Below are 57671 nucleotides of genomic sequence, written 5' to 3' on the forward strand. Positions count from 1 at the left end.
TGAAATGTTCTACAATAGCAAAAGATATCATTCATACCTTGGCTATCTCAGTCCAATGGATTTTGAGAAATTGTCAGTTATGAAAAAAGCAGCTTAGGAATATGTCCGTTTTTACTGGACCACATCAAACCCCAACGAAACCGTCTTCTCAAAAACGTTGGGCTTCTCTTCGTTCAGCACCAACCTACTGAATCGTCATGTGTTGTGTCTTTGGGGGGCACTGTACCTGGCTGTGCTTTGGCCGCTTCGATTACTTTTTAGGAGATCATCGTTTCTCTAATCAGGAGTTCCCGATTTTATCCAACTGCTGTGCGGAGAGGATTTCCTTTTTGGCGGATCTGTTGAGACTGCTCAGCACTGCCTTGATAGAGGAGACTATGATATCGGTATCGATGCCGGCGCCCCAGTAGCGATCTCCGTCGGGCAGTTCTATTTCAATATAGGTCACCGCCTTGGCGCTGGAACCGGAATTAAGCGCATGCTCATGATAGCTGCACAGGGTAAACGGACCGGTCGCACCTTCCTTGATAGCATTGCAGAAGGCATCCAGCGGACCATTTCCAGTGGCGGAGAGAATCTTCTGCTCATCATGAACCAGCAAAGTCGCCTCGATATCCGCCGAGGACTGCGATTCTCCGGAATCGAGATGCCGCTTGACCACATTGAAGCCCTTGAGGTCGTAGGGAGTTTTGCAGGTAAGATACTCACGGGTGAAGGCATCCTTTATTTCTTCGCTGAGCAATTCCCTGCCCAGTTTATCCGTCAATTTCTGGATAACGGTGCCGAAGCCCGGCTGCATCTCCTTGGGCATCCTGAAGCCGAATTCCTTGTCCATGATATAGGCGATACCGCCCTTGCCGGACTGGCTGTTGATGCGAATGATGGATTCATAGGTGCGGCCGACATCGGTTGGGTCGATGGGGAGGTAGGGAACCGCCCAGGTCGGCGAATCTTCCTGTTCCGTTCGGTCCATGCCTTTTTTTATGGCATCCTGGTGGGACCCGGAAAAGGCGGTATAGACCAGCTCACCGGCATAGGGGTGACGGATCGGCACGGGAATGCGGGTGACCCGCTCGTAGACATCGATGAGATCGTTGATACTGCTGAAATCAAGGTTGGGATTAACTCCCTGGGTAAACATATTAAGCGCCAGAGTGACGATATCGACATTGCCGGTCCTTTCGCCATTGCCGAAGAGCGTACCCTCCACCCGCTGCCCCCCGGCCATCAGGCCCAGTTCGGTGGCGGCAACGGCGCAGCCCCTGTCGTTATGGGTGTGCAGTGAAATGACGGCGCAGTCCCTGTTTTTCATATTCCGGCAAAACCATTCGATCTGATCGGCATAGATATTGGGGGTGGACATTTCGACGGTTGCCGGCAGGTTGATGATTACCGGGTTCTCGGGAGTCGGCTCCAGCACGTCCATTACCGCTTCACAGATCTCCAGGGCAAAATCGAGTTCGGTGCCGGTGAAACTCTCCGGCGAATACTGGTAGTGAAAGCGGGTCCCGGGATATTTTTTTTCTTCCTCTTTGAGAATTTTCGCGCCACGCACCCCGAGTTCAATTATTTCTTTCTTCTTCATCTTAAAGACAATATTTCTCTGCAGGATCGAGGTGGAGTTGTAGAGATGAATAATCGCCTGTTTGGCGCCCTCAACCGAGGCAAAGGTCTTTTTGATCAGGCTCTCCCGGGCCTGGGTGAGTACCTGGATCGCCACATCGTCGGGGATCATGTTTTCTGTGATGAGTTTGCGGGTAAACTCATATTCCACCTGCGAGGCGGAGGGGAAACCTACCTCGATCTCCTTAAAGCCGATGTTGAGGAGGAGCCGGAACATTTCGACCTTTTTATCCAGGCTCATGGGTTGTATGAGCGCCTGATTGCCGTCCCTGAGATCGACGCTGCACCAGCTTGGCGCGGTCTCGATTCGTTTCGAGGGCCAAGTCCTGTCGGGCAGATCCACCTGTGGATAAGGTCTGTATCTGGTTACTGATTCCGGTTTCATGGTGTTGCTCTCCTCATTGTTAGTCTGAAAGGTTGTAATCCGCCTGGTGCGTAATGTGAAAAAACAAAAAAAAAGGCCCCGGTTCTTGCGAACCGCGGCCTCTTTGGGTGTCTGTAATGGATGATTATATCATCACAATTCCCCCGTATCTGCCGTAGTTCGCGATGGCATCGGTAGTAGTAGCAGTAGAGCGAGGGTTGTGGTTCTCATTGTGTTAATACTGGTCCTTAATTGTTTGATCTAAATTGACTGCGGCTGTTTCTTTGTTAGATGTCCTTAAATTACACACGATGGTTGCCGGTTGTCAAGTTTGTTTTGATGGCTATTGGCTAATTCTGAAAGAAGATGGAGTGTTTGTGAGGAAGTTTGAAATTTTGAAAGTATAAAAACGGTGAATCCCCAATATGGAAATACCTGGATAGACCCGTGTGTCTTCAGGATTACAGATCTGACGAGAGTGTATTAATCAATAATATTCCCCTGGAGTCTATAATTACATCAAGTATTGACTTCTTTCAGCTTCGCTTCTATATTTTACTGTTCGCAAAATTGGATGGTGTCGCATAAGCACCCGTACGGGCATAAACTCTTGAATTCGAGAAAGCCCGATTTCCGTGCATATCGAACTTTTTATCCAGCCATCTCAATCTCCGCACTGACTTATACGAGATTTTCATAAATCCAGTACATAACTTTTCCCCTATATCTTTATCAAGGATCAAGCGTTTATGAGTAAGATCATCGGCTCCCAAGCAATAGTTAAATGTCTTCAGGAAGAAGGGACAAGAACCATCTTCGGGTTTCCGGGTGGTGCCGTTTTAGATCTCTACGATGCACTTTTTGAAGCTGATATTCAGCATATACTGGTGCGCCATGAGCAGGGCGCCGTTCATGCGGCCGATGCCTACAGCAGAGTGACGGGTGAAGTAGGCGTTGCCCTGCTGACCTCGGGACCCGGCGCCACAAACGGTGTGACAGGTATCGCCACCGCCTATATGGATTCTATTCCTCTGGTGGTTCTCACCGGCCAGGTGCCCACCAAACTTATCGGCAACGACGCCTTTCAGGAAGTTGATATCGTCGGGATCACCAGGCCCTGTACCAAACATAACTACCTGGTGAAGAGCACTGAGGACCTGGTTCCCACATTGCGGGAAGCCTTTCACATTGCCAAGACCGGTCGTCCCGGCCCGGTGCTGGTCGATCTGCCCAAGGATGTCGTTGCCGGGATGTGCAAGTATCCCGAGAAAAAAGAAATCCGGATGCAGAGCTACCAGCCGAATTATGAACCTCACCACCGACAGGTGGAAAAGGCCTGTAAGCTGATCATGCAGGCCAAGCGGCCGGTGCTCTATGTGGGCGGCGGTGTTATCCTTTCGGGAGCACATAAGGAGTTGACCGAACTGGCCATTAAACTCAACATCCCGGTAACCATGACCCTGATGGGACTGGGCGCCTTCCCGGGGACTCATGAGCTTTCCATGGGCATGCTCGGCATGCATGGAACCTACACCGCCAATATGGCCGTCGCCGAATGCGATCTGCTCATCGCCGTCGGTTCGCGATTCGACGACCGAGTCACCGGCAAGCTGGATGAGTTTGCCGACAAGGCCAAGGTCATACATATTGACATCGATCCAACCTCGATCAGCAAGAATGTCAAAGTCGATGTTCCCATTGTTGCCGACTGCAAATCTGCCCTGACCGCGATGAACACGCTCTTCGACGATGAAAAGAACTTCTCGCTCTCCGCCGAGGCCGCGAAACATCTGCCCTGGCTGGAAATCATTAACGATTGGTCGACAAAGCATCCCCTCTCCTACAATACGGACTGCGATATCATCAAACCGCAATATGTTGTCGAAATGCTGGATAAGCTCACCGGCGGCGATGCCATTATCACCACCGAAGTCGGGCAGAACCAGATGTGGGCAGCTCAGTTTTATCGTTTTAACAAACCGCGACGGTTCATCACTTCAGGCGGACTCGGCACCATGGGATATGGATTGCCGGCAGCTATCGGAGCCCAGATAGCCTTCCCTGATAAATGTGTGATAGATATCGCCGGAGACGGCTCTATCCAGATGAATATCCAGGAGTTGGCCACCGCCAAACAATATAACTGTCCGGTCAAAGTGGCCATTCTCAACAACGGCTTTCTGGGAATGGTGCGCCAATGGCAGGAACTTTTCTATGACAAGAGATACTCCTCCACGGTGATGGATGTCTGTCCCGACTTTGTTGAACTTGCAAAGGCATACGGAGCCGTAGGCCTGCGGGCCACTAAGGTGAGCGACGTAGAGCCGGTTATAAAAGAGGCACTCTCGACCAAGGCCACGGTGTTGATGGATTTCGTAGTTTCCCGAGAAGAAAGCGTTTATCCGATGGTACCGGCGGGGAAAGCTAATACGGAGATGCTCCTGGTTTAAAAGTTGATGGCGTCGTAAAAACTCTCCATCTGCGTCGTTGCTACAAAATTTCTATCATTACGACGTACCCTAGTACGCCGAAATAATAGAAATTTTGCGCGCCTAGCATATGAAGTTTTTTACTTAGCCATCTGAAAATTCAAGTTTTTACGAGTTTATCAAAAGTTAAATAGATCACCAAAACAACTCAGCCTTGAATTCTTGCCTTTCAAGCAAATACGGATCCATCAAGAGGATTTTCAGAATGAAACATACAATTTCCGTTCTTCTAACCAATAAACCCGGAGTTCTCTCCAGGGTTACCGGTCTTTTCAGCGGCCGCGGCTTCAATATCGAAAGCCTCTGTGTCGCGGAAACTCTGGATCCGGGCGTCTCCTGCCTGACTCTGGTGACCAGAGGAGATGAAACGATCGTCGAACAGATAACCAAACAACTGCATAAGCTCATTGACGTTATCAAGGTATCCGACATCAGCGACAAAGAGTATGTGGAACGGGAGATGGTTCTTCTTCGGGTAAAGGCCGAATCGCACACCAGAGCCGAAGTGCTGAGGATAATCGATATATTTCGCGGCAAGGTGGTTGATGTCAGCCCGAAAAGCTATGCGATTGAAGTTACCGGTGCAGCCTCCAAGATTAATGCCTGTATAGATATACTGAGGCCCATCGGTATCAAAGAGATTGTAAGGACGGGGATTATTGCCATGGCAAGGTCCAAGACCAAATAACCGGGTAGATTGTTTATGCTAAACCAATTATTCATTTCTTAAATCAGATTATTGCGATGGACTCCTAAGAAGCTTGTGCTATCATGTTTTTTTTACGAGATCATCATTTGTTAATTCACATAAAATTCATGTAGGCAGTCACTGATGAAATCCCCTCAAGTACCGGTAACCCGGGAAGGTTATCCCTTTATATTCTTTTTTGCTTTCACCACCCTGATATTTGCGCTGGTCGGCTGTTCCTGGGTAGCCTATACAGGATTAGCCGTTACCACATTCGTGCTTTGTTTTTTTAGAGATCCCGAGCGGTTTATCCCTGCTAAAGAGCATGCCGTGCTAGCACCCGCGGACGGCAAGGTGATTTATGTGGAGAAGATCACAGATGATGAATACCTGCAGCAGGAAGTCTATAAGATATCGATCTTCATGAACGTATTTAATGTTCATGTAAACCGCCTGCCCCTCTCCGGCACCGTCAAAAAAATTATCTACAAACCGGGGAAATTCCATTCAGCTGACAGCGATAAGGCGGTTTTATATAATGAGAATTGCACCACGATCCTGGAGAGTGAGACCGGCAAAAAGATAGCCTTCGTCCAGGTTGCCGGTCTTATTGCCAGAAGAATCGTCAACTGGCTCGAATTGGAAGACAAAGCCGTAAGAGGCGAGCGCTTTGGCCTTATCCGCTTCGGCTCACGTGTTGATATATATCTTCCCGCCGATACCGAAATCGCTATTGAAAAAGGCCAGAAGGTTCGCGGAGGGGAAACGATTATAGGATACCTCAATATATGATGGACTTGTTAAAAGCTCGATCTTCGTCGTTGTAGATCTGAAACGGCGATTTGCCGTACCACATGTACTGCCAAATCACCGTTTCAGATACTGCGCCTAGAATATCAAGCTTTTCCCTAAGTCCATCTCGGCAACTTAGATGGGTTTCATGAGATTCTCGATATTTGATGGCGTCGCGATAAGCCCCCTTACGGGCATAAACTCCGACTTCGAGAAAGCCTGATCTTCGTCGTTGTCGTTCGGTTGTTGGGGTTCGCTGCGCTCACAGCCAACCTACTCTTTCTAATTATTATGAAAATGGGATGATCTTTGAGAATTATCAGCGGCAAGGCAAAGGGGCTTCAGCTTAACTCTCCCTTGGGCAGAAGCTTAGCAATCCGCCCCACTTCCGACAGATCCAGAGAGGCCTTGTTTTCAATCCTTGGCGAAAAGATTGCTCAAGCAAGGGTCCTGGATCTTTATGCAGGTACCGGCGCTTTCGGTATAGAAGCTCTCAGTCGCGGGGCTGCTTCAGCGGTCTTTGTCGACAGCTCTCCCACTTCGCTTCACCTGATCCGCAAGAACACCGTTATTCTTCAAAAATGCCTCATCCGGGAATCCTTCCAGCCTGATATTTCCATTATCAAGTGCGATCTCAGGAAGGGCCTGCAGTCTGTTTTTCGGAAAAGTAGTGACACAGATCCATTCGATATCATCTTTCTGGATCCACCCTACGACAAAAACCTGGCCCAGCGCACCCTCGAAGACCTGGATAATACCTCTTTTCTCGCCAAGCATGGATTAATTGTTGCGGAGGAGAGGGCAAAAGCCGTATTATCGGTTGAATTTAAGCAATTCAGGCTCTTGGACAGACGAAGGTATGGAGATACTGGTTTCTGGATATATACCGCCAGATAGTGTCCGTCCAGAAATGGAAATTCTTACCTATAATTAATTATCTTGTTATGGAAAAGACCATCGCAGTTTACCCAGGAACATTCGACCCGATCACCAATGGACATCTCGACATCGTCGACCGTGCTCTCAATCTCTTTGACAAGGTCATTATTGCCCTGGCAGTCAACCCCGGCAAAGCCCCGACCTTCACCCTGGAAGAACGAAAGCAAATGATCGAAGAGTGTTATCCCGCAAAGGATTCGAGAGTTGAAGTGGATCCGATTAGCGGACTAATGGTTGACTATGCACATAGAAGGAAAGCAAAGGCCATAGTTCGTGGGTTGCGGGCAGTCTCTGACTTTGACTATGAGTTCCAGCTGGCATTGATGAACAGGAAACTCGAAAGAGAAGTCGATACTATTTTCCTCATGGCCGGATTCCGATGGATTTATATCAGCTCTTCCATTATTAAGGATGCTGCCAGGCATGGCGGCAATGTACACGATCTGGTGCCGCAGCATGTCGAATGGATGCTGAAGAAAAAGTTTAATACCATCTGAACGAAAGAAATAAGTTCAACTGTTGCTATACAATATTCGGAAATATGTTAGTTTCGTCATTCCGGATCAAGCCGGAATGACTGTAAAAACGGGCTTTTGTAAAATCTCCAAGGCAGGCCGTATGAAATTAGCTGAGCTTCGTAGGTAATCAGATAAATAAAAAAGCGGCAACCTTTCGGGCTGCCGCTTTTTTTTCCGGTTTGATTCAGGTATAACAGTTAAGTGTTCCGGCGGCGGATTTCCTCTTTCAAGCCTGTAAGTTCCGCATGGAAGGCATTTTTAAGTTGATCCAGTTCGGCTTTCATTATCGAAGAAACCTTCTGCATCAGCATGTCGTTGCCTATTTCATCGACCTTCCTGTACATTTCATCAAGACCTGTACTTATTTCCTCTCCAATCGTCTCGTCATCTGCCACGGTCTCTATTGTATCTTCAAGTACATCTTCATCTTCTCTTACCGCAGGAGTTCTATCAATGAGCCGTGCCTGCCAATGTAAAACCTTGCTGGTCTCATTAAGGACTGCCTCCTGAATTTCACTGCTGTCGGCCTGACCCAACGCGCTCAGTTCAAGTTTGTCGAAGATAGACAGGAGTAGCCGGTTGGCTTCGGAGTCGGCTTCATATCGATATCTTCCGATATGAGCTGAGACGGTGGCAAGAAGTTGAATAAAGGTTTTTTCAACAGGTTTATTCAGATACAGATGGCGTAATTTTTCAATTTCTTCATTGAGACCGTTGAGTATGTCATCATCGATTTCGAGACCGAGAGAAATGATGCAATTTCTCAAGTCATCAAGCATATCCTGAGTCGGAACCGTTCCTTGTGGTCCGAGATATCCCGTATCATTTTCTTCCACTTCAGGCGGTGCCGATTGATCGAGGGCATTAAATGCATGAACACCAAGCTCCGCAGGTATCGCAGTTTTTCGAATGACCGGTTCATCGGCAAGAAGAGTGGTTCCGAAATATTGAGAATCGTCATAATCCAATTCCGCTTCGTCTCCCGAAACGAGTGGATCTGCCAATTCTTCGGTTTCATCAACCAGCTCGAATATTACATCTTCCTCTTCTTCGTTGTTCAGTCCTTCTACTGCAAGGATATAATCTTCATTTCCTTCCGGATGACTGATAAATTCTTCCGTCTCTTCTGCGTATTGCGCTTCAGCGGATAGGCCAAGCAGCTCATCGGTGGTCGAATATCCGGACGGGGTATCCCCCGAGGTTCTGACGACACCGTCTTCCACGAGCACCGCGCCAATCTCTTCGGCAGTCATTTCCTCAATCTCTTCTTCAGGAAAATCATCAAAAGAAAGGAGGGTATCATCTTCATCATTGAGGAAGGCCAATATTTCGTCATCACTTTGCGCTTCCTTATTCTTAACTGCAGTCTCCTCAGAAATTTCTTCAAATTCATCCTCAGAAACTTCTAAGTAGTCTTCTTGCAGTGGTGCAAAATCCTGCACATCGTCGCCGGGCTCTTCATCGGTGCGCTGTTCTGAGTCTTCCTCTTCCACCGGCTCAGAATCATCAAAGAAGGAATCGAACCTGTCGCTCACCTCCGCTTCAGCTGCTTCTTCATTTTCCTGTTCATCCTCGTCTACAGCAGCAGCAATACCTTCGTCACCCGCAAGGGCTGGAGCAAGCTCGCCATCATCTGCAAAAGGCAGCGACTCTTCGCCAGATTCATCGTCTTCTTCAGTCTCGACATCTACACCCTGAATTGCCTGATCCTCTGTCTCCTCCTCGGTTGTAATGTCCGCAAAGTCCGCTTCGAGCTCACCCTCATGTTCCGGGGCAGCGAAATCCGTTCTTTCCTCTTCGGCACCGAACAGTTGATCAAAACGCTCTTCCACTGCTTCCTCTTCCTGACCTGCCGCAGAAAGATCCTGCTCCGGCTGTTCAGTGACAGCATCCGTGGAAAGATCAAAAGCAGACTCATCCGCAGCGGACTCTTCTTCCCACTGCTCTTCCTCGTCTTCTCTCAAGGCCGGAGCGATTTCACCATTTTCATAAGGCAGCGGTTCTTCCTCGGACTCATCATCTTCGGCGGTTTCAACTTCGATACCTTTGAGCGCCTCTTCCTCGCTTTCAGAGGAGATTTCCGGTTCGCTTTCACCAAAGAAATCGGTCAGCCTGTCTTCGATATCATCAGCAGCAGGGGAACGTTCGGTGACATCAGCGATCTCTTCTACATCCTGAACTTCTCCAGATGACTTGTCTGACTCGCCAAAAAAGTTATCCAGCCTGTTCTCGATATCGCCGGTATAGTCCTGTTCTTCTCTGCTTTCCTGATCTTCTTCATCGTCATTATCAGCTGAGAGTGCAGGAGCATATTCGCCATTTTTGTAAGGAAGAGGATCCTCATCGTAATCGTCGTCGGCTTCATTCTCTACATCAACACCAGGCAACTCTTTGCCCTGGAATTCAGGATCATCGGCCCCCGATTCGTCAAAAAATTCGTCTACCGTGTCAGTAAAAACAGCCGGTGAATCTTCCTCCACCTGATATTCATCGTCTGCTGCAAGAGCAGGAGAAAGTTCGCCATCTTCCTCAGGCAGCGGTTCTTCATCAGTTTCATCGTCGGCGTCGGTTTCGACATCAACACCTCTCAACGCTGCTTCAGCATCGAGTCCTATAACTGCTTCTTCATGAGAGGGCAGGTCATCGAACATCCCATCGAGGCGGGATTCCATTTCCTGGGCAAGCTCATTATCCAAGTCTTGTCCCTGCTCTCCGGAGTCATCGTCATCATCAAAATATTGATCGATATCATTCTCGATATCCGCATCTTTCTGCTCCGGTTCCGTTTCTTCTTCTTCCTCTCTGAAGCCGTGAATGCCTTCGGGAACATCGGCAAAAGCAGGCTGGATCTCATCCTCATAATTATAGATGGATTCATCTTCTTCATCTGAAGATTGGGCAATGGCATCCGGAGAAATGGTATCGGCTATTGCTGTTTTGAAGGCGTTGAATTTTTCCACCTCGGACAACAGGATATTTTTTTCCTCCTGACCCGATAAATTTCCACGAACAACACTCTCCAGACCAGCAAAGAACGAGTGCAGAAGCTTAAAAGCGTCGGCGTGGGCATCACTTCTCTTAAGATTAATATATGCTCCCAACGAGCCTATGCCCTGAAGAAATATCTGCTTTGCCTTGCTGGTCTTGAATTCCTGTTCGAGGATTTTCACCTCGCGACTTAAATTGTTCAGATCCTGTTCGGTTATTTCCCAGTCTATGCCATAAACAATGGCCTTGAGATTAAGGAGAGGATCTCTTTCGCCCGGTTTTCCGATTTCCCCTTCATCGGCAGGGATATTCGGCTCATCTTCGGCTATTACGGAGGGAGATGTCTTAATCATTTGTGCCGGGGCTTCCTTTTGCAGAGCTCCAGAAGGAGCTGAGGGACTGATCTGTCTCTTCAGCTTTTCGAATTTCTCGATATCATCGCGCAGGAGGTTCTTTTTTTGCTGCTCAGTGATGTCTTCGTCTGAAACGATTTTTTCCAGATTCGAATAAAAGTTCATCAGGAGCTTGATTGCGCTTGGATGAGCGGAGGCTTTTTCCTTGTATATATAGCGGCTCAGTTTCTCGAGGGCCTGCACGTAGATGAGATTGATTTTGTTGCCGGCCCAGATATCCTGAAGATCAAGGAGTTCTTCATTGAACTGAAGGAGAATACTATCCGATATTTCCCAGTCAATCGATAATATGATGGATTTTAAGCGAGACAGAGGAGAATCCTCGTTACCTGCATAATCGAAGAGATCTATATCACCTGTATCAAAATCATTATCATACTCGTCAATGCCTACGGTCAGGTCGTCATCATATTGACCTTCTTTATATTGTTCCACCGTATTTTCTCTCTAGAGTAGTTTTTTCTGAATAGATACAACCGTGGAAGAAATGATTTTCTTCAGTGTCGCAGCTACATTATAACCTGTAATCGCACTGGCCTCGAAATACGGTACTTTGAGTCTGCTGTTTAGGTCTTTCTGCAGCACCGAGGTAGGTAGAATCGGAATTCCGTGTTCCTTCAAATCCACCTTATTGTATTGCAGAACCAGCGGTATATTGAATATGCTTTCTTTATATGACTGTAGGTTTTCATGTAATTGATTAAGGGATCTGATATTCTTTGCCCTTTGCTTTGCCATGGCGTCGGCAACGAAAACAATCCCATCTACTCCCCTGAGAACAAGTTTTCTTGTAGCGTTATATTTAACCTGACCGGGAACAGTGTACAGCTGGATTTTTATATCATATCCCTTGATCTGCCCCATATCGAAAGGAAGAAAATCAAAAAAGAGCGTCCTGTCTCCATGGGTTTTCAGACTCACCATTTCTGAGACAATCTGCTTTTTATAGGTACGATTTACGAATTCCAGATTGGTGGTTTTGCCACAGCGTCCCGGGCCATAGTAAACAATCTTAATTTGAACAACCTTATCTTTCAGATTGATAAAACTCAATTCACGACCCCCACTTTATAAGAATCCAATATTCACCGGTATTTTTTATATTGATGCACTGAAAATAAATGATATCTATCTGGTATCCCAAACTCTGCGGATTTTCTCAATAACATCGACAACATTCAATCTCAGGAAGCCAAGAGATATATCACGGCCGAACATGGAAATCAGAAGAAGCTCATCATCAATTTTGCTGAAGTGTATATTGGATTCCTGGCCTTTATGGAAAAGAAGTGAAAATTCCTGCTCACCTACAAGCTTGGCCATGGCATCAACCGTTGCAAAATTTCCCGCGGCCAGCGCTGCAAATGAATAGACATCATATTTGCTTTCGCCATTGTCCTTGGCAGTAATGATATTCCCCGCCATGTCTATAATTATTACACAGTCGACGCCCAGCTTTATGAGCTTGTCGGCCAATATTACGTCGATCTGTTCAAGCTGCTCTTGACTGACAATACCGTAATTCATGCCCTCTACCTCGTTTTAATTATTAGCCTCTTCTTTCGGCTCTCTGCTTAATGCAATACGACATTTCTTAAACTGAGTGATTTCATGTTCAGGCCACCTTGAAAAATGGCGTTTTCCCCAATCTCTTTGACCTTGGGCGAAAATTCTTATTTTTCAAGGTACCCTATATTTTTCCGTGCCTGCAAAACCACACAACGACCCTTTTCCCGAACAAATAAAAAAACGGCATGTTTACGGAGCATCAAACAATGAAACCAGAATTATCCGTCGATGAGAAAATCACTTTCTCCAAACCCGCACTTTCAATGAAACAGCTACAATCAGCAAATACTACAGTGAAAACAAAAACTTTGATACAGAAAATATTCTACTCAATTAACTGCCATGATTTCGGTCTCATAACCGGGAAAATGATTACGCACCCTGGTTACTGAAATTTTTGGTGTATGGCAAAACCTGCAGGTCATCACCGTACTTCCGCCAAAGCATGGTAGCCAAAGGTGTTTAGTACTGATTGAAATACATAATAGAAAAACACCTTCTTGCCAATGTCAAAATCGTAATTCCTATCAGGAAATCCTTTTAATACTTCAATAATCGTGCCACTTCAGCAAGTGAACCATCATAAACGCTCAGGACTTCTTTGGAAATTTCAAGTTGACATTTCCTCTCATGAGGTACACTAGTTATCAGGAATCATGTCCGGCAGGACCTGCTCGCCCAGCAGCCTGCCCGAAGAAGCAACACAAGGCGGAGGTCAATCTCCTCTGCCAGCTCGGTGCAATCGGAGCGATCGGAGCGATCGGAGCGATCGGAGCGATGCTGGCTGCTCACGGACAAAACCTAACACGCCGATAATATTTCATAGCTGTTAAACATAAAATCAAGTTTTTTTCAATAGATCAGGCTTATTATTTACAGAAAAATATGAATCCGAAGGACTCGTAAAGGCGTGATCTGCGTCATTAAAAATCTGAAACGGCGTCTCGCCGCACCACATGTGCTTACAATCACCGTTTCAAAACTATGACTGGTATATCGAGCTTTTCAGGGAATCGGAATTTATCGCAGAGTCCATCCCGGCAAATTCGATGACTTTTTTACGAGATTATCGTTTTTGAGTAATCGTTGCAGCGAATCTGCTCTGCAAATATCCGCCATGAAGCAACAGGAGTATCGAGTTGACTACGAAAAGAGTACCATTACCCGTTTTGAAAGATTCCGCCTGTCTGATAGACACCCATTGTCATCTGGATATGGATGCCTACGCCTCAGATCTGCAGACAGTTCTGGAAAATGCCCGCTCCCATGGCGTCAAATCGATAATAACCATCGGAATTGATCCGTCCAGTTCCCAGGCCGCCGTCAGGCTCTCCGCCGACTACGACATGATAAAAGCAACCGTGGGAATACATCCACATGATGTTGGTAATGTCGACAGCGTGGATCTTGACAACCTGGAGCAATTAATCGATAGCCGTAGAGAAGAAATCGTGGGCTACGGCGAGATCGGTCTGGATTATGTAAAGCGTTATTGCGAGCCGGAGCTGCAGAGGCAATATTTCCAGGATCAGCTTCTGATTGCCAAAAATCACAATCTGCCGGTTATCATACATGATCGTGATGCACATCAAGATATTTTGACGATCCTTAAAAAAAACGGACCCTATGACAACGGCGGTGTAATGCACTGTTTTTCAGGAGACTATGATTTTGCCGAAAGGATATTGGATCTTGGGTTTGCCATTTCCATTCCCGGGATCGTCACCTTCAAGAATGCTGCGTCACTGCAGGAAACTGCAAGACGTATCCCCCTGGATACACTGCTTCTTGAAACTGACGGGCCATTTCTCGCCCCGGTCCCCTATCGCGGCAAACGTAACGAACCTCTCTATCTCCTCTATACTGCAGCCCAAATCGCCCTTTTGAGAGGAATCACTATCGAAGATGTGGCCGAGGCTACAACTGCCAATGCCTCAAGGCTTTTTAATATGGCCAACCCCATGGAGAATAATCAATGATTGCCGAAAATCTTGAACACCTGAAGAAAAGCATCGCCCAAATCGCCAGGAACTGTGGCAGGGACGAGAACTCTGTGCGGCTTGTCGCCGTCTCCAAAAGATTTCCGCCGGAGGCTGTTATAGAAGCAAAAAATGCGGGTCAGCTTCTTTTCGGCGAAAACTATATTCAGGAAGCGCAGGAGAAGTTCGATCTTATCGGTAACGCAGTTCAGTTTCACTTCATCGGCCATCTGCAGAGCAATAAAGCGAAAATCGCCGCAGAACTGTTTGCAATGGTCGAAACCGTTGATCGCATCAAACTGGCTGCAGCCTTGAATAAGCATCTGCTTGCTCTTGACAGGACGCTCGACGTTCTGGTCCAGGTAAATATCGGCAAGGACGACAATAAATCCGGCGTGCAACCGGAAGATGCGGAAAAACTCGTGCAGGAGATTGGTCGACTCCCCAAGCTCCGCGTCAGAGGTTTAATGACAATGCCGCCCTTTACCGAAAATCCCGAAGATGCCCGGCCATATTTTCGTAATTTGAAAAGGCTGGCAGACTCTATGGCTGAGAAAAGTTTATTTTACGACAACAAAAATATTGAATTATCCATGGGAATGACGCATGATTATCCTATTGCAATCGAAGAAGGAGCAACGCTGGTCCGCATAGGAACAGCCATATTCGGAGAGCGTCCCACAAAAGTGTAGCAGGATACTGCCTAATCTCAGCGCCTCCGCCTGCAGAGGAAGACATATTTTCAGGTACGGTGCAGCAGGTATTGCACGCCGCCGGAGCCCCTCAATCTCATTTAAAACAAGGCATCACAATGAAAATTACCATTATTGGTACCGGCTATGTCGGCTTGGTTACCGGGACCTGCTTTGCTGAATTTGGCCATCACGTAACCTGCGTGGACAACGACGAATCTAAAATCGATAAATTAACCCATGGCGTAATTCCGATTTATGAACCGGGCCTCAACACCATGGTGGCCAAAAACGTCGCAGAAGGGAGGTTGAAATTTTCCCAGCAGCTCGGCGAAAGTGTGGCGGAAACCGAAGCGGTATTCCTTGCCGTGGGAACACCAAGCAGCAGAAGAGGCGACGGTTATGCCGACCTCAGCTATATCTTCGAGGCAGCCAGAGAAATCGCCCCTCTTCTCCAGGGTTACACCGTGATCGTGGATAAGAGCACCGTTCCAGTGGGTACGGCGCGGCAGGTTGCCCGCATTATACATGAATTGAATCCCACCGCGGATTTCGATGTTGCTTCAAATCCGGAATTTTTACGTGAAGGTGCTGCCATCACGGATTTTATGAGACCGGATCGAGTAGTTATCGGCGTAGAGTCAGCTCGGGCGGAAGAAGTGTTGAGAGCCATTTACCACCCGCTTTACCTTCAGGAAACTCCTATTGTCCAAACAGATATCGAAACAGCCGAACTCACCAAATATGCCGCCAATGCCTTTCTCGCCACCAAAATAAGCTTTATCAATGAAATTGCTCTGTTATGCGATTCCATCGGAGCAGACGTCGTTGCACTGGCCAAGGGCATCGGCATGGATGGCAGGATCGGTAAAAAATTCCTGCATCCCGGACCTGGGTATGGCGGATCCTGTTTTCCAAAGGATACCCTGGCCCTGATGAGAGTAGCCCAGGAACATGGGCAGAATCTCAGAATTGTCGAGGCTACGGTTGAGGTCAATGCCGCCCAAAAAGCCAAAATGGTGAAAAAAATCCGTGATGGCCTGGGAGGGAGCGAGGCCGGTAAAACTATTGCCGTACTCGGTCTGACATTCAAGCCTGAAACTGATGATATGCGGGACGCTCCAGCGATTACCATACTGCCTGCGCTGCTGGAAAGAGGCGCGATAATCAGGGCTCACGATCCCGAAGGCATGGAAGAGGCGAAGAAATACCTGCCGGAAAACATGATATATGTCGAAAATGCCTATGAGGCCTGCATCGATGCAGATGCGATAATCCTTATGACGGAGTGGAACCAGTACCGCGCATTGGACCTGGATAAAATAGGCAGCCTGATGAAAACAAAGGTCCTTATCGATTTGCGCAACGTCTACGAGCCGCAAAGACTCCGCAAAAAGGGCTTTGCCTATACCGGAGTGGGCAGGTCATAGACAAATGGTAACTATTCAGGGTTGAGCACCCCAGGAGTCCCATTTCCTGATCGAATCAAATAAAAAAAACCTGCTTTTTTCACAAAGCAGGTTTTTTTTATTCTATAGAAGAGCTGAAGAGCAAGAAGATATTATTATCTTTTTGAAGCTCTCTTTGCAGCTTTCAATGGATTGACGCGGACGTTTGTAACTATGATCTCAGGTTTTGCATGGGTTGCAAAGTTACAAATTCCCAGTTTCCATTTTGCTTTAGGAAAAAGATAGGTCTGGCAATACTGATTACCGCTTTCTTCAACTACCCGCTCACAACCTTCACATTTGTCTATGATCGGCTGGAATTTTCCTTCGCTGTAATTGACTGAAGTCTGCTTCTGCATAACAACCTCCTGATTATATATAAATACTTATAAATTTTGTTTTATATGAAATTAATGATTTTTCCTTTCAAAATCAACATATTCTTGTGGTGCAATAGCATAATATACATGAGAGGATCTTCTTTCACAAGGGCAAAAAGGATCTGGTTATCAAAATCTGCATATTTACGTTCATCTGAGCGATGCATTGATTACTACCGCCCCGCTCCATCACGAAAAAAAGTGCAACCTTCTCATATTTTAGGACAAAAGGCCAAATATACAATGCATGGATTTTTACAGCATTTAAACAATACATGCAGTATACCGGGTGTTTCTTTGGTCTCTGCGCCCCCGGCCAATGAGAATTTTAAGATGCCATAACCTCTTGTTTTATTAAAATTGATAGTTTAATATGACTCGCAATTACAATAAGATCTTATACTCTTCAATACCTGCAATTATTCGGGCAGTATAATTGATGAGGCCTTAGCGGGAGAACATGCAATGCCAATTTATGTATGGAAAGGGAAAAACGCCCACGGAGAAAAACGGAAGGGCGAAGTAGAAGCTCCAGACCAAGCAGCTGCACTCAATCAGATCAAACGAATGAGGATCGTCAATCCTGTCATTAAGGAGAAGCCCAAAGATCTGCTTGCCAACATATCCTTTTTTCAACCGAAGATCACCGGTAAGGATATCGTTGTCTTTACCCGCCAGCTCTCCACCATGATCGATGCCGGTCTACCCCTGGTTCAATGCCTGGATATTCTTGGGAATCAGCAGGATAACGCGACCTTCAAGAAGGTTCTTAAGGATATACAGAAAGACGTGGAATCAGGTACCACCTTTGCCGACTCAATGCGCAAGCACCCAAAGGTGTTTGACAATCTTTACAGCAATATGATTGAAGCAGGTGAGACGGGTGGTATTCTCGACACAATTCTTTCCAGGCTCGCTGTCTTTATGGAAAAAGCGATGGCGTTGAAGAAGAAGATTAAAGGTGCAATGACCTATCCATTAATCTGTCTGGCTATATCCATATTGATCCTGGCTGTCATCCTCATTTTCGTTATTCCCGTTTTTGATGAAATGTTCACCAGCTTTGATTCAGCACTGCCCGTTCCCACGCAAATAGTTATTAATATGAGTAACTTTTTCAAGTCTAACTTTATTTTTATACTCCTTGGTATTGCTGTTATCGTTTTTATATTCAAGAAAATCTACAATACGGAAAGAGGAAGAATCACCATTGACGGAGCCATGTTGAAGGCCCCGGTTTTTGGTATATTGATCCGTAAAGTTGCCGTTGCTAAATTCACCCGTACTCTCAGTACCATGCTGCAAAGCGGCGTGCCAATTCTTGAGGCGCTGCAGGTGGTCGGCAGGACTGCCGGCAATAAGGTCATAGAAATTGCTGTATTTCGTGTATCCGATGCCATTGCCGAGGGTCGACCAATTGCCGAACCTTTGGCCGAGAGCGGTGTCTTTCCAAATATGGTAGTGCAGATGATCAATGTTGGTGAATCCGTCGGTGCTCTCGATACTATGCTGGAAAAGATAGCAGATTTTTATGATGAAGAGGTCGACCAGACAGTTGAAAACCTTACCGCTATGATTGAACCATTTATGATGGTTTTTCTAGGCGGTATGATCGGTGGATTGGTGGTCGCCATGTATCTACCGATATTCAAAATCGCTTCTGTGGTTTAATATTCAGGAGAAGAAATCGCCTCAGCAAATTCATTTTGGACAAAAAATGTAAAATAGAGGCTGTTTTTTGATTAAAATTGAATAAAAGAAAGCGCATAAGTTGACATTATTTTCTCAAAGTATATGATAAGACAAGATATCTGATTTATACTTCATCTATTAAAGGGGGAATTATGACACTGACAAAAGCCGATCTGGTGCAGCAGGTTTACAAAAAACATGCAAACCTTACCAAAGCGCAGGCAACCGAATCCGTTGAAGCCTTCCTGCGAATTTCCAAAAACTCGCTCATTTCAGGATCAGATCTGCTGCTGAGCGGTTTTGGCAAATTTAATGTTAAAGACAAGAGTTCCAGAAGAGGAAGAAACCCGCAAACAGGCCAGGAGCTTACCCTTGAGGCTAGAAGAGTGGTAACTTTTAAGCCATCCGGTATTCTTCGCGACAAGATTAACGAGAATTAACGGGGTTCCTGTCCTCTTTTTAGGTATCCATTTCTTTCAGCGGGATAGTTAATTCCCCCTGCCGTGGACACGACATCTCGCGCAAAGATTATCACATGGTTTTGTGATGAATTGTTCAAATCGGTTCTTTTCTCCTTGCAAAAGAACCGATTTTTTTATTTTTCTGATTTCCCCTAATCCTCAGCTCAAGGTCGGGACTGCTCTTTTCACGGGTCTCTGCAGCCCGGACGGCTGCAGCGAAGCCCCCATGGACGGGTTTATGGCGTCCCGATGAAAAGAGCAGTCCCGGCCTGGGCCAGAAAATGCTGAGTTTCAGGGGTAACCAGATTTATTTTTATTTACCAATAAAATTCAGCCAAAAACACTTCTCTCTCAGGCAGGTCATCAATAATATTCGAGAATATGTTAGTTACGTCATTCAGGTTCCGGATCGGAGTCCGGAATGACGCCGTAATTTCCCTACAGGGGTAAGCAGCAGATGAATGTTTACGACAAAATAGCCATCACCCAGATCCATGACTCAGGAATATACAACATCCATCCCTTCCTTCAGGATGCCCCCGCTTCTAAAGATCTGACGGCATCTATAAAGACCTCTGGGCTTTTGTCTCCTCCGGTTTTATTACAGCAGAGACAAGAGGCGAAATTTGATGTGATATGCGGCCGACAGAGACTCAAATGCGTTGTCTCCGAATTGGGTGCAAGCGAATGCTGCTGCCGTATTCTCCCTGAGCAGACCTCCCCCGAGCAGATCTTATCGATAATCATCGAGGACCAATATTCCCGTGGCAGCCTGAGCATTATTGAACAGGCTCACTTCATTTCATTGTGCCAAAGACTCCTGCCTGCAAGAAAACAACGGGAAAAATTCATCTCCAACCTGCCGCATGGAAGAATATCAAAAGGGACACAATTTCTCCTCCCCCTGATTTCATTCCCCGAACAAATTCAGAAACAGAGCCACTATGGCGTCATCTCCGATAAAATTATTCGTGACCTGCAACTGCTCATCGAACATGATCAGTTACAATTTCTGGAACTTGTCGAAAAGCTGCAGATCAGCGGCAACAACCAGAAGAAGGTACTGCATCAACTTATCGATATCGTAAAAAAAGAAGATATTGCGCTGGAGTCCTTACTGAACCGGAAAGAAATAGTCGAGCTTCTCGATAATACTGAGATAAGCACCCAGCAGAAAAGCAGCAGATTTTTTGAGCAGATTTCCCGGATGAGCCTGCCCCTGCTGAGTGCAGCCCAAGAGAATTTTGCCCAGGAAGTCAAGGAACTGAAGCTGCCGGAGAACTGCAGCATCATACCTTCACGCTCCTTTGAAACGGATGAGGTTGTCCTTGCTATCCGCTACAGGAACCTGCAGGATGCCAAAGAGAGTTGGAAGGAATTGCGACACTGTCTGAACACGGCAGATTGACTTATACGCTGACGCGGACGACATTTCAGGGGGTAACCGAAAGAGCGGTTTAGAGCGGATAGGCGATATTTCCCTCGACCAGCATATCATCTCCAAGTCTGGTATAATTTACATCGGCAAGAACGATGGCATCCTCTCTGGTTCCTACCGGAAACCGCGGCGTCAACTCATCTCCATCACTTCCGGCAAAGAGCGGAGCATGAAAGAGATAGGCCTTATCGGCAAGCCGCTTTCTGAGAAATCCACTGAATACCCTCCCTCCGCCTTCTACAAGAACAGATGTAATTTCGTTTTTCCCCAGACATTCGAGGACCTGATCAAGATCGAGCAGACCGTCGGCATCGCTCACCTCAAAGAGTTTCGCTCCCCGGCGCTGCAAAGCTTCGCGCCTTTCCGCCTCGGTATTTTTCCCATGAAAAATGAGAGTCTCTGCTTTTGATTGAAGGTTCAGTAATTTTGCTTCAGGCTGAATGGAGAGATGTGTATCAAGAACCACCCTGACCGGGTCCCTTCCGGAATCATCCGCTAATCTGGTGGTCAGAGAGGGATCATCGATGACGGCGGTGCCCCGCCCAACCATGATGGCATCATAACAGTCACGGAGAAGATGAACCTTCTGCAAAGATTCAGCCCCCGTTATCCAACCGCTGGTACCTTTACGGTAATTTAACCTGCCGTCCAGACTGACACCCGCCTTTAGGGCAACCAGCGGTTTTCCCGTGGTGATGAATTTGATGAACGGCTGGTTTATGCTGCGGCACTCCTTTTCCATTACTCCCGAGACGACTTCGATGGAGTGGTCGGCAAGATACTTTGCACCGCTGCCGGCAACCAGCGGGTTGGGGTCCTTCATGCCGATAACGACTTTTTTGATGCCGCTCCGGGCCACGGCATGACTGCAAGGAGGTGTTTTGCCGGTGTGGTTGCATGGCTCGAGGGTCACGTACATTGTGGCTCCTTCAGCCTCGCCCCCCGCTTTTCTCAGGGCGTTGATCTCGGCGTGCGGAGTACCCGCCTTCTTATGGTATCCGGCGGCAACCACCGAGCCGTTTTTGACAATTACCGCACCTACACAGGGGTTGGGAGAGGTTCGTCCCTTTGCTCTTTTTGCTTCCGCCAGAGCAAGCTGCATAAAAAACTGATCAGTCCCGGGAATGCTCATGACGACCACTTGAGTTAGATGGCAGCTCATCCCTTGCATCCAGCAGCGTTTTCAGTTCAGCCATGAACTCATTGACATCCTTAAACTGCCGATACACAGAGGCAAAACGAACATAGGCAACTTCGTCCAATTCCGGCAGGTCTTCCATCACCCACTCACCGATAACTTTGGAGAGGACCTCCTTAGCGCCGAGGTCCTGAAGCTTTCTCTCTATGTTATCCACAAAGTCGTCTATCTTATCTACACTTACCGGTCGTTTTTCACAGGCCTTTTCAAGCCCGATGACCATCTTCTGTCGATCCCATGCTTCACGCCGGCCATCTTTTTTGACCAGCATCGGCATCATCAACTCCAGCCGTTCATAGGTAGTAAATCTCTGATTGCAGGAGAGACAGGAGCGCCGCCTTCGGGTAATGGTGCATTCTTTGTTCAACCGCGAGTCTGTCACTTTATTGTCAAGATGACCACAATAGGGGCACTTCATACAACCTCCTGAATGATGATGTCATGAGAATTTGTCATTTGCCTGCGGCAGGGCAAGATATTACTTAACTGCGATAGCGCCGGCGAAAAGTAAAATTTTAAGCAGTCTCCCTCTTCACTATCGAAGTCAGCGGAAACTTCCGGCACAGTTCCATGATCTCATTACGCACGGCTCCCGTGGTATTTTCATCGCGGGATTCTATCACCCTGTCCATGAATTCGGCTATAAGCTTCATTTCCTCGACCCTCAGCCCCCGTGTCGTCACCAAAGGTGTGCCTATACGGATGCCGCTGGTAACAAAGCGGGACTGGGTGTCAAAAGGTATGGCATTCTTATTCACGGTAATACCGGCTTTACCCAAAATCTCCTCTGCCTCTTTACCACTGATATTCTTGTTGCTGAGATCGATTAGGATAAGGTGATTGTCGGTGCCGCCTGAAACGAGCCGGTAACCCTTCTCAACCAAACTTTCGGCGAGAATTCGGGCATTGGCGATAACATGCTTCTGGTCTTCGATAAAAGGTGTATCCATGGCCTCTTTGAAACTGACAGCCTTGGCGGCAATAGTGTGCATCAAAGGTCCACCCTGGATACCCGGAAAAATATTACTGTTGAGGGCCTTCGCCCATTTTTGTTTGGCCAGGATAAGACCGCCGCGCGGGCCTCTCAGTGTTTTGTGAGTGGTGGAAGTAACAAAATCGGCATATGGAACCGGGGATGGATGCACACCTGCCGCTACCAGACCGGCAATATGGGCCATATCCACCATGAAAAGCGCACCGATGGAGTCTGCAATTTTGCGGAAGCCGACAAAATCAAGGTGTCTGGGGTAGGAACTTGCTCCGGCTATAATCATTTTCGGCCGATTCTCAAAGGCTATTCTTTCCACCTCCTCCATGTCGATCTGTTCGGTATCCCTGCGCACCCCGTAGGAGATAAAATTATACAGCTGTCCGGAAAAGCTGACGGCGCTGCCATGAGTAAGATGTCCACCGTGCGCCAAATCCATGCCGAGAACCTTATCGCCCGGCTTCAGAGTAGCAAAATAGACTCCCATGTTGGCCTGGGATCCGGAATGGGGTTGAACGTTGGCATATTCGGCCTTGAAAATGCTTTTAGCCCGCTCAATGGCTAAATTTTCTATGGCATCGGCATGTACACAACCACCATAATACCTCTTGGCAGGATACCCTTCAGCGTATTTATTTGTAAACACAGAGCCCTGGGCATCCAGCACCGCTTGAGAGGCAACGTTTTCTGAGGCTATCAGTTCGATCTGGTGGTCCTGTCGATCATATTCAGCCTGAATATGCTGAAATACTTCAGGATCTGTTTCAAATAATGTCTTCATCGATATTCTACCATTTCTCCTGGTTAAGATTACCATACCTTGCTGTTGTTCAGGCCACGTTGCAAAATGAAATTCTCATTTTGCAAGGTACCCTTTAGTGTATAAAACAAAAAACTGGTATTTTCATCTGAAAATACCAGTCAGTGCCTTCCGTTCTGCAATGTCACCATTAGTCGCTGAATTGTCGTATTCGCAGTTCATGGCGCCCACCGGCAAAATCAGTGGCCAGCCAGGTTTTGACAATTTCTTCGGCTACACCATCTCCGATAACCCGTGATCCAAGACAAAGTACATTGGCATTATTGTGCTCTCGACTCATTCGCGCGGAATATAGATCCTGGCAAAGCGCCGCCCGTATCTCTCGGTGCCTGTTAGCGGCCATGGACATGCCTATACCTGAACCGCAGACGAGAATGCCGAGATCGCTGGATCCTGAAATTACTGCAGAGCAGACTGCTTCGGCAAAAGGAGGGTAGTCGACAGAGTCAGGAGAGTGACAACCGATATCGTCGACAGCATAATTAAGATTTTGCAGAAGTACGACAATTTTCTTTTTCAGCTCGAAGCCACCATGATCCGCGGCGATGGTAATCTTTACCCTGCTTTTCTCTTTCATAGGCTATCCTTTGAAACGCTGCATTACAACAACACCATTGGTGCCGCCGAAGCCAAAGGAGTTGGAGAGGGCATTTCTGATCTCCATCTTTCTGGCGCTGTTGGGAACATAATCAAGGTCACATTCCGGACTTGCTTCGAGAAGATTGATTGTTGGAGGAGCAATCTGCTCCTGTATGCTGAGAGCTGTGAATACGGATTCTATACCGCCTGCCGCACCAAGCATATGCCCTGTCATCGATTTCGTGGAGCTCACGGCCATCTTGTAGGCATGATCTCCAAATACCTCCTTCAAGGCATTGGTCTCACAGCGGTCATTGAGAGGGGTAGAAGTTCCGTGGGCGTTGACATAGTCGATTTCATCGGCGGCCAGGTTTGCATCCTTTATAGCCATGCGCATGCATTTGATGGCGCCGGCGCCATCTTCCGGCGGAGCGGCAATATGATATGCATCGCTGCTCAGGCCGTAGCCGACTACCTCGGCGTAAATTTTTGCACCGCGGGCCTTTGCGGACTCCAGCTCTTCAAGAATAAGTATTCCCGAACCTTCGGACATGACAAATCCATCCCGGTCCTTGTCAAAGGGTCTGGAAGCCAGCTTGGGCTCGTCATTTCGTGTGGAAAGTGCTTTCATCGCGCTGAACCCGGCAATACCGACGGAGCAGATAACAGCTTCGGTACCGCCTGAAATGATCATGTCGCAACTGCCGTTCTTGATATGCCTGTAAGCTTCACCTACCGCATGGGTTCCTGCGGCACAAGCCGTTGTCAGGGCAAGATTTGGCCCGGTCGTGCCAAAATGCATGGAAATATGACCGGAAGGCATGTTGGGGATTACCATCGGGATAAAAAACGGGGTTACCCGTTTCGGCCCACGTTCGAAAAGAACCTTGTGATACTGTTCAATTGTCGGCAGACCACCCATGCCGCAGCCGGTTATGACACCCACCCTGCAGCTGTTCTCTTCGGTTACGCTGAAGCCGCTGTCTTCCATAGCTTCAATGGATGCTGCCAAGCCATACTGTACGAAAAGATCCAGATGTTTTGCCGTCTTTTTATCAAGAAACTGCGAAACATCGAAGTCTTTAATTTCACCGGCAATTTTGACCGAATAATCGCTTGTGTCAAAACGGGTTATAGAACTTATCCCGCTGACTCCGTCACAGATGTTCTGCCACGCCTTCTTGACACCAATGCCAAGTGGAGTGACAAGTCCGACTCCAGTCACTACTACTCTGCGGCTCACGATAATTACTCCTTTGGTACCTTTAATTTTTTTCTTTGTTACTGGAAGAAACGAATTTCCCTAAAGGTACTTATCCAGCTCCGCTGGGTTAGCATATTGGAGACATAAGTACCTATGTCCTTATATCTCCAAGGAAATACAATGAGACGGCCCTGCTATTTCAGTTTACTGACATAGTCAATAGCATCCTGAACGGTAGCGATTTTTTCAGCTTCCTCATCAGGAATCTCGATATCAAAGCCTTCTTCCATTGCCATAATAAGCTCAACGAGATCAAGAGAATCGGCACCCAGATCATCGACAAATGATGCGTTTGGAACTACTTTCTCTTTCTCTACACTTAATTGTTCTACAATAATATCGACCATTTCTTGATCTATAGCCATTTTCAATCTCCTAACTGTTGAAATATTAGGCAATGCTGTTTTTCACGGCACCGCCACGTTTTATCGGTAAAAACGATTTTACAGAAAATCAGTTACCATTCAAATGGAATTTTCTCCATATAATATGCAACTGTGTGGTTACAAAAATCAGCTCTAACGTAATACATATACTTAAACTATAGCAAGCTAAAATACTATTTTGCCTGCTTACATGTACATACCACCATTTACATGAATTGTCTGACCGGTTATGTAGCCTGTATCTTCACCTGCCAAATAGGCGACGGCGGAGGCGACATCCTCGACGGAACCAAGTGTTCCCATGGGGATTTCACTCTTGATTTTCTCTTTGACATCATCGCCGAGAGCTTCGGTCATCTCCGTTTCAATATATCCCGGAGCAACGCAGTTGACGGTTATGCCCCGACTGGCATACTCTCGTGCCAGTGATTTCGCCAGACCGACCAACCCGGCCTTGGCGGCGGCATAGTTTGTCTGACCGGCATTTCCGGTTGATCCGACAACCGAGGTAATATTGATAATGCGGCCCCAGCGTTTCTTAATCATTGTCCGCGAGGCCGCTTTGGAACAATGGAATGCGCCCTTCAGGTTGGTAGTGAGCACCGCATCCCAGTCAGCCTCTTTCATTCTGGCGACCAGACCGTCACGGGTGATTCCTGCATTATTGACGAGAATATCCAGGGAGCCTGCAGCACTGATAATCTCCTTCACGCTGCTCTGGACCTGTTCACCGTCGGCAACATCAAAAGCGATAATCTCTGCTGTGCCGCCTGCCTTCTCGATCATCGACCTGGTTTCTTCCGCAGCATCCGGCCGGCTCACATAGTTGATATAGACCTTGGCCCCAGCAGCCGCCAGACGGATACAAACAGCTCTGCCGATCCCTCTGCTGCCCCCGGTAACCAGTGCGATTTTTCCCTGTAAAGTCATTATTTCCGCTGCTCCTCTATCCTGGTGATGAGCTTGGGTATGATCTCGTTCAAATCTCCAACGATGCCGAAGTCGGCAATATCGAATATCGGAGCATTTTTGTCACGGTTAATGGCCACAATCGCCTCAGCCGACTGCATCCCGGCGACATGCTGAACCGCGCCTGAAATACCACAGGCCACATAAAGCTTGGGAGCGACGGTTTTTCCAGTCTGGCCCACCTGATGAGGGTAGGGAATCCAGCCTGCATCAACCACCGCGCGAGAGGCCGACACATCGGCACCAAGTGTCTCCGCAAGTTTCCGAATCAGCTCAAATCCCTTTTCACTGTCGAGGCCGCGCCCTCCGGAAATGAGAATGTCCGACTCCTGGATATTGACGTTGCCTTGAGAGGCGACAACCGATTCAACCACCTTGATTCGGCTTTGAAGTTCTTCGGGCTGCGTTGTCACCGTTACAATATCTCCCTGCCTGGCAGGATCATATTCATTTGCCTTCATCACCTTAGGACGGACTGTCGCCATCTGCGGGCGTGAGCGCGGACATTCGATGGTGGCCATAATATTGCCGCCGAATGCCGGTCTGGTCTGCAACAGTGCCCCATCTTCATCCCTGATTTCAAGGGAGGTACAGTCCGCGGTAAGTCCGGCATTGAGGGTGGTTGCCACACCGGGAATGAACGATCTGCCGATGGCGGTAGCACCTGCCAGCACGATTTCCGGGCGATGCTCGCTAATCAGTCTGGTGACGATTGCGGCGTAGCTGTCTTCGGCAAAATTGCCCAGTTGAGGATGCTCGACGGCATAGACCGTATCGGCACCGTAACCGATGAGTTCGGCAGCGGTTTTCTGTATACCATCACCGATCAGCACCGCAGCGAGTTTGACGCCGCGCTTGTCGGCCAGTTTTCTGCCGATGCCTAGAAGCTCTAGAGATACCGCGGCAAGCGCGGATTTACGAAATTCGCAGTAGACCCAGACTCCGGACCAGCTGCTAAGATCCGTTTTTAGATTGTCTCCGCTGATCTCCATTACCAGCGCTCCGGAATCGCAGGCATCGACACAGGCGCCGCACAAGGTACAGCTCTCTCCGATGACCGGCAGACCATCCACCATTTCTATTGCGGCAAAGGCACACTGTTCCTCACAGATACCACAGCCTATACAGATTTCCTTATTCAGTTTTAACATGTGTATCTCTGTGGGGATTATAAATAGGGTTTGAGCTTTTCGACCAATTGATCGATCTGCTCGTCAAGGGAACCGGTGAATACCGCTCTTCCCCCTCGTGGTTGCGGCGGGAAGACTCTGACAACCTGGGTCGGCGAACCGGGCAGTCCGATGGAACCGGAATCGGCCTCGATATCAGCGGCCGACAAGGTGGTGATGACCGCCTTCTTCGCTTTCATCTTGCCCTTCAGCGAAGGAACGCGGGGTTCATTGATATCCTTGACCACCGTCAGCAGCGCCGGAAGACCGATCTCGACGACATCATAGCCATCATCCATCATGCGTTCGGCAACAAGCCTTTTCTCGTCCGCTTGCCGTATCTTCTGCACACAGGTGAGATAAGGTATATTCATCCTTACGGCCAGTCCCGGACCTACTTGCGCGGTATCGCCGTCAATGGCCTGCTTGCCGCAGAGAAACAGATCAAAGGTGCCGAGCCTGGCAATGGCCTTGGCAAGCGTATAGGCAGTCGCCCAGGTGTCGGACCCGGCAAAAGCGCGGTCGGAGACCAACACACCATTATCGGCACCGCAGGAAATGGCCAGACGCAGAACCTCTGCAGCCTGGGGAGGCCCCATGGTAATTACCGTAACCTCACCGCCGAGCTTTTCCTTTAACCTGACCGCCTCTTCCAGGGCATATTGGTCATATGGATTCATTATTGATTCCACACCTTCCCTGGCAAGTGTGTTGGTTACCGGGTCAAGGCGGACATCATTGGCATCCGGTACCTGCTTAACACAAACAACAATTTTCATGAATACCCTATCCCGGCGTTGCAAAAATTCTTCATCCGCTTCGTGAGTAAATTACGAATGGAGCCTCTTACTTTGCCATCGTTGAAATCTTTTAAGTAATTGCGTGATTTACGCCTCAAGGTCTCGTGTACTGAAAAGAGCGGACAACGATGTGACCGCTCCGTGAGTAGTTATCGGGCGTATTCCTTGTTCAGTTCCTGTCCGATGACATTGCGCTGAATCTGATTGGTTCCCTCATAAATCTGCAGAATCTTAGCATCTCTCATCATCTTTTCGACCGGGTATTCACACATATACCCATATCCTCCCATGACCTGCACGGCATCGGTGGTCACCCTCATCGCCATATCGGTAGCAAACACCTTGCTCATTGAAGATATTTTCGAGATATTTTTCGGATGAGCGTCAATATGTCGGGCCGTACAGTAAACAAGGGATCTCGAAGCTTCTATATCTATCGCCATATTTGCCAGCATATGCTGTACGGCCTGGAAGCCTATGATCGGCTTGCCGAACTGAACACGCTGCTTGGCATAGACCGCAGCCTCATCCAGAGCGGCTTGACCAAGACCGACACCCAAAGCGGCAATTCCGGGTCTCGAGGCATCAAGCGTCTTCATCACCGTAATAAATCCGGTACCCTGGCGGCCGATCAGGCGGTCCCTGGGAATCCTGCAGTCCTTGAATATCAGCTCGGTGGTGGAGGAAGCCCGAATTCCCATTTTCTTTTCTTTCGGTCCACAGCTGAAACCCGGATCACCCTCTTCAACAACGAACATCGAAGCTCCGCGAGGTCCCTTGCTACGGTCGGTTATGGCGACAACAGTGTAAATCTGGGCCTCGCCGCCATTGGTAATCCACTGTTTGGTACCATTAAGAACCCATTCGTCACCATCGAGCACCGCCGTGGTGTTAATACCTGAAGCATCGGAGCCGGCATTGGCCTCGGTCAAACCGAAGGCCGCGAATTTCTTGCCCGAGGCCACATCCGGCAGGTATTTCCGCCTCTGCTCTTCGGATCCGGAAAACAGCAGGGGATAGATTCCCAGCGAACTTGCGGCAAAGGCTGTGCCCACACCGATACATCCACGGCCAAGCTGCTCCAGCGCCAGTACTATGTCGAAACACCCACCGCCGAATCCGCCGTACTCCTCGGGAATAGGAATGCCGAAAAGATCGGCCTGCGCCATCTCGCTTAATATTTCACGAGGAAATGCATGCTTCTCGTCCAGCTCGGCACGGTTTGGTATAATTCGCTCATCAGTAATTTGCTTAGCAATATCAACAATCATCTGCTGTTCTTCAGATAAAAAATAATCCATCATTCTCTCCTATCTACCACTTTAACAGGGAAGCTCCCCATGTAAATCCTCCTCCAAAGGAACAGAACAAGATCAAATCATTTTCTTCGATCCTGCCGTCTCGATTTGCCTCATCAAGTGCTATTGGAATTGAAGCAGCAGAAGTATTACCATACTTTTGAGCGTTTATGAATACCTTCTCTGCAGGAAGTTCAAGTCTTTCAACAAGATTATTGAGAATTCTGATATTTGCCTGATGAGGAATAACCAGTTTAACTGATTCAAGACCTATTCCGGTCTTCTGCATGAGTCCACGAACAGCATCATCCATAGCTTTGACGGCGTGTTTAAAAACCTCCCGGCCTTCCATAAAAATATGGGCACCGGGCCAGTCCTTCACCTTAATATCGGGATTGGTGCTTTCGGCCGTATGCATATAGAGAAGATTCCAGAGATTGCCGTCTGAAAAATGATTGACGCCGACGAATCCGCGATCACTGTCGCTGTGACCCACTACCGCAGCCCCCGCGCCGTCTCCGAAAAGGATACAGGTGTTGCGGTCTTCCCAGTTCAATCTGCCGGACAATGTCTCCGCGCCGATAACCAGAATCTTTTTTTCCTTATCGGAATGAATGTATTTATCGGCTAAATCAAGAGCATATAAAAAACCGGAACAGGCGGCGTTGAGATCAAAGGCGAAGGCATTTTGCGCGCCAATCTCCTTCTGCACAAAGCAGGCACAGGAAGGCATGAGCATATGTGAACTGATTGTGCCGACGATGATAAGGGATATCTCTTCGGCAGCCACTCCGGCCATTTCCAGGGCATTTGCGGCAGCCCGGGCGGCGAGGACATGGGTGTATTCCCCGGTTGTGCTGATATGCCGCTGTTGAATACCGGTTCGGGTTCGAATCCACTCATCGGTGGTATCGACAATTTTTTCGAGATCTTCGTTAGTTACTACCTTGCTGGGAAGTGATGATCCGGTACCTAAAATAATTCTTCCCATTATGAATCCACCGAGCTGATCTGATTTTTTTCAAGGTCCTTCAGGATCTTGTCCTTGACATTGTTTTCAACCATTTTTACTGCTTCCAGTATAGCGTTTTTTATGGCCTGTGCGTTTGATTTGCCGTGACAAACGATACCCGTCCCATTAATGCCCAGCAAAGGTGCTCCGCCGTATTCGGTATAATCCACCCGCTTCTTGAATCGATTAATCGCAGGTCTGGCCAGCAGATATCCCATCTTCGCCAGAGGGGACTTGATGATTTCATTTTTGAGCATCTGCATGACCGCCTCGACAAGCCCCTCACTTACCTTGAGAATATTGTTTCCGACAAAGCCATCGCAGACTATTACGTCGACATCTCCTTTATAGACATCCCTTCCCTCAACATTACCTATAAAATTGAGCGAACTTTTCTGCAGCAACTCATAGGTAACCCGGACAAGACTGTTGCCCTTGCCGCTTTCCTCACCAATGGAAAGAATTCCAACCCGTGGGCGGTCAACATCGTAGAGGGAGGCAAAGGCCGATGCCATCACGGCAAACTGAAAAAGGTGCAAAGGACGACAATCGACATTTGCACCGATATCCATTATAACGACCGGTCTTTTTAGCGTGGGAAACATTGAGGCGATACCAGGCCTGACAACATTCTTCACTCTTCCGAGTTTGCGCAGTGCGGCAGCCATTGTCGCTCCGGAATTTCCGGCACTGACAACACCATCAACTTTTTTACTGCGGGCCAGATCAAAGGCCACCATGATGGAAGAGTCTTTTTTGCGACGGATGGCATCAACAGGATATTCATCCATGCCGACGACCTCGGAAGCATGCACTATTTCCAGTGAGGAAACAGGAGAACTCTCATCAGGGAGTTTATCAATATGGGACTGCAGGAGTTCGGCATCACCAACGAGGGTAACTTTTATGCCGGCCTGTTTTACAGCTTGTAATGCCCCGGTGATCAACTCTTCTGGGCCATAATCCCCACCCATGGCATCCAGGGCGATATGCACGGTTTGCTCCTATTCTAAATCCGCAGCAATGTGGAACACTTTGCGTCCTTTGTAGGTGCCGCAGCTTCCACAGAGACGGTGTGGCTCTTTAGGCTCACTGCACTCCGGACAAATAGAGAGACCTGGTGCTTTCAGCGCGTCGTGGGAGCGTCTTTTCCGGGTACGGGAATGGGAATGTCTTCTTTTTGGTAATGCCATGGTTTCCTCCGATATATTGTTCAGGCAGGTTCACTGCTATTTTTTAAGATGCTTCAAGACGGCAAAAGGTGAATCCGGCTGCTTTTCAGCACAGCCGCATTGCCCGTTATTTAGAGAGGCGCCGCATTGAGGACATAATCCTCTGCATTGCTCGCTGCATAGCAGTTTTTCCGGAACAGACAGAATGAGCTGCTCCATCAATACCTCTTTTACATCTATTACTGGTTCTTCAAGGAAGACAGTTTCGCAATCCTCATCACTGCATTCCACTTCCTTCCGGGACAGAGAGCTGTCTTCTTCTAATCTGAAAATATAATTAAATGCTTCATCCACAGTAAAAGGAACGGAACAGCCGCACCGTCCGCAATCCAGAATTACGGCGGCCTTCAGGTTGCCTTTCAATGAGACGGTAATTTCATCCAGCAGGAAAAGGGAGAGTTCAGCTTTCGGCTTGCTCGTAAAAGTCATTCCCGAATCCGCAGACCATGCCGTCTCGGTGATGACTAGTCGTGTTCCCCTCTCCGTTATGTCACTAAATGGAATCTTCACATCAACCTCAATTCGTCTCTCCGTTTTAAGAAATTCTTTCTTAAAAAGCGAGAAGAATTTCTCGGGCACAAAACAGCTTCAGAACAGAAAGACGAAATAAGCAAAAGTAATCAATTTTAATAGGAATGGCCAGAAAAAAATCTCATAGGATGGAAAATCAGCGGGAAAACTTGCCTAAAAGGATCTTTGCCGGCCCCCGAAAGATAGCACAATTCGGTATCCCGATGGGAATTAGAGGACATGAGCCAGTCTTTGGGAATTTGCCTGCAGCCTCAGAGCGGCAATCCCGAGCAGCTCTTTGAGAATTTTGACGGCCAGTTCGGGGCGTGATTTTTCGATCTTTTCAAAATCCGCAGCCGATAGATAGCAGAGAAGGGAATCCTCGATGGCCACGATGGACATCTTTCGCAATCCGTGCCCGGTCAGACCCTTTTCTCCCACAGGAGAGCCCGGATCGAGCAGTGCCACAATTTGCTGCCTGTCCTCGAATCCGGTTCCTGTCTGTACTCCAAGGCGCCCGCTTTTTACGAAAAATACGCCTTCGGCAGGATCATCCGGAGAAAAGAGTACCTCTCCGCGGGAAATTTTTCTTTCCTCCAGATATTTGGAAACCTCCCCTCGTTCATTTTCGCTCAGCTTCTTTAAAATCATGACCTGCTCGTATTATGGACTGCTCTACTCAAATGATGCATTCTTTCTCTCAAGAGTCTTTATCAATCCCTCGTATCCTTCCTGGCGGATTATCGATTTGAACTCCGCCCGGTAATTCCGGATAAGGCTTACTCCTTCTATATTGATATCATAGACCACCCATTTATCGTTATTGTTAGTCATAATGTAGTGGACAGGGTACTGCTCGCCATTGGTCTCAACCAGTGTGGACACCTGCGCTCTTCCCTCTTTTACGCGCTCACCCACATACTCAACGGTTTCGCCCGAATAATTCTCAAGCTGTCCGATATAGTTATTTTCGAGGAGTTTGGTCATCTGTTTGGCAAAATGGTCTCTTTCTTCTTCTCCTATTTCCCTCCAGGTTGCCCCCAGAACTCTTTTGGACATTTCTTTAAAGTCAAAACGATCTGAGACGGTTGTCATTATCAGATCCCTTCGTTTTTCCTTATGCTCCTTCCCCTGAAGCTCTGGATCACGCAGGATATCGATAATTCTCTGCAACGTAGGTTTAAGCTCTTCCGTCGGACTCTGAACTTCCGCATATGCTTGAAACGCGGATAATAGAAAAACAAGGGCTACCGGATAAATGATCGATCTAATTATTTTTGACATGGTAAAACCTGATTTTGATATGGGTTTATTACCAGGAGCCTGTCGGAGAAAACACTTTCCCCCCTTGGCGTTGTTCTGAGGAAAAATTGCGATTCTCCGGCACACTCCTGGGACGACTACTGTCTTTATTTCTTGCGGCGGGTCGGAAGTGTCAGTCCACAAAGGGCACCTGTACAGACACTCGAACATGCCGTATTAAAAATCGGTCTCTTCACTTCTGGCCTTTTTTACTATGTTTCTTCTAAAATCGAAAAAAGACTGGCGTGTAGCCACATAAGGATCAAGTGAATATTTTTTTATGTCCTCATAGACATCCTGACTGAGAGAGAGGAAATTGATCCTGTTCACTGAATAATATAATGCACTCTGATCGGTTGTCATATTCGTATATGCAGCAGGACTGACAAGCGCGTCACCGACCAGACCGACTGAATGCCGCACATTAGACGGCCCCAATACCGGCCAGCAGATATACACCCCCTCCCCTATGCCATACGCCCCGAGAGTCTGGCCGAAATCGGCCAGCCTGGGTTCAAGATTATATTCCCGCAAGGCGACATCGGCCAAACCATAGACCCCGAAGGTGGAATTTATAACAAAGCGCAGGGCAACGACGCCGGCATCCTCAAAATTACCCTGGAGCAGATTATTGATCAGGCGAATGGGGGCGGCCAGATTATTGAAGAAATTCCCAAAGCCTTCACGCAGATCAGCCGGGATAACATAGGAGTAACCGGTCTTGACCGGCTTTAACACCCAGAAGTAGAGCCTGTCGTTAAACTGAAAAAAGACCCTGTTGAGTGGCTCCAGCGGATCGTGAATCAACTCGGCATTATACTCTTCCCGGTAACCTTCATAATCGTCATCGAGAAGATCAGGTACTTCCGCGGCAGGCTCATCGAGAAGATTCGGCATATCATCCATGGATTCCGAAGAAGTATCGGCAGCCGGAGAATTCACAGAAGCAAAGCAAAAAATACAAATAAGTATTAAAATTTTTTTCATATTAGCTCATTACCTCTCATTACCATTGGGCGAAGTTTCGATCCGGAGGACCGAGACTCCGATCAACTTCTACTCGCTGCTGCCAAAAGCAAATTTGCTTATCAATGATTCTATATCCACCGACGATTCCGTATCAACAATCAAATCCCCTTCTTTGAGCTGTTCTTCAGCACCGCCGAGGGTAATCTGAATATATTTATCGCCGATAATACCCTGGGATTTGACCGATGCCATTGAATCATCTGGTATTTCAATATTTTTATCGATCTCCAGAGCAAGGTTGGCGTATTGATCCTGCAGGGCAACTTCCGCTACCTTACCAACGTCTACACCGGCGATCTGTACCGAGGCGCCTTTTTTCACCCCTGCTACATTATCAAATTCAGCATGAATAGTGTAAGTTCTACTGCCTCTGAAAAGTGAGACTTCCCCCAGATTGAAGGCCAGATAAACTAAGGCCAGAAATCCGGCTATGATGAACAGACCAACGGTTATCTCTACACTTGATTTTCTCATATTTCCACCAAACGGCTCTGATATATCTGCCCCATTGTAGTTTTGACAAAGTCCTGGATATGTTCTTTCCGAGACCATTGAATCTCTTCAGGACTCCCGAAAACATCCACCTTCCCATTATTCAGTATAATCACCTGATCGGCAAGGTTGAGCACCCGGGGAATGTCGTGGCTGACTATGATTGAAGTGAACCCCACTTTTTTTTGTGTTCCGGCGAACAGCTGATAGATATCCTGGGACATCACCGGGTCAAGCCCTGTTGTCGGTTCGTCGAACAGCATGATATCGGGATTGAGCTGCAAGGCCCTTGCCAGGCCGACTCTTTTGCGCATACCGCCGCTGAGCTGCGCCGGATATCTCTCGTCGGTACCGCCCAGCTCAAGCGTCTCCAGGGTACGCTGCACATTTTCCCTGATCTCTTTCTCTGATTTATCGGTGCGCTCACGCAACGGCAGCGCGACATTGTCAAAAACCGTCATGGAATCGAAAAGCGCCGAGCCCTGAAAGAGGACACCGAACTTGCTGCGCAGCTTCTCCAGCTCCCTACTGCGGATACCGACAATGTTGATGTCGCCGACACGTATTTCACCTTCATCCGGTTCCATCAGACCGAGAATCAACTTCAGTGTAACACTTTTACCCTGGCCGCTGCCACCCGCTATAACCGTGGTTTTGCCGGAGGGGATATCGAAATCCACATGATCCAGCACAACCTGCCTCTCACCATTCGCCCTGGAGAAAGATTTAACGACATTTCTAAATTCAATAGCCACTTCCTTCATAACAGCACCGCGGTTAACAGATAATCAAAAATCAGCACCGAAATGGAGGAGAGTACCACGGCTTGAGTAGTGACCTTGCTGACACTTTCCGCGCCAAATCCGGCCCCCCGTATGAGGTGCACGAAAAAGCCCCTGCCCGTGCATATCCAGACGACGAGCATCCCGAAAACCACTGATTTTATAAAACCCAGGCGAATATCATGGGTGGTGACACTGCTTTTCATCCCCTCCATGAAGCTCCCGGGATTGACTCCCATCAACTCCACTCCGGCAATGTACCCTCCGGCAATACCGACTACATCAAAAACAGCGGTAAGAAGCGGCACCGAAATCAATGCAGCTATAAATTTTGGGCTTATCAGATATCTGAATGGATCGACGGCCATGCAGTCGAGCGCATCTATCTGTTCTGAAATGCGCATTATGCCCAGTTCGGCACACATTGCCGATCCTGCACGGCCGGCAACCATCAGGGCTGTGAGAACCGGGCCGAGCTCCATTATAAGCGTCAGGGAAACCGCCGATCCCAGCATACCCTCCGCCCCGAATTTACTCAGGGAGTAATAGCCCTGCAGCCCCAGAACCATTCCTGTGGAGATGGCGGTAAAAAAAATGACTACAAGCGATCCGGCGCCAATAAAGTGAATCTGTTTGATGCATTCCGCAAAACGAAAAGGAGGCTTGAATACGCCCCTGACGGCCATGAGCAGATAAAGTCCCATCCTGCCGAGATCCTTGAGGACGTAAAGACCATTATTACCAAGTTTTCTGATTGGATTGTTTTGCATTTCTTCTCAATGTGCGAATCTGGATGCCGGCCTGCAGCTTTTATTTTTTTTTCTGATTACCCCTAATCCTCAGCTCAAGGTCGGGACTGCTCTTTTCACGGGTCTCTACAGCCCGGACGGCTGCAGCGAAGCCCCCATGGACGGGTTTATGGCGTCCCGATGAAAAGAGCGGTCCCGGCCTGGGCCAGAAAAATGCTGAGTTTCAGGGGTAATCAGATTTTTTTTTGTGCATATTTCTAAAATCCGTTTGACCGCAAAACCAGCATAAAGACAATCCCCTGAAGTGTCAATGTGGATCCGCTCAAAATCATCAATCCAGCAGCTCAGCCAGACTGGGTAACACGCCCTTAAGGAGAAGCGCAGCTGTTACTCCATACAGGAAACTCACCGATAGTTCTTTGCGCAACAGGGCTGCCGAAATTCACGTCTCCGTACGTTAACCCCTTTTTCGAATAAATCGAGATCGATATGACAATTTCATTATTTTTTTCTGGGATCGAAGGTATCGCGCAGGGCCTCACCTATGAAAATCAGTAGAATAAGCATGCCGACCAGAACCCCAAAACTGGAAAGAGAAAGCCACCATGCATCAATGTTAGCCTTTCCCTGGGCGAGCAGCTCTCCCAGGCTTGGTGTCGTGGGCGGCACGCCGAGGCCAAGGAAATCGAGGCTGGTCAATGCCAGAATCGCAGCAGACATCCTGAAGGGCAGAAAGGTGATGACCGGGGTCATGGCGTTGGGGAGAAGATGTCTTACCATAATTTTCAGATTGCCCACCCCAAGGGCTCTTGCAGCCGTTACATATTCCAGGTTTCTGCCACGGAGAAATTCCGCTCTGACATAATCGGACAGCCCCATCCAGCTGAAAAGCGAAAGAAGAATGAGCAGAAGAAGGAGGCTCGGCGAGAAAATCGATGAGAAAATAATCAGGAGGTAAAGCTCCGGCATCGAACTCCAGATTTCAATAAATCTCTGGCTGAAAAGATCGGTTCTCCCTCCGACATATCCCTGTAGAGCACCTGCCATTATGCCGACAAGTGTTCCGACTATCGTCAGACTGAGACCAAAAAGAATACTGACCCTGAAACCATAAATAATCCGGGCCAGAACATCCCTGCCCCTGTCGTCGGTCCCCAGATAATTCTCACCGCTCGGCGGCGAGGGCACTGAACCCTCTATATTTAGGTTAATAGTATCAAAGCTGTATTTATTGAAAGGAAAAACTGCAAAATTACCGGGTCTCGACATCAATTCCTTGAAAAAGGGGTCAAGATAATCCGTTTCCGTCTCGAAATCTCCGCCAAAAACCGTTTCAGGATAGGATTGGAAGATCGGAAAATAGTAGCTATCCTCAAATTTGACCAGAAACGGTTGGTCATTACTGATGAATTCGGCAACCATGCTGAGTGTAAAAACTACGGCAAACAAGATAAGACTGTAATATCCTCGCTTATGTCTGCGGAACAGACGCCATCTTCTCCTGGTGAGGCTGTTTCGTTTTGCCGGGAGTTCTTTCGTCATCTCATCTTATCCTCATGATTCAAGACTTTCAAAACCAATTCTGGGATCGACAAGTACATAGCTCATATCGGAAAGCAGACGCGCCACCAGACCAAGTATGGTGAAGAAGTAGAGCGTTCCCAGGACGATGGGATAATCCCGGTTCAAGACGGCTTCATAGGCCAGCAGGCCCATGCCGTCGAGGGAGAAAATTGTCTCTATAAGCAGGCTCCCGGTAAAGAATGCCGCGAGAAAATATCCGGGAAATCCTGTTATTATGGGAATGATGGCATTTCTGAAGACGTGCTTGTAGAGCACCTTCTTTTCGTGCAAGCCCTTTGCCCGGGCAGTCAGTACATACTGCTTGCCGATTTCCTCCAGAAAGGAATTTTTGGTGAGCATGGTCATGACGGCCAGGCTGCCTACCGCGCTGGAAATAACCGGCAGAACCATATGCCATAAATAATCCAGGATTTTTCCTATGAGGGAAAGCTCACTCCAGTTGTCGGATACCAGTCCGCGGAGAGGAAATATATTCCAGAAACTTCCACCGCCGAATAAAACCAGGAGGGCGATACCCAGGACGAACCCGGGAATGGCATAACCAACAAGAATTACCGTACTGCTGAATATGTCGAAGTTGGAACCATGCCTGACTGCTTTCTTAATGCCCAGTGGTATACAGACGCCGTAGACGATCACGAAACTCCATAGTCCCAGGGACATGGAAACGGGCAGTTTGGAAATGACCAGGTCGGCCACCGTTCTCTGATAATAGTATGAGGAGCCAAAATCAAAGACCAGGTATCTTTTCATCATGGCGAAAAACCGCTCTACCGGCGGTTTATCGAAACCATAAAGCTCCTCCAGTTTTTCGATTCGCTCAACATTGAGACCGGAGGCGGCTCGATACATAGAGGAACCGCCTCCGCCGACTTCGCCTCCGCCGGTGCCCAGCCCTTCCATTTCAGCGATCAGCTTCTCAACCGGCCCTCCGGGAACAAACTGAGTCACGGTGAAAGTTATCACCATCACCCCGAACAGAGTAGGTATCATCAGCAATATTCGTTTGATTATATATGCGAACATAATGAATTCACCTGGTCTTTTTGTAAGATGCGAAAATCGGCTGGTTAGTGCTGCATGGAAACACTGTAGTTATCAAATGAGCATAATCAACGATGTTGGACTTGTTAAAAAGCTCGATCTTCGTTGTTGTATACTCCGCCTGGTATTCGAATTGTTCTCGCAATAAGTTACCACAACTCTCTAAAATGGCTGGAGAAAAGTTCAACATACCAGGCGCTGTATTTGACAGGCAGGTCTTTGGCTATACCAGGTAGTAAGTCGAGGCCTGCCCAAAAACCTGCAACGGAGGAGATCGGGCTTTGTCGAAGTGCGCTTATGGCGACGCCATAAATACTGTCTACGATACTGTCTACGAGCATGTCCCTCATCCCGCCTTCTTGGCATGAACTGAAGGATTACCTGTTTTTACTATATTATCAAGAAATTCCAAAAAAAATCCTCAAATTTTCGCTGCCGATACGCCCTCCCTGATCAGTGATCTACTCTTCAGGGCGGTATGATTCCCGGTATTCACCGAAACGAACCACAGAGGCAAAAGTACTCGCGATCCAATAAAAATATATTGAGACTCTTTTTCCTTAGCATTATGCTTGTTTTTTCTTCTATATTTAGTATCAGTCTTTAAAGCGGCAGCAATTGTTGCCGGAGCATTTGCAGCCCTCATGGATACCGTCTATAATACATCCGGTTTTCCATGGTGGTAACGGGTTTTATAGTTAACAAAAATCACCGGTCCGTTCTTCACTGCACAAAATCCATTCATACTAACAGGTTTCCTTAAAAATATGATTACTTCTTCTGATGCATTACATGATCTTGTAGAAAAGGCCAGGCTGGCGAATTCTGTGGCCATAGATACCGAATTTGTCTGGACGAAAACCTACCTGCCCCGCCTCGGACTTATCCAGCTGGCATTATCGGATGAAGAATGTTATCTGCTTGATCCGTTGGCTGTTGAGGACCTCTCTCCCTTTGGGGAACTTCTGGCCGATCCAAGCGTCGTCAAAATACTCCACGATGCCCCTCAGGATCTGGCAATCCTTCACAGCGCCACCGGGTATATTCCGAAAAATATTTTCGACACCCGCCTGGCTGCGGGGTTTGCAGGACTCACCGCCACGCTTTCCCTTGGCAATCTGATCCAGGAGTTGCTCGACATCACCCTTCCCAAAACGGAAACCCGGACTGATTGGCTCAAACGCCCGCTGGATCAGGACCAGATTCTATATGCCCTGGATGATGTTCGCTATCTACGCGCCGCCAGAATTATTCTGATCAACAGAATTATCGGCCCCGAGATCAAATCCTGGCTCCAGGAGGAGCTTGACCTTCTTAACGACCCCAAAAACTATAATGGCTTGACTGCGCATACCCGCTACAAGAGAATCCGCGGGTCAAAAGGACTCGAGTCTATAGAACTGGCCATCCTGCGTGAACTTGTGATCTGGAGAGAACTGACAGCCAAAAAAATCAATCGTCCCCGGGGGCATGTCGTCAAGGACTCCGACCTTCTGGAACTCAGCAGAAAGAAAACGACCAGCATTGAGCAACTGCAGGAGAAAACTTCTCTTTCGGCAAGAACAATTGAACGCTGGGGGGAAAATCTCATCGCCGCAGTGCAAGCAGGCCTGACCTGCCCCGTCGAAAAACGTCCTCAGAAGGAACAGTCAATGCGGCTTAGCACGAAGAACTCGCAGATGCTGGAAAGACTGAATGAGTTCATTCAATTGAAAAGCCAGATGCAGGGCATTGATCCAATGCTCATCGGCAACGGTTCGGAGTTGAAGAAACTTGTTAAAATCCTTAACAAGTCACATAAATCAGAGCTAGTCAGACAAATGGAAGGATGGAGAAAGACCTTCCTGAACGATTTTTTCAGATACGCCGTCTGACTATGTCGCTCACCCGGTAACCGTGCCTTTATATTTGATCAAATTTTATGACGTATACCTTTGCTCTCTATATGCTCTCCCGAGGAGCGCTGCCGCCGGCGGCACAGGTTTTCCCTTTCAGTCCCGGCTGCTAGATATTCACACCAGATAATGCCCCGAATTTTATCACAGGCCCGTCCTTACAGAAAAGTTGTGATCACCGGGATGGGTACGGTTTCCTCACTTGGCCACACAACGGAAGCAGTCAAACAGTCTCTGCAATCCGGAAAAAGCGGCATTTCCTATCTTGCAGAGCGTAAGAAAATGGGCTTCAGGAGTGGGTTGAGCGGGACCATCGAGAACTTCAAGACCCGTTATCCACTGGATCGCCGTTATCGCAAAACCCTGCCTGATTTCGGCATCTGGGCCTGGGACGCCATATGCCAGGCCCTGGAACATGCACAATTGCAGCACAGCGAAATTGCCGAAAACGAGAAAGTAGGTTTTATCTTCGGCAACGATTCATCGGCCGTCACCGCCGTTGAGCAATGTGAGCTTCTCAGAAATGCTGAAAACACACGAGAAATCGGCAGCGGACATATATTCAGACTGTTGACCAGCACCATCTCGCTGAATCTTTCCACAAAGTTGCAGATCAGAGGATCCTCCTGGACCGTCAGCGGTGCCTGCGCCAGCGGCGCAATGGCGATTGGACAGGCCGCCGAGCTCATCGCCGGGGGCTCCCAGGATATCGTCATCTGCGGCGGCGCCCAGGAGATTTCCTGGCAATCAATGTGCAGCTTTGATGCCCTCGGCGCCTTTTCCACCCGTGAGAACGAACCACATCTGTCTTCCAGGCCTTTCGATGACGGCCGTGACGGGCTGATACCATCCGGCGGTGCCGCCGCCCTCATCCTCGAATCAGAAGAGTCCGCCTTAAGCAGAGGCGTTGAAATCCTGGCTGAGGTATGCGGCTTCGGCACGACATCGGATGGCTATCACCTTTCCGTGCCGACGGGTAAGGGACTGCGGCGGGCCATGAAGATCGCTATCGACGATGCCGGTCTTACTCCTGGAGATGTGGATCTGGTGATGTCCCATGCCACATCGACACCGGCCGGAGACGAAAAAGAAGCTGAAGCACTCTGTGATCTTTTTGCCATACAATCACCGCACGACGGACCTTTCATTGCCGCCACCAAAGCCCTTACAGGGCATGAATTCTGGATGGCCGGCGCCTCGCAGGTCGTCTATGGGCTGCTGATGAGCAGGGACGGATACATCCCGGGTCATCCCAACCTCAATACACGGTCCAGTTATGCGGCCAGACTGAAAATACCTGTTGAAACAACTCGTTTTCCCTCCAAAATAATGCTATGCAATGCCGCCGGCTTTGGCGGAGTCAACGCCGCTTTGGTGATCCGGCTGAGAAATGCATTCTGATATTGTCATTATCGGCAGCGGCATCTCTGCCTTGACGGCGGCCGCTCTTCTTGCCAAAAAAGGTGCGCAGGTTCTCGTTATTGAAAAGGAAAGGCGTATCGGCGGGGCTGTTAAGCAGTTTAAACGCAAAGGTATCCCTTTTGATGTGGGTTTCCATTACACCGGCTGTTTAGGTGAGGACGAGATCCTCCACAAACTCTGGAGATTCTGCGGAATCCTCAATCATCTAGAGATACTCCCCTTTCCCGACCACGGTTCCGACAGGATATATCTCACAAACAGGGACAGACCGATCGATTCGTTTTTCTCCTATGAGCGGATTATTCGGGAACTGCAACACTCTTTCCCGCAGGAAAAACTGGCCATATCAAGCTATTTTGACACACTTCGGGCAATTTGCCGGCGTATACCGTTCTATAATCAGGACCTCTCCCTCACCCAGTTTTTGCAGGAATTCAGGAGTTCCAGGTTGTCCGTCAAAGCGTTTGTCCAAGGATTGACCAAAGATTCGGAACTTCAGGCCGTGCTCACCAGCCCTGTTGCCCTGTATGGCATCCCGACAGACAATGCCTCCATTGATGTTCATGCCATGGTTGCGCATGGATATCGCCAGGGTGCCTACTCCGTCGAAGGCGGTGGACAGGCTGTTGTCGACGCCTTCGAACATGTGTGCAAAGCCGGCGGTGTCTCCTTTCTGCCCGGCGTGCAGGTAGCGGAGATTGATTTCGACGACCGTGGGGTAACCGGTGTCAAAACTGATTCTTCTGACAGGATTTCCTGCAACCGCATAATTTATACCGGCCACCCCACCAGCCTCATACCGCTTATGGGCACCAGGGCCTTCAGACCCGTTTACCGCAAGCGGCTCCTGCAGTTGAAGAATACCATTTCCATGAACGTCCTTTTTGGCGTCATGCCAAAACCGCCGCCTTCACTCGAGTGGCACAACCATATATTCCTGCCCGGGGGATCAAATCCTCTGGATAAAAAAAATAATCAGATTAAGGATCGTCTTTTGATGGTTACGTCCACGGCAAGAGGGAGCTTCAGCTTGCGGCAGGATTACAAAAGTGTTATTTTACTGCAGCCTGCCTGGTGGGAGGAAGTAAAAATGTTTGAGAACTCAACTTCGTGCACGCGGCCGACCCTATACCACGTACATAAGGAAGAAATCAGCAGAGCAATGATCGCACAGGCAGAAAAATGTATATCAAGTGATTTTAAAAGGATAGAGCCACTTGCAGTAGGGACGCCGCTTACCTTTCGGGATGAGCTCTCCGCTCCTCAGGGTTGCGCCTATGGCGCATCCCATTCACTCGACCAGTACACCCCTGATATCCGTACCAGAGTGCCGGGGCTTTACCTCAGCGGCCAGTCGACCCTGATGACCGGCATCGTTGGGGCTTCCCTTGCGGGATTTACAAGTGCCGGGTATATATTGGGACTGGAGCCGTTCTGGGAGGAACTGAGATCATGCAGCTGAACAGGGTCGTAATAACAGGACGGGGGGCAATCTCTCCGTTTGGATTGGGTGTTGAAACGCTTTACGACGGTATATGGTCCGGTAGATCAGCTGTGCGCCATATGGAGAAATGGCATGCCATCGGCGGTCTGAAAAGTCATCTGGCAGCTCCCGCCCCGCCCCTGGACATCAAAAAACTGCTGCCCAGACCACTGCGCAGGACCATGGGCACCGCCGCAATCTTCGCCACCCTGGCTGCCGGAGAAGCAGTAAAAGACGCCGGTATCAGCCAATCCGAGATCTCCTCCGGCTTTCTCGGGACAGCGATCGGCTCGACCACAGGCAGCCCTGCAGCCTACGAAGACTTTTACGAGACCTTCCTGCCCAATAAAGAAATGAGTGGGATAAAATCCGGCGAATTCTTTAAAATGATGGGCCACAGCTGCAGCGCCAACGTCTGCCTTGCCCTCGGTATCGCAGGGGAACAATGGGCTCCTGCGAGTGCCTGCACATCTTCGGCCCAGGCTGTCGGCCTGGGGTATATGCTGATCCAGACAGGAAGGCAGCAAATGATGCTTTGCGGAGGAGCCGATGAGGTTCACCACTCCGTCACCGGGGTTTTTGATGTTATCAAGGCTGCATCATATAAAAATGACAGGCCGGAACAGACGCCGAGCCCTTTTGATAGAGACAGGGACGGCGTGGTTTGCGGTGAAGGGTGCGGTATTCTTCTTCTCGAGAGCTATGACTCCGCGATCAGGCGCGGTGCGAAAATTTATGCCGAGATTATCGGGTTCGGCAATGTCAATGACAGCAAGCATATAGCCAGTCCGCATGAAGACGCCATGATACGGGCCATGAGGTCGGCACTGCGCGAGGCGAAAGTTTCCTCTGCCGATATCGACTACGTCAATGCCCATGCCACAGGAACGGAACAGGGAGATGTTGCAGAGGCATCCGCTATTTTCGACGTAGTCGGCTCCTTGACCCCGGTGAGTTCACTCAAAGGCCATATCGGTCATACGCTCGGTGCTGCGGGTTCTCTTGAGCTCATCTCGGTTGTGGAAATGATGGCACGGCAGGAAGTCATTCCCACCCGAAATCTCATCAACCCCGATCCCAAATGTCAGCAGATTGATCTTTTGCTGAGGAAGAAGAAACATAAGATCGATTTCGCATTAAAAAACAATTTCGCCCTGGGCGGGGTAAACACCGCTCTTGTTTTAAGGAGAATTTAATCATGATGTCCGAGGAAGAATTACGCCGGAAAGTGGTCGAGGTTCTGGCTGAGGAATTTGAGCTTGACCCCGCTACAATGGTGCCTGATGCCACCCTGTATGACGATCTGGGTCTCGACAGCCTGGATGCTGTCGACATGGTGGTTGTACTTGAAAAAACATTTGGCCTGAAACTCGAAGATGAAGACACATTACGCTCCATCAGAACAATGGATGACCTGCTGCAGTTTCTGCTCAAACTGCAGGATGATAGAGTGATGCAGGACTAGAGTCTTGAAAAAGATACTCCTCAATCTGTACTTCTGGCCGGTCTTTGTCCTGCTTTCCCTCCTCGGAATTGGTCTGCTGCCCTTCATCCTTCTGGCCGGCAGAATTATTCTCAGACGAAATATTGCACATTCTCTGCGGCTTGCCATTGGTCTCTACGGCAGGATCATCGTCCGTGGCGTGGTGTTCATGGCGCCGGTCAAAGTATATGGAAGGCTGTATGATATCCCACGACCGGCAATATTCATAGCCAATCACAATTCAGCCATCGATCCTTATCTCTTCGGCGCAATTCCCGGAGAACACTGCTTTGTCACCTCATGGCCATTTAAAATTCCGATATACGGCCCACTGATGAAGCTGGCCGGATACATCAATATCAGCGATGGCTGGGACACTCTTCGACAAAAATGCAGGCAAAGGCTCGAGAAAGGCGTTTCGGTCATTATCTGGCCCGAAGGTCACCGTTCCCGGAACGGTAAAATCGGCAGATTCAGAAAAGGAGCATTTCAGCTGGCAGTGGAAACCGGTTATCCGATCCAACCGGTCTGTATATTTGGTTCAGGCGATGTGCTGCTGCCGGGAGAAAGGTTCCTCTCGCCGGGCAGGGTCAGGCTGCGGCTGCTTGCTCCTATCTATCCAGCCAGGAAAGGCGATCTGCAGACCCGGACTTTAGAACTTCGCCGGCAGAGCTTCGAGGCCATAGAACGCTGCCTTGCCGAATATGGTCCCGACAGCGGATATCCTGCCTGTTCTCTGCTGACTCCCCAGAAGGGGGTATAAGTAAAAATGGGCTTTTATAAAATCTCCAAGGCAGGCAGCGTGAAACCGGCTGAGTTTCACCGGCATTCAGAAAAACCTATAATTTTTTTATAACCAGTAATTATGAGCAATACGTCAACCGTTGTTCTCAATGGTGAGGATCTCACCTATGCCGATATCGTCGCCATTGGCATCGGCGACAAAAAGGTTGCCTTGGCGTCACAGGCGATTGAGCGCTGCAGCGCTTCCAGAGCATATCTGGAGGATGCTGTCAGGCAGAAAAAAATCATCTACGGGGTGAATACGTCCTATGGCCCGATGTGCAATAAAATTGTCAATGACCGCGATCTCGAGTCCTTACAGACCAACCTCATAATCAGTCATGCCGCAGGCCTGGGCGAGCCGATCCTGCCGTCTATAGCTCAGGCAATCCTCGCTGTCAGGCTCAACACCCTGGTAAAGGGATATTCAGGTGTCCGTATCGAACTCCTAAAATTGATGCAGGGGATGATTAATTCCGGTATCGCCCCCTATATTCCTGAATGCGGCAGTGTCGGCGCCTCCGGAGACCTCATCCATCTGGCCCATATGTCTCTTGCCATTATCGGTAAGGGCAAGGTCTATTTGAACAAAGAGCTGATGAATGCCGAAGAGGCTTTTGAAAAGACCGATCTCATACCACTGGTCCTCAGCTACAAGGAAGGTCTGGCCTTGATGAATGGTACGGCGGCTATGACCGCGATTGCTGCCTTCACTCTGTCCGGCGCGGAAAAACTCTATAACGTTGCCTGCGTAAACGCCGCTTTTGCCGTGGAAATATTCGGCGGTATCGACGATGCTTTTGATGAGGATCTTCATCTTCTCAAGCCGCATCCCGGTCAGATTCGTGTTGCCGAAACAATCAAAAAACTCTACAAAGGCACAGGCAACATCACCCTGCGCGAGGACATGCACGAGAGGATCAGGAGCCAGCATCATGGTGATGTCCCCGTGTTCGAAACCAATATCAACGTTCAGGATGTCTATTCTATCCGCTGCACTCCCCAGGTATTGGCGCCGGTCCGGGAGACCCTCGATTATGTCACCAGAACCATCGAAATCGAGGCAAATTCGACCAACGACAATCCCGTCGTCATTCCGGAGAAAAATAAAATTATCCATGGCGGCAACTTCCATGGTCAGAGCATCAGCTTTGCCATGGATGCTCTTTGTATTGCCATTTCGACCTTATGCAATCTCTCTGAGCGACGCACCAACAAGCTTCTCGATAAAAGCCTGAACGAGGGTTTGCCGGAACACCTGATTCCCGGAGAAGTCGGACTCAACATGGGATTTATGGGAGCGCAGTATCTCGCCACCTCCTCAACAGCTGAAAACAGAGGGCTTGCCGCGCCCATGAGCGTCAACTCCATATCCTGTAACGCTTCGAACCAGGATATAGTCAGTATGGGGACAGTAGCTGCCCGCAAAGCATTCCGGCTGGTGAGAAATGCCAAGCATATAATTACTTTGGAAATATTGGCGGATCTCCAGGCTTTGTCCTTTCGAAATTCCGACAAACTGGGTCATGGAACCGGGAAAATTTATGATTTACTGAACCGTCACTTTGAAGTGTATGACGATACACGCATCTTTCATGATGACTTGCTGAAATTCCGCAAACTCCTCTTCACCGGTCATCTCTTCGAAACACTTTCTCCATATCTTCCAGAATAAGACCATGACTCTTCTTGAAAAATTCTACTCCGTCTTTGCTGTTCTCTTTGTCTTCGGGCTGATTACCGTCTTTTACCTCTATCCCGAAACGAGGCATTTCAAAACACTGTTGCCCGTGAGCCTGGTTGGAGTGGCAATCAATATTGGACTTATGTTCATCGTGCTTCGTGACGTGATCCTGCGCAAATTTCCGAATCAGTCGATCAGGTACATATGGATCGGCATCATTCTTATTTGCTGGCCGACTATATTGTACTATCTTCCCAAGTATGGCTTCAAAAAAAGATAATAGGATCCGTATGCCGAAAAAATTCAACCTCCCATATCTTATCGTTCTCATCTGCCTTTTTCAGGCGATGCTGCTCAGTTACCCCCAAAAAGCTACTGCGCGGGAAGCAGAGAATTCCGATACTGATCGATGGGCGATCCTCACCGGCTATGGTTCGAGTCATCCGGGCTGGGGGGAGACCGAGACGCGGGTCGAGACCATTGATCTCGCTCTGCGGCGAAAAATTGTCATCTTTGAGGATATGGGAAAGTCATGGTATAGCGGTTCTCATTCATTGCTCATCGAACTGCCGCTGCACTTTCTCCTCGATTATGACACGCCGATGGCCGGGCTAAATTTTTTAGCAAACTACACCTTCAGCGCCTGTGCTTTACACCCATATGTCTTTGCCGGAGGCGGGCCTGTATATGTCGATGCCGACATTCCGGGAATGGGATCGGACTGGAACGGAAACTACCAGATAGGTTTCGGCGTACAGCTTCCCATGAAAAACGACCATACCTTCTTTGTCGAGGCACGCTACCATCACATCTCCAATGGTGGCATAGAAGAACCGAATGTACCCCTCAATTCCGCGAAATTCTTAGTTGGAATGACTTTTTGATGAAGACTTATAACCTTCCCTTATCGGCAAACAGAGACTGCGTCAAAAAGATCTGCTGCTCTACTCTCGTCAATGAAGGCATCGCCGCTCATGCAGAAAAAGCACATTTCGTGCGGGAGAAAAAATGACAGCATTGAACACTCAATCGAAGGGATACTGTCTGTTGATATCCGCCAACATGGTCTCGGCACCTTATCCGGTATATCCAATCGGTATTGCTCATTTAATAGGGGCGCTGCGCCGACAGGGTCACCGCGCCGACCATTTCGACATGCTGGCCTCCGAGGGATACCCCAAGTTGGAGGAGATACTCAGTCGTAACAACTATGATGCCATTGGGATCTCCATCCGCAATATAGACAGCGTTGACAGTTCCTCCCCCACGGCAATGATAGAAGATATTGCCACAGTGATCGAGTATGTCAGAGAGCGTTGCCGGACAACACCGATTGTTCTGGGTGGACCTGGTTTTTCCATTATGCCGAAAGAGCTGATGGACTACCTGAAGGCCGATTACGGTATCGTAGGTGAAGGAGAGGTGGCTTTTCCTCAACTGCTGGAAAAAATCGCTTCAGGAGAACATATACCCGAGCGTCTCATTTCCGCAAGCCTGAGCGACTTCCCGGATTGCCCGCCGATTTTTCAAAAAAACATCGCCGAGTACTATATCGATCACGGCGGTATGCTCAATGTTCAAACCAAGCGAGGATGCGGTTATGGCTGCAGCTATTGCTCATACCCGACCATCGAAGGGAAAAAACTTCGCTTCCGGCCGGCCGAAGAAGTTGTTGAGGAAATAGAGAGGCTGCGTCGGCACGGGGCACGCTACATCTTCTTTACCGACGGCGTCTTCAATGATCCCTCTAACCATTACCTCGAGGTGGCGGAGGCCCTGATCCGCTCAGGCAACTCCACACCATGGTGTGCCTTCTTTCGCCCTCAGAAAATGGGCAGGGAGGAATTGCGGCTGCTTAAAAGAAGCGGCATGGCGGCCATGGAACTGGGCACCGATGCCTCTACCGACCAGACCCTTGCCGGTCTGAACAAGGGGTTTACCTTTGATGAAGTTCTTGCCCTGAACCTAACCATTGCCGAAGAAAATATACCGTGTGCCCATTTTATTATTTTCGGTGGGCCTGGTGAAACACCGGCTACAGTGCACCAGGGTCTTGAAAATATAGCCCTGCTTGGAGACTGCATTGTTTTTGCCTACATCGGCCTGCGCATCCTGCCGGATACCCGCCTTTATAAACAGGCTGTTGCCGAGAAGATCATCACCGCGCAGACCGACATCATCAGTCCCATCTTCTATTACTCTCCCGATATCGACAGAGAGTTCATCGACACCGAACTGCGCAACTCTTTCGCGGAAAGAAGAGACAGGATATACCCGATGGCGGAGCTGGAACACTATGTCCGCCTCATTCATTCCCTGGGTCACAGCGGACCGCTTTGGGAGCGTATGTTATCAAGATATCTCAAACAATGATGGCGTCGCGATAAGCACCCGTACGGGCATAAACTCCGACTTCGAGAAAGCCCGATCTCCGGCGTTGCAGGTTTTTGGCAGACCTTCGACATACTACCTGTATAGTCGAAGGCCTGCCAAAAACACTGCGCCTTGTATATCGAGCTTTTTATCTAGCCATCTCAGAACTTCGTGGCAACTTTTTATGAGTCCATCCAGGCACCTTCAATGATCTTTTACGAAATTATCGAACAATGAGCAAAACAGCGGAGCCTCTCATCGTCATCCCGGTGTATAACCACGGGACCACGCTGGTCGAAGTCGTCCACAGAGCCATTGCCACCGGGTATCAGGTGCTGGTTGTAGATGACGGCAGTGACGACAACTGTCTGACTCCCCTTGCAGATCTGCAATGTCAGAGCTTACAGCTACCCCGCAACATGGGAAAAGGTGCAGCCATCCTTCATGGTGCCCACTATGCCGCTTCACAGGGGTTTGAGACCATGGTCACCATAGATGCGGACGGCCAGCATGATCCGGCCGATATTACAGGACTCATTGCCGAAGCCCAAAGAATTGCCGCACCCTGTCTGGTGCTGGGGGCCCGCCGAATGATCCAGGAGAGCGTTCCCGCATCCAGCCATTTCGGCAAACATTTTTCTAATTTCTGGGTGCGGCTCGAATGCGGGTATGATCTTCCAGATACTCAAACCGGGTTCAGGCTTTATCCGGTCAAACAGCTTCTCAGTCTCAAACTGACCCGAACAAGGTACGACTTTGAAATTGAATCTCTGGTCAAACTGGCATGGGCGGGAATTGCCGTCTCCTCCGCCGCCATCCAGGTGCATTACCCGCCTGCCGGTCGGCGGATCAGCCATTTCCACAAATTCAAGGACAATATCCGCCTCTCTCTGCTGCACAGCAGGCTTATCATGAGACGGCTGATGCCCTGGCCTCATAGACAACTTGTTGCCAAACCACCTCTGCCGGAGACAATCAAGGAAAATCTCTGCAGGAATCCGTTGAAGATACTGGCAGAAATCTGTAAAGAGCATACTTCACCCCTGTGGCTGGCCATGGCAGTCTGGCTCGGCATTTTTATGGGAGCCCTGCCGCTTATTGCCTGCCATACTGTTGCCATTATTTATGTGGCCCACCGGCTGCATCTCAACAAAATTGCGGCTGTAGCCGCCAGTCAGTTCTGTATGCCGCCCCTGGTGCCTGTTATTTGCATCCAGACCGGTTACTATCTCAGGAAGGGAGAATTCCTCCTGGATCTCTCCTGGCAGCGCTGGCTTCTGGAAATCCATGAACGGCTCTGGGAGTGGTTTATAGGTTCGCTGCTTGTCGGTCCGCTCCTCGGTCTGGGTGGGGCATCGATAATGTACTGGATGGCTCTGCGTATCCATACCCAGCGGAATCTCAAACCCAGCGTCAAAACATGAATGCGGCATTGATTAGCAACCTCCTCGAGCGGCTGGGACATTTGTTTTTTTATACGGTTCTCAAATTCTGTGGACTGCGTTACGCCTATGTCTTTCTTTACCCCGTCATTTTTTCCTATGTTCTGTGCAGTAGAAAAATCCAGGGCATCACCTCTTCCTATTTGAAGAAAAGATTCCCACATTTCTCAAACAGACAGCTTTTCTGGGCCACCTTTGATAATCTTTTCGCATTCGGGCAGGTTCTGGTGGACAGGGCCTGGCTGGGACTCAAAGAAAACGCAGAGATGACCTGCACCATTGACGGCAAAGACGATTTGTTCAACACTGTCGCCGCTGGAAAAGGCGTGGTGCTGGTCACCGCACATGTCGGGCCCTGGCAGACCGCCATGGCATATCTCAATGTCCTGCCGGTTAAAGTCCATGCGCTGATGCAATATGATCAGTCCGCCGCCGCAAAACACTTCTTTGACCTGGGGAAGAAAAATCGCCATTTTAATATCATTGACACCGAAGGCCCATTCGGTGGACTGGTTGATGCCGCCGCCGCTCTGCAGCGCGGTGAAATAGTCACTATCATGGCAGACAGACACATAAAAGGAAGCACAAAGGAAGTTGAATTTTTAGGAAATAAGGTTAGACTACCTGATGCTGCCTACACTCTGGCAGCTTGCTTTGAGGCCCCTGTCGTTATATTTCTGGCAGCAAAGACAGGAACCACTCATTTTGAACTGAAAGTATGGAATACCTTCTATCCCAGATTTGAAGACCGATTAAACAGGGATGAGGTGCTGCGGGAATGTTGTCGAAAGTATGCCGCAGCCCTTGAACAATATGTGAAAAAATACCCATACCAATGGTATAACTTTTTTGAAATCTGGAAGCAGGCTGATGTTGACTCTTCCTCAAAGGCACCTATTACAAATACATTGCAAAAATAATGGAAAATCTTAAAAAAAAATTAAAGGAGATCCTTGTTGAGGATTTAAAAATCCCGGAGAGCAGCCTGGCAAAATTTGGTGATGACGAACCGCTTTTTGGTGAAGGCCTGGGACTCGATTCACTTGACGCCGTTGAACTTGCCGTACTCATCCAGAAAAACTTCAACGTGCAGATCATTGACATGGATGAAGGTCGCAAGGCCTTTGAAACACTAAATAAGCTGGCGAAGTTTATTGTTAAAAAACAAGAATCTTAAAGGAGGTAACATGCTGAAAAAAATATTTGTACCGGTAATTCTGCTTTTTTTCTCCCTGGCCGGCGCGGCTTCTGCTGCGGATGAACTGCGGCATCTTGATATCGATCTTGCCCTCCAGAACGTCAAGGTAAAGGAAGCTGTCCCTCCCGACATCGAGCTCTATTTCGCGGGTCAAAAACATCCTGCTGTGCAGAAAGAATACGGCATTTTCAGAACCTCAAAGCGCACCAACAGTTTCATGAAAGACAAAACCGATTCCTGCGAGTGGGCTCTTGCCTCAGCACTCCTTCACCTCCAGGAAAGTGCGGTAAAACACGGCGGCAATGCTGTTATCGACATTACCTCCAACGTCAAAAACCAAAAGAACCCTTCCAGTGTTCAGTATGATTGCCTTGTCGGAGGAATGATGGTTAATGTCGCCCTGGAGGCGAAAATCGTCCAATTGGCCAAATAGCGCCTGTAACATCTCTGCTATGACAGACTCTTCGTACCACAATTCTCAAGGATGACAATGGACAGTGAAAAACCCAGGGATATTATTTTTATTAGTGGAGCGAGCCGAGGAATAGGAGCGGCAATAGCTGTTTATCTGGCAGCAAGTGGTTTTGACATCTGGCTTAATTACCGGAGTTCCCACGAGGCAGCGGCGGCCGTCAAGGAAAAGATAGAACAGCATGGAAGAACCTGTTTACTACTGCCCTTCGATGTAGCTGACAACCACAAGGCCAAGGAGATCCTTGAGCCTCTCCTGCAAAAGGATACTCCCTTTGGTTTAATCCATAATGCCGGAATCACCCGCGATACACTTCTGCCGATGATGAAGAAAGAAGAGTGGGACGATGTCATCAATGTTCACCTGAACAGCTACTACACGCTTGGACGAATCTTTTCCCGGGCCATGATCTCGGCCAAGCGTGGCAGAATAATAGCAATTTCTTCTGTTTCCGGTGAAACCGGCCAGGCAGGTCAGGTGAACTACTCGGCGGCCAAGGCGGGATTGATAGGAGCATCGAAGGCCCTGGCCAGAGAGCTTGCCCGGCGGAATATCCTGGTCAATGTGGTCTCTCCCGGTCTTATCGACACTGAAATGACCCATGGATTAGCTGTTGACGAGCTGATCGGACTCATTCCGTTGCGCCGCCTGGGAAGAGCAGATGAAATAGCAGGAGTCGTCAGATTTCTGCTCAGCGACGAAGCATCCTATATTACCGGCCAGGTATTCAGCGTCAATGGCGGCCTGTATATGTGATGGACTCGTTTAAAGCTCGATCTTCGTCGTTGTAGCATCTGGAACAACGATTTGGCGTACTGCTTGTACTGCCAAGTCGTTGTTCCAGATGCTACGCCTAGAATATCGAGCTTTAAACGAGTCCATCTTTCAAATTCGATGATTCTTTTCTACATTTATCATATATCTTCAGCATATATGTGGTAAACATTAAAGACGGAAAGCACCTTTCAGTACCTTAACATACCATCAGGCACGTATCCAGCTCAACTGGATTAGATTAAAAGATGACACTTCCTCCTACAAAAACCATAGAATTGCCATGTCCTGCGGAAAACTTGATAATCCACCGGCCGCCGATGCTGCTGATCGATCAGCTGCTCGAAAGAGAAGGTGACAACGCCGCGGCATCCGCTTCTTTAAACAGCGATAGTCTCTGTTTTTCAGCGAGCAGAGGTATTCTTCCCGAATATTTCATTGAAATTATGGCCCAGACGATGGCGGCAGCCAATGGCTATGACGCTCTGGTCAACAGCACAGCTCCCGGAGATGGTTTTATTGTCGGAATTGATACCTTCTCAATCTTCCATATTCCGGAGGGGGCGAATGATTTCCGTGTGGAGGTCGTAAAAAATATGGAATTCGGCTCAATGAAAATGATGAATGGTGAAGTCTTTTGCGGCTCGACCCACGTGGCCTCCGTTGAGCTTAAAGTCTGGGAGCAGGAGGCGTCGCGATAAGCCAATACGGGCATAAACTCCGCTTTCGAGAAATCCGGCTCTCCCGCGTTGCAGGTGGAATCATCATGTTTTCATGAAGTTCTAGTCCCCATTGCCGATTCGTTTGTTTGTCGAGGTAAATCGGATAAAGGATGGCAGGTTACGCAAAAAGCGCAGCCAGCTGTCCGGAGATTTCCAGAGCATGGTGACATAACTCCAGATAACCCGGGGCCGCTGAAAATGAGTGCGGTAGAAATCGATGAAGAGTTCCTCCAGCCGTTCCGGTTCCATGCCTTTGGGAATAAACTGGAATTGCATGCAGTCCATTTTTTCCCAATCCTCATGAAAAATCCCCATGCTTCCCCCGCCTTCTTTAATCTGCCGGTATACAGGTGAACCTGGAAACGGGGTGAATTTAGCCAGGTTGAAATCATCGATCGGCAGGGAGTAGACATATTTCTGACTTTTTCTGATACTGGCCTCGGTTTCCCCGGGCAGCCCCATCATCAGCAGCCCCTTCACCCGGATTCCCGCTTTCTTGATCAGCATGATCTTCTCCCGCATCATCTCCAGATCGGGATTCTGGCGGTGAGCGGCAAGCAACTCCTCGTCTCCGGTTTCGATGCCCAGGCTGATCATCCAGCATCCGGCCGCCTTCATCAGCTCCAGCAGTTCGAAGTCAAGATGTTCGGCCCTGGCCGCACAGTTGAATGTCATTCCCAGCGGCTCTGCGATGACCTTCCGGCAAAAATCCACGACCCGCTGACGGTTGAAGGTGAACTGGTCGTCATAGAAGTTGAGATGGCGGATATCATAGGTCTCATTCAGATAGCGGAGATGACGATAGAGATATTCGGCCGAATTATAACGAAAGCTCCGCTTGAAGACCGATCTGTCGCAATAACTGCAGGCGTATGGGCAGCCGCGGCTGGATAAACAACTGCCGTTGGGAGCTTTGGGATAATTGAAGATGGGCAGGGTGTAAGCTTCCGGATAACCGGCAAGTTTGGCGTAATCGGGAAACGGCAGAGAGTCCAGATCCAGCAATTCTTTGCGTCGACCGGTAAAAAAGGCAGTACCAGTGGAATCCCGCAGCACCAGACCAGCCACTTTCCCCCGTTGGTCCGCAGGGATTTCCAGCAGCTCCCGGAGCGTTTCCTCGCCCTCGCCCACCACTACATAATCAATACTGGGGTAGACAGCAAGCACCTGCTCCTGCATGGCGGAAACATGTACCCCGCCGAAAACGACCTGAATTTCCGGCAAGATACTTTTTGCCAGTCTGGCCAGTCTTTCGCCGTCGAAAAAACTGGAGGTGGTGCATGAGAATCCGATAAACTGCGGTTGGTCTTTCCGGAGACAGTCGATAATCAGGTCATCGGAATCCGGATGGGCATAGCAGTCGATGATATCATTATCAAGACCATGGCTGGAAAGATAGGCGGAAATAGAAGCCAGTCCGAGCGGCGGCATGATATTGGCGACCCGCGAGATATCCTGCCCCGCTGACTTGGCACTGTAGCCAAGAGGGTGGATGAGCAGAATGGCTTTTCCATTGGACTTTTCTGTGGCAGGATTTATTCCGTGCAAAGCAGATTTCCTTTTTTTCAATTAAGTAGAGCTTGTTAGTGGTTCATCATAGGTTCAAGTTCAATACTCACACCCAGCCATGGCTGACTATAGACTACTGTCTCTTTATCACCCTCAATTGTGCTGCCCGAGGCTTGCCATATCGTAAAAAACCCTGTTCTAGCATGTTTTTTCCATGACTTCTCTTTGGTCTCCACATGGTTTTCACGGCAAAGCCGATAGAACCATGAACCGGCACAAGGCATTCTACCAGGTTCCTGCAGATATATTCTGGATAAGGCCTCAGAGAGAAACGGGGCAAGATCGGACTCCTTCAATGGTCCTTTTGCCTGCAGATTGTGCCCTCCCCCTCCTGACACCTCCGCTTCCAGAAGTTTTACCCCGGTGGCATCCAGCAGAATATAGGAAAATTCCGCATCTTTCCGCAACCCCAGAAAACCTGAAAAAAGTTCCTCATCCCATCTTTCGATACGAATAGTCAGTAATTTATTTGGCTTACTACTTACTCCGATGGTGTCCGTTCGGATGGCTGGGGAAAGACCGCAGGAAGTCAGAATGAAAAAGATACCGCAGCAGTACAGAGATAAGAATGAGATTTTTACATTCATTTTTTTTGACCGAATACCAGGAGAGAAGGACTAACCAGAACCGCTGTCGGCCAGGCCACACCTATTCCCACCAGCACAGTCACACCGAGGGCATGAAGGGCGGG

General features: G+C 48.7%; 60 protein-coding genes (1 of these 60 running past the window's edge). 29 read left to right on the plus strand and 31 right to left on the minus strand.

Annotated elements, in window-relative coordinates; genetic code table 11:
* Positions 1-97 (plus strand): IS3 family transposase (locus JWG88_RS22135; RefSeq protein WP_443112640.1); only part of this gene is annotated, 97 nt, incomplete at its 5' end.
* 183 nt (positions 98-280) lie between these two features.
* Here JWG88_RS22135 and leuA read toward each other — a convergent pair.
* Positions 281-2008 carry a 2-isopropylmalate synthase gene (gene leuA, locus JWG88_RS08225; RefSeq protein ID WP_205233257.1) on the minus strand — a complete coding sequence of 576 codons (1728 nt, stop codon included), beginning with the start codon at positions 2006-2008 and terminating at the stop codon, positions 281-283.
* 728 nt (positions 2009-2736) lie between these two features.
* Here leuA and ilvB point away from each other — a divergent pair.
* The 5 genes from ilvB (at position 2737) to coaD (ending at position 7392) form a co-directional block, all read left to right on the plus strand.
* Positions 2737-4437: a biosynthetic-type acetolactate synthase large subunit gene (gene ilvB, locus JWG88_RS08230; protein ID WP_205233258.1), complete on the plus strand. Its 1701-nt coding sequence runs from the start codon at positions 2737-2739 to the stop codon at positions 4435-4437.
* 244 nt (positions 4438-4681) lie between these two features.
* Positions 4682-5164: an acetolactate synthase small subunit gene (ilvN, locus tag JWG88_RS08235; protein WP_205233259.1), complete on the plus strand. Its 483-nt coding sequence runs from the start codon at positions 4682-4684 to the stop codon at positions 5162-5164.
* A 144-nt stretch (positions 5165-5308) separates the two neighbouring features.
* Complete coding sequence (locus JWG88_RS08240) at positions 5309-5956, plus strand: phosphatidylserine decarboxylase family protein (RefSeq protein WP_205233260.1); 648 nt, start codon at positions 5309-5311, stop codon at positions 5954-5956.
* 309 nt (positions 5957-6265) lie between these two features.
* Entirely contained in the window at positions 6266-6853 is a 588-nt protein-coding gene (rsmD, locus tag JWG88_RS08245) for a 16S rRNA (guanine(966)-N(2))-methyltransferase RsmD (protein WP_205233261.1), read from the plus strand.
* Positions 6854-6900: 47 nt separating this feature from the next.
* A complete protein-coding gene (gene coaD, locus JWG88_RS08250) occupies positions 6901-7392 on the plus strand; it encodes a pantetheine-phosphate adenylyltransferase (protein ID WP_205233262.1) in 492 nt (163 codons plus the stop codon).
* A gap of 218 nt (positions 7393-7610) precedes the next feature.
* On the opposite strand, the gene JWG88_RS08255 is transcribed toward coaD, so the two are convergent.
* The 3 genes from JWG88_RS08255 to JWG88_RS08265 all read right to left on the minus strand — a co-directional run bounded on the left by JWG88_RS08255 (position 7611) and on the right by JWG88_RS08265 (position 12341).
* Positions 7611-11249, minus strand: a complete 3639-nt coding sequence (locus JWG88_RS08255) for a hypothetical protein (RefSeq protein ID WP_205233263.1) — start codon at positions 11247-11249, stop codon at positions 7611-7613.
* A 12-nt stretch (positions 11250-11261) separates the two neighbouring features.
* Positions 11262-11867, minus strand: coding sequence for a GTP-binding protein (locus tag JWG88_RS08260; protein WP_205233264.1), 606 nt, complete (start codon positions 11865-11867; stop codon positions 11262-11264).
* 75 nt (positions 11868-11942) lie between these two features.
* The gene (locus JWG88_RS08265; protein WP_205233265.1) at positions 11943-12341 is read right to left on the minus strand and encodes a roadblock/LC7 domain-containing protein; all 399 of its coding nucleotides are present in this window, start codon (positions 12339-12341) and stop codon (positions 11943-11945) included.
* Between the two features lie 1181 nt (positions 12342-13522).
* On the opposite strand from JWG88_RS08265, the gene JWG88_RS08270 reads away from it, so the two are divergent.
* The 3 genes from JWG88_RS08270 (at position 13523) to JWG88_RS08280 (ending at position 16484) form a co-directional block, all read left to right on the plus strand.
* Positions 13523-14362, plus strand: coding sequence for a TatD family hydrolase (locus JWG88_RS08270; protein WP_240194352.1), 840 nt, complete (start codon positions 13523-13525; stop codon positions 14360-14362).
* The gene (locus JWG88_RS08275) at positions 14359-15054 is read left to right on the plus strand and encodes a YggS family pyridoxal phosphate-dependent enzyme (protein ID WP_205233266.1); all 696 of its coding nucleotides are present in this window, start codon (positions 14359-14361) and stop codon (positions 15052-15054) included. The genes JWG88_RS08270 and JWG88_RS08275 overlap by 4 nt, the downstream gene beginning before the upstream one ends.
* A gap of 119 nt (positions 15055-15173) precedes the next feature.
* Positions 15174-16484 carry a UDP-glucose dehydrogenase family protein gene (locus JWG88_RS08280; protein ID WP_205233267.1) on the plus strand — a complete coding sequence of 437 codons (1311 nt, stop codon included), beginning with the start codon at positions 15174-15176 and terminating at the stop codon, positions 16482-16484.
* A 134-nt stretch (positions 16485-16618) separates the two neighbouring features.
* Here JWG88_RS08280 and JWG88_RS08285 read toward each other — a convergent pair whose 3' ends face one another.
* Entirely contained in the window at positions 16619-16861 is a 243-nt protein-coding gene (locus JWG88_RS08285; protein ID WP_205233268.1) for a PxxKW family cysteine-rich protein, read from the minus strand.
* A gap of 486 nt (positions 16862-17347) precedes the next feature.
* Between JWG88_RS08285 and JWG88_RS08290 the strand changes: the two genes are divergently transcribed.
* From JWG88_RS08290 to JWG88_RS08300, 3 genes are all read left to right on the plus strand, one after another.
* Positions 17348-18553 (plus strand): type II secretion system F family protein, encoded by a 1206-nt coding sequence (locus tag JWG88_RS08290; protein ID WP_205233269.1) that lies wholly within the window; start codon positions 17348-17350, stop codon positions 18551-18553.
* A 173-nt stretch (positions 18554-18726) separates the two neighbouring features.
* Entirely contained in the window at positions 18727-19014 is a 288-nt protein-coding gene (locus JWG88_RS08295) for an integration host factor subunit alpha (protein ID WP_205233270.1), read from the plus strand.
* Between the two features lie 478 nt (positions 19015-19492).
* Positions 19493-20443: a ParB/RepB/Spo0J family partition protein gene (locus JWG88_RS08300; protein ID WP_205233271.1), complete on the plus strand. Its 951-nt coding sequence runs from the start codon at positions 19493-19495 to the stop codon at positions 20441-20443.
* A 49-nt stretch (positions 20444-20492) separates the two neighbouring features.
* Here JWG88_RS08300 and ribD read toward each other — a convergent pair whose 3' ends face one another.
* From ribD to JWG88_RS08415, 23 genes are all read right to left on the minus strand, one after another.
* Entirely contained in the window at positions 20493-21635 is a 1143-nt protein-coding gene (gene ribD / locus JWG88_RS08305; RefSeq protein WP_240194353.1) for a bifunctional diaminohydroxyphosphoribosylaminopyrimidine deaminase/5-amino-6-(5-phosphoribosylamino)uracil reductase RibD, read from the minus strand.
* Positions 21586-22089 carry a transcriptional regulator NrdR gene (gene nrdR / locus JWG88_RS08310; protein ID WP_205233272.1) on the minus strand — a complete coding sequence of 168 codons (504 nt, stop codon included), beginning with the start codon at positions 22087-22089 and terminating at the stop codon, positions 21586-21588. Before nrdR ends, ribD begins: the two co-directional genes overlap by 50 nt.
* Positions 22090-22186: 97 nt before the next feature.
* On the minus strand, positions 22187-23440 hold the full coding sequence (gene glyA, locus JWG88_RS08315; RefSeq protein ID WP_205233273.1) for a serine hydroxymethyltransferase: 1254 nt from the start codon (positions 23438-23440) through the stop codon (positions 22187-22189).
* Between the two features lie 169 nt (positions 23441-23609).
* Positions 23610-24056, minus strand: a complete 447-nt coding sequence (gene rpiB / locus JWG88_RS08320) for a ribose 5-phosphate isomerase B (RefSeq protein ID WP_205233274.1) — start codon at positions 24054-24056, stop codon at positions 23610-23612.
* A gap of 3 nt (positions 24057-24059) precedes the next feature.
* On the minus strand, positions 24060-25301 hold the full coding sequence (gene fabF / locus JWG88_RS08325; protein ID WP_337833113.1) for a beta-ketoacyl-ACP synthase II: 1242 nt from the start codon (positions 25299-25301) through the stop codon (positions 24060-24062).
* A 155-nt stretch (positions 25302-25456) separates the two neighbouring features.
* The gene (gene acpP / locus JWG88_RS08330) at positions 25457-25687 is read right to left on the minus strand and encodes an acyl carrier protein (protein ID WP_205233275.1); all 231 of its coding nucleotides are present in this window, start codon (positions 25685-25687) and stop codon (positions 25457-25459) included.
* A 207-nt stretch (positions 25688-25894) separates the two neighbouring features.
* Positions 25895-26638 (minus strand): 3-oxoacyl-[acyl-carrier-protein] reductase, encoded by a 744-nt coding sequence (fabG, locus tag JWG88_RS08335; RefSeq protein ID WP_205233276.1) that lies wholly within the window; start codon positions 26636-26638, stop codon positions 25895-25897.
* Positions 26638-27828: an electron transfer flavoprotein subunit alpha gene (locus JWG88_RS08340; RefSeq protein ID WP_205233277.1), complete on the minus strand. Its 1191-nt coding sequence runs from the start codon at positions 27826-27828 to the stop codon at positions 26638-26640. Before JWG88_RS08340 ends, fabG (JWG88_RS08335) begins: the two co-directional genes overlap by 1 nt.
* Positions 27829-27845: 17 nt before the next feature.
* Positions 27846-28625, minus strand: coding sequence for an electron transfer flavoprotein subunit beta/FixA family protein (locus tag JWG88_RS08345; RefSeq protein ID WP_205233278.1), 780 nt, complete (start codon positions 28623-28625; stop codon positions 27846-27848).
* Between the two features lie 170 nt (positions 28626-28795).
* On the minus strand, positions 28796-29947 hold the full coding sequence (locus JWG88_RS08350; RefSeq protein ID WP_205233767.1) for an acyl-CoA dehydrogenase family protein: 1152 nt from the start codon (positions 29945-29947) through the stop codon (positions 28796-28798).
* A gap of 13 nt (positions 29948-29960) precedes the next feature.
* The gene (locus tag JWG88_RS08355) at positions 29961-30935 is read right to left on the minus strand and encodes a beta-ketoacyl-ACP synthase III (RefSeq protein WP_205233279.1); all 975 of its coding nucleotides are present in this window, start codon (positions 30933-30935) and stop codon (positions 29961-29963) included.
* Positions 30935-31951 (minus strand): phosphate acyltransferase PlsX, encoded by a 1017-nt coding sequence (plsX, locus tag JWG88_RS08360; RefSeq protein ID WP_205233280.1) that lies wholly within the window; start codon positions 31949-31951, stop codon positions 30935-30937. Before plsX ends, JWG88_RS08355 begins: the two co-directional genes overlap by 1 nt.
* Before the next feature lie 9 nt (positions 31952-31960).
* Positions 31961-32149: a 50S ribosomal protein L32 gene (gene rpmF / locus JWG88_RS08365; RefSeq protein ID WP_205233281.1), complete on the minus strand. Its 189-nt coding sequence runs from the start codon at positions 32147-32149 to the stop codon at positions 31961-31963.
* Between the two features lie 36 nt (positions 32150-32185).
* On the minus strand, positions 32186-32698 hold the full coding sequence (locus tag JWG88_RS08370) for a YceD family protein (protein ID WP_205233282.1): 513 nt from the start codon (positions 32696-32698) through the stop codon (positions 32186-32188).
* Positions 32699-32929: 231 nt separating this feature from the next.
* Positions 32930-33349 (minus strand): Crp/Fnr family transcriptional regulator, encoded by a 420-nt coding sequence (locus tag JWG88_RS08375; RefSeq protein WP_205233283.1) that lies wholly within the window; start codon positions 33347-33349, stop codon positions 32930-32932.
* A 24-nt stretch (positions 33350-33373) separates the two neighbouring features.
* A complete protein-coding gene (locus JWG88_RS08380; RefSeq protein ID WP_205233284.1) occupies positions 33374-33982 on the minus strand; it encodes an MlaC/ttg2D family ABC transporter substrate-binding protein in 609 nt (202 codons plus the stop codon).
* Between the two features lie 195 nt (positions 33983-34177).
* Positions 34178-34987: an MlaA family lipoprotein gene (locus JWG88_RS08385; RefSeq protein ID WP_205233285.1), complete on the minus strand. Its 810-nt coding sequence runs from the start codon at positions 34985-34987 to the stop codon at positions 34178-34180.
* A gap of 69 nt (positions 34988-35056) precedes the next feature.
* Entirely contained in the window at positions 35057-35503 is a 447-nt protein-coding gene (gene mlaD, locus JWG88_RS08390; protein WP_205233286.1) for an outer membrane lipid asymmetry maintenance protein MlaD, read from the minus strand.
* A complete protein-coding gene (locus JWG88_RS08395) occupies positions 35500-36285 on the minus strand; it encodes an ABC transporter ATP-binding protein (protein ID WP_205233287.1) in 786 nt (261 codons plus the stop codon). The genes mlaD and JWG88_RS08395 overlap by 4 nt, the downstream gene beginning before the upstream one ends.
* Positions 36282-37073: an MlaE family ABC transporter permease gene (locus JWG88_RS08400; protein WP_205233288.1), complete on the minus strand. Its 792-nt coding sequence runs from the start codon at positions 37071-37073 to the stop codon at positions 36282-36284. The genes JWG88_RS08395 and JWG88_RS08400 overlap by 4 nt, the downstream gene beginning before the upstream one ends.
* A 480-nt stretch (positions 37074-37553) precedes the next feature.
* Entirely contained in the window at positions 37554-38594 is a 1041-nt protein-coding gene (locus JWG88_RS08405) for an ABC transporter permease (RefSeq protein ID WP_205233289.1), read from the minus strand.
* A gap of 12 nt (positions 38595-38606) precedes the next feature.
* A complete protein-coding gene (locus tag JWG88_RS08410) occupies positions 38607-39662 on the minus strand; it encodes a microcin C ABC transporter permease YejB (protein WP_205233290.1) in 1056 nt (351 codons plus the stop codon).
* 167 nt (positions 39663-39829) lie between these two features.
* Entirely contained in the window at positions 39830-40021 is a 192-nt protein-coding gene (locus tag JWG88_RS08415) for a hypothetical protein (RefSeq protein ID WP_205233291.1), read from the minus strand.
* A 426-nt stretch (positions 40022-40447) separates the two neighbouring features.
* On the opposite strand from JWG88_RS08415, the gene rnd reads away from it, so the two are divergent.
* The 17 genes from rnd (at position 40448) to JWG88_RS08495 (ending at position 55390) form a co-directional block, all read left to right on the plus strand.
* On the plus strand, positions 40448-41554 hold the full coding sequence (gene rnd / locus JWG88_RS08420; protein ID WP_205233292.1) for a ribonuclease D: 1107 nt from the start codon (positions 40448-40450) through the stop codon (positions 41552-41554).
* Between the two features lie 150 nt (positions 41555-41704).
* Positions 41705-42976, plus strand: a complete 1272-nt coding sequence (locus tag JWG88_RS08425) for a beta-ketoacyl-[acyl-carrier-protein] synthase family protein (protein WP_205233293.1) — start codon at positions 41705-41707, stop codon at positions 42974-42976.
* Positions 42966-44459, plus strand: coding sequence for a phytoene desaturase family protein (locus JWG88_RS08430; protein ID WP_205233294.1), 1494 nt, complete (start codon positions 42966-42968; stop codon positions 44457-44459). Before JWG88_RS08425 ends, JWG88_RS08430 begins: the two co-directional genes overlap by 11 nt.
* The gene (locus JWG88_RS08435) at positions 44450-45676 is read left to right on the plus strand and encodes a beta-ketoacyl-[acyl-carrier-protein] synthase family protein (RefSeq protein WP_205233295.1); all 1227 of its coding nucleotides are present in this window, start codon (positions 44450-44452) and stop codon (positions 45674-45676) included. The genes JWG88_RS08430 and JWG88_RS08435 overlap by 10 nt, the downstream gene beginning before the upstream one ends.
* 2 nt (positions 45677-45678) lie before the next feature.
* Positions 45679-45945, plus strand: a complete 267-nt coding sequence (locus JWG88_RS08440) for an acyl carrier protein (protein ID WP_205233296.1) — start codon at positions 45679-45681, stop codon at positions 45943-45945.
* Positions 45946-45949: 4 nt separating this feature from the next.
* Positions 45950-46726 (plus strand): lysophospholipid acyltransferase family protein, encoded by a 777-nt coding sequence (locus JWG88_RS08445; RefSeq protein ID WP_205233297.1) that lies wholly within the window; start codon positions 45950-45952, stop codon positions 46724-46726.
* Between the two features lie 102 nt (positions 46727-46828).
* Entirely contained in the window at positions 46829-48421 is a 1593-nt protein-coding gene (locus JWG88_RS08450; RefSeq protein ID WP_205233298.1) for an HAL/PAL/TAL family ammonia-lyase, read from the plus strand.
* Positions 48422-48425: 4 nt separating this feature from the next.
* The gene (locus JWG88_RS08455) at positions 48426-48710 is read left to right on the plus strand and encodes a hypothetical protein (protein ID WP_205233299.1); all 285 of its coding nucleotides are present in this window, start codon (positions 48426-48428) and stop codon (positions 48708-48710) included.
* 10 nt (positions 48711-48720) lie between these two features.
* On the plus strand, positions 48721-49314 hold the full coding sequence (locus JWG88_RS08460; protein ID WP_205233300.1) for an acyloxyacyl hydrolase: 594 nt from the start codon (positions 48721-48723) through the stop codon (positions 49312-49314).
* Positions 49314-49442: a hypothetical protein gene (locus JWG88_RS21905; protein WP_306793079.1), complete on the plus strand. Its 129-nt coding sequence runs from the start codon at positions 49314-49316 to the stop codon at positions 49440-49442. The genes JWG88_RS08460 and JWG88_RS21905 overlap by 1 nt, the downstream gene beginning before the upstream one ends.
* Positions 49439-50803: a lipid biosynthesis B12-binding/radical SAM protein gene (locus JWG88_RS08465; protein ID WP_205233301.1), complete on the plus strand. Its 1365-nt coding sequence runs from the start codon at positions 49439-49441 to the stop codon at positions 50801-50803. Before JWG88_RS21905 ends, JWG88_RS08465 begins: the two co-directional genes overlap by 4 nt.
* Before the next feature lie 233 nt (positions 50804-51036).
* A complete protein-coding gene (locus tag JWG88_RS08470) occupies positions 51037-52227 on the plus strand; it encodes a DUF2062 domain-containing protein (RefSeq protein WP_205233302.1) in 1191 nt (396 codons plus the stop codon).
* Entirely contained in the window at positions 52224-53165 is a 942-nt protein-coding gene (locus tag JWG88_RS08475) for a lysophospholipid acyltransferase family protein (RefSeq protein WP_205233303.1), read from the plus strand. The genes JWG88_RS08470 and JWG88_RS08475 overlap by 4 nt, the downstream gene beginning before the upstream one ends.
* Positions 53165-53422: a phosphopantetheine-binding protein gene (locus JWG88_RS08480; RefSeq protein WP_205233304.1), complete on the plus strand. Its 258-nt coding sequence runs from the start codon at positions 53165-53167 to the stop codon at positions 53420-53422. Before JWG88_RS08475 ends, JWG88_RS08480 begins: the two co-directional genes overlap by 1 nt.
* A gap of 10 nt (positions 53423-53432) precedes the next feature.
* A complete protein-coding gene (locus JWG88_RS08485; protein WP_205233305.1) occupies positions 53433-53876 on the plus strand; it encodes a hypothetical protein in 444 nt (147 codons plus the stop codon).
* 57 nt (positions 53877-53933) lie between these two features.
* The gene (fabG, locus tag JWG88_RS08490) at positions 53934-54671 is read left to right on the plus strand and encodes a 3-oxoacyl-ACP reductase FabG (protein WP_205233306.1); all 738 of its coding nucleotides are present in this window, start codon (positions 53934-53936) and stop codon (positions 54669-54671) included.
* Positions 54672-54937: 266 nt separating this feature from the next.
* Complete coding sequence (locus JWG88_RS08495; RefSeq protein WP_205233307.1) at positions 54938-55390, plus strand: hotdog family protein; 453 nt, start codon at positions 54938-54940, stop codon at positions 55388-55390.
* Between the two features lie 81 nt (positions 55391-55471).
* Here JWG88_RS08495 and JWG88_RS08500 read toward each other — a convergent pair whose 3' ends face one another.
* The 3 genes in view from JWG88_RS08500 to JWG88_RS08510 are tightly spaced (at most 35 nt apart) and all read right to left on the minus strand, a layout consistent with a single transcriptional unit that may run on beyond the window.
* On the minus strand, positions 55472-56959 hold the full coding sequence (locus JWG88_RS08500; RefSeq protein WP_240194355.1) for a B12-binding domain-containing radical SAM protein: 1488 nt from the start codon (positions 56957-56959) through the stop codon (positions 55472-55474).
* Between the two features lie 35 nt (positions 56960-56994).
* A complete protein-coding gene (locus JWG88_RS08505) occupies positions 56995-57567 on the minus strand; it encodes a hypothetical protein (RefSeq protein ID WP_205233308.1) in 573 nt (190 codons plus the stop codon).
* Positions 57564-57671, minus strand: the final stretch of a protein-coding gene (locus JWG88_RS08510; protein WP_205233309.1) for an MMPL family transporter. It continues 2265 nt past the right edge of the window; only the last 108 of its 2373 coding nucleotides appear in the window; its start codon lies off the right edge, out of view — the gene reads right to left on this strand; its stop codon occupies positions 57564-57566. Before JWG88_RS08510 ends, JWG88_RS08505 begins: the two co-directional genes overlap by 4 nt.

This window comes from Desulfopila inferna, assembly GCF_016919005.1.
GTDB lineage: Bacteria > Desulfobacterota > Desulfobulbia > Desulfobulbales > Desulfocapsaceae > Desulfopila_A > Desulfopila_A inferna.

Bases quoted from the DNA above. Each gene is read 5' to 3' on its own strand.
- JWG88_RS08485 (WP_205233305.1), top strand. From the start codon at position 53,433: ATGCTGAAAAAAATATTTGTACCGGTAATTCTGCTTTTTTTCTCCCTG.
- JWG88_RS08475 (WP_205233303.1), top strand. From the start codon at position 52,224: ATGAATGCGGCATTGATTAGCAACCTCCTCGAGCGGCTGGGACATTTG.
- coaD (WP_205233262.1), top strand. From the start codon at position 6,901: ATGGAAAAGACCATCGCAGTTTACCCAGGAACATTCGACCCGATCACC.
- JWG88_RS08465 (WP_205233301.1), top strand. From the start codon at position 49,439: ATGACAGCATTGAACACTCAATCGAAGGGATACTGTCTGTTGATATCC.
- JWG88_RS08265 (WP_205233265.1), bottom strand. From the start codon at position 12,341: ATGAATTACGGTATTGTCAGTCAAGAGCAGCTTGAACAGATCGACGTA.
- JWG88_RS08395 (WP_205233287.1), bottom strand. From the start codon at position 36,285: ATGAAGGAAGTGGCTATTGAATTTAGAAATGTCGTTAAATCTTTCTCC.
- JWG88_RS08440 (WP_205233296.1), top strand. From the start codon at position 45,679: ATGATGTCCGAGGAAGAATTACGCCGGAAAGTGGTCGAGGTTCTGGCT.
- JWG88_RS08460 (WP_205233300.1), top strand. From the start codon at position 48,721: ATGCCGAAAAAATTCAACCTCCCATATCTTATCGTTCTCATCTGCCTT.
- rpiB (WP_205233274.1), bottom strand. From the start codon at position 24,056: ATGAAAGAGAAAAGCAGGGTAAAGATTACCATCGCCGCGGATCATGGT.
- nrdR (WP_205233272.1), bottom strand. From the start codon at position 22,089: ATGAAGTGCCCCTATTGTGGTCATCTTGACAATAAAGTGACAGACTCG.
- JWG88_RS08415 (WP_205233291.1), bottom strand. From the start codon at position 40,021: ATGCTCGTAGACAGTATCGTAGACAGTATTTATGGCGTCGCCATAAGC.
- leuA (WP_205233257.1), bottom strand. From the start codon at position 2,008: ATGAAACCGGAATCAGTAACCAGATACAGACCTTATCCACAGGTGGAT.
- JWG88_RS08375 (WP_205233283.1), bottom strand. From the start codon at position 33,349: ATGATTTTAAAGAAGCTGAGCGAAAATGAACGAGGGGAGGTTTCCAAA.
- rpmF (WP_205233281.1), bottom strand. From the start codon at position 32,149: ATGGCATTACCAAAAAGAAGACATTCCCATTCCCGTACCCGGAAAAGA.
- ribD (WP_240194353.1), bottom strand. From the start codon at position 21,635: ATGAGCTGCCATCTAACTCAAGTGGTCGTCATGAGCATTCCCGGGACT.
- JWG88_RS08450 (WP_205233298.1), top strand. From the start codon at position 46,829: ATGAGCAATACGTCAACCGTTGTTCTCAATGGTGAGGATCTCACCTAT.
- JWG88_RS08350 (WP_205233767.1), bottom strand. From the start codon at position 29,947: ATGGATTATTTTTTATCTGAAGAACAGCAGATGATTGTTGATATTGCT.
- acpP (WP_205233275.1), bottom strand. From the start codon at position 25,687: ATGGCTATAGATCAAGAAATGGTCGATATTATTGTAGAACAATTAAGT.
- JWG88_RS08385 (WP_205233285.1), bottom strand. From the start codon at position 34,987: ATGAAAAAAATTTTAATACTTATTTGTATTTTTTGCTTTGCTTCTGTG.
- JWG88_RS08430 (WP_205233294.1), top strand. From the start codon at position 42,966: ATGCATTCTGATATTGTCATTATCGGCAGCGGCATCTCTGCCTTGACG.
- mlaD (WP_205233286.1), bottom strand. From the start codon at position 35,503: ATGAGAAAATCAAGTGTAGAGATAACCGTTGGTCTGTTCATCATAGCC.
- JWG88_RS08400 (WP_205233288.1), bottom strand. From the start codon at position 37,073: ATGCAAAACAATCCAATCAGAAAACTTGGTAATAATGGTCTTTACGTC.
- JWG88_RS08280 (WP_205233267.1), top strand. From the start codon at position 15,174: ATGAAAATTACCATTATTGGTACCGGCTATGTCGGCTTGGTTACCGGG.
- JWG88_RS08435 (WP_205233295.1), top strand. From the start codon at position 44,450: ATGCAGCTGAACAGGGTCGTAATAACAGGACGGGGGGCAATCTCTCCG.
- JWG88_RS08300 (WP_205233271.1), top strand. From the start codon at position 19,493: ATGAATGTTTACGACAAAATAGCCATCACCCAGATCCATGACTCAGGA.
- JWG88_RS08455 (WP_205233299.1), top strand. From the start codon at position 48,426: ATGACTCTTCTTGAAAAATTCTACTCCGTCTTTGCTGTTCTCTTTGTC.
- JWG88_RS08340 (WP_205233277.1), bottom strand. From the start codon at position 27,828: ATGTTAAAACTGAATAAGGAAATCTGTATAGGCTGTGGTATCTGTGAG.
- JWG88_RS08380 (WP_205233284.1), bottom strand. From the start codon at position 33,982: ATGTCAAAAATAATTAGATCGATCATTTATCCGGTAGCCCTTGTTTTT.
- glyA (WP_205233273.1), bottom strand. From the start codon at position 23,440: ATGAAGACATTATTTGAAACAGATCCTGAAGTATTTCAGCATATTCAG.
- JWG88_RS08405 (WP_205233289.1), bottom strand. From the start codon at position 38,594: ATGACGAAAGAACTCCCGGCAAAACGAAACAGCCTCACCAGGAGAAGA.
- JWG88_RS08480 (WP_205233304.1), top strand. From the start codon at position 53,165: ATGGAAAATCTTAAAAAAAAATTAAAGGAGATCCTTGTTGAGGATTTA.
- JWG88_RS08410 (WP_205233290.1), bottom strand. From the start codon at position 39,662: ATGTTCGCATATATAATCAAACGAATATTGCTGATGATACCTACTCTG.
- JWG88_RS08275 (WP_205233266.1), top strand. From the start codon at position 14,359: ATGATTGCCGAAAATCTTGAACACCTGAAGAAAAGCATCGCCCAAATC.
- JWG88_RS08290 (WP_205233269.1), top strand. From the start codon at position 17,348: ATGCCAATTTATGTATGGAAAGGGAAAAACGCCCACGGAGAAAAACGG.
- fabG (WP_205233306.1), top strand. From the start codon at position 53,934: ATGGACAGTGAAAAACCCAGGGATATTATTTTTATTAGTGGAGCGAGC.
- rnd (WP_205233292.1), top strand. From the start codon at position 40,448: ATGATTACTTCTTCTGATGCATTACATGATCTTGTAGAAAAGGCCAGG.
- JWG88_RS08495 (WP_205233307.1), top strand. From the start codon at position 54,938: ATGACACTTCCTCCTACAAAAACCATAGAATTGCCATGTCCTGCGGAA.
- JWG88_RS08345 (WP_205233278.1), bottom strand. From the start codon at position 28,625: ATGAAAATTGTTGTTTGTGTTAAGCAGGTACCGGATGCCAATGATGTC.
- fabG (WP_205233276.1), bottom strand. From the start codon at position 26,638: ATGACTTTACAGGGAAAAATCGCACTGGTTACCGGGGGCAGCAGAGGG.
- JWG88_RS08295 (WP_205233270.1), top strand. From the start codon at position 18,727: ATGACACTGACAAAAGCCGATCTGGTGCAGCAGGTTTACAAAAAACAT.
- JWG88_RS08355 (WP_205233279.1), bottom strand. From the start codon at position 30,935: ATGGGAAGAATTATTTTAGGTACCGGATCATCACTTCCCAGCAAGGTA.
- JWG88_RS08285 (WP_205233268.1), bottom strand. From the start codon at position 16,861: ATGCAGAAGCAGACTTCAGTCAATTACAGCGAAGGAAAATTCCAGCCG.
- JWG88_RS08470 (WP_205233302.1), top strand. From the start codon at position 51,037: ATGAGCAAAACAGCGGAGCCTCTCATCGTCATCCCGGTGTATAACCAC.
- JWG88_RS08505 (WP_205233308.1), bottom strand. From the start codon at position 57,567: ATGAATGTAAAAATCTCATTCTTATCTCTGTACTGCTGCGGTATCTTT.
- ilvB (WP_205233258.1), top strand. From the start codon at position 2,737: ATGAGTAAGATCATCGGCTCCCAAGCAATAGTTAAATGTCTTCAGGAA.
- JWG88_RS08425 (WP_205233293.1), top strand. From the start codon at position 41,705: ATGCCCCGAATTTTATCACAGGCCCGTCCTTACAGAAAAGTTGTGATC.
- JWG88_RS08240 (WP_205233260.1), top strand. From the start codon at position 5,309: ATGAAATCCCCTCAAGTACCGGTAACCCGGGAAGGTTATCCCTTTATA.
- ilvN (WP_205233259.1), top strand. From the start codon at position 4,682: ATGAAACATACAATTTCCGTTCTTCTAACCAATAAACCCGGAGTTCTC.
- JWG88_RS21905 (WP_306793079.1), top strand. From the start codon at position 49,314: ATGAAGACTTATAACCTTCCCTTATCGGCAAACAGAGACTGCGTCAAA.